The following is a 54,055-nucleotide window of genomic DNA, read 5'->3' on the forward strand; positions in this document are numbered from 1 at the left end:
GCGGTGGTGGGCGGCGCGGTGGTCGGTGCCGGTCCGGCGGCCACGGCGAGGTCGTACGCCCGCTGCGGCACGAACTGGCCGGCCGCGGCGATGCAGCCGTCGGCCTCGCCGGGCAGCTTCACCCAGAGGTACGCGTCGATCGCCGGGTCCCCCGTGGCGGTGGTGCTCGGCGTGCCGATGGCCCGCCCGGCCGGGTCGCACCACTCCGAGCCGGCCGGGCCGTTGCCGTTGCGGCTGGTGTCGACGACCGCCCGGAGCCGGGACACGCCGGTCGCCGCGATCACCGCCTTGGCGTAGGCGACCTCGTCGGCGGTGCGCCGGTAGTTGCTGACGTTCAGCGAGATGCCGTCGGCGCTGTTGGCGATGTCCGCGCCGAGCAGCCGGGAGGCGGCCTCGCCGGGGGAGAGCCACGCCGAGTGCCCGATGTCGAAGTAGACCTTCGCGGCGGCCGAACCCGCCTTGAGTCTCTTGCCCGCGTACGCCATGGAGGCCCTCGTCTCGGCCTGCTGCGCGGCGTTCTGGCAGCTGGTCATCAGCGGCAGCACGTCCGGCTCCAGGACGATGGCCGCCGGCCGTCCGGCCAGGCCGGCCGCGACCTGGTCGACCCACTGCCGGTAGGTGGCGTGGTCGGGGGCGCCACCCCCGCTCGCCCCGCTGCAGTCCCGGTTGGGGATGTTGTAGACCACCAGGATCGGCACCTTGCCGGCGGCTGCCGCCGCCCCGACCAGGGCGTCCACCTCCGAGCGTACGGTCGAGGTGTTGGTCCTGGTGAACCAGCGGCCCTGCGGGACGTTCGCGATCCGCGCGGAGATGACGGCGGCGCGGGGGTCGCCGGGGTTGGCCGCGACCCACGCCGCGGCGGCCGTCGCCGGGTCGACGTAGAACGCGGAGTCGGCGGCGACCGCGGCGGGGGCCCGGACGATGCCGAGGGTGACGGTGGTGACGACGGTGAGCGCGGCCGCGGCGGCCGCCGCGACGAGTGCCGGTCTGCTTCTCACGGGCTCTCCCATTCCATCGAGGAGCACCGCTGGAAGCGCTCCCATGCTCGCCGTCAAACTACGCGGTGATTGCGGCGATGTGAAGAGCCCGCGTCGCGACCGCCGGCGCGCGCGGCGCGGCCGGCCGGCGGTGCCGGCGAAGTCGGGAAGAATGGGGGGATGCGCCTGGTGATCACCGCCGACACCCACGTGCCGAAGCGGGCCAAGGACCTGCCGGAGCGGCTCTGGGCGGCGGTCGACGCCGCCGACGTGGTGCTGCACGCGGGCGACTGGGTCGACGAGGCGCTGCTGGACGCCCTGACCGCGCGGGCCCGGCGGCTGATCGGGGTGTACGGCAACAACGACGGGCCGGCGCTGCGCGCCCGGCTGCCCGAGGTCGCCCGGGTGGAACTCGGAGGGCTGCGGTTCGCCGTGGTGCACGAGACCGGGCCGCGGGCGGGCCGGGAGAGCCGCTGCGCGGCCCGCTTCCCCGACGCCGACGTGCTGGTCTTCGGCCACTCGCACATTCCCTGGGACACGGTCGCCCCCGGCGGGCCGCGACTGCTCAACCCGGGCTCGCCGACCGACCGCCGGGCGCAGCCCTACTCGACCTACCTGACGGCGCGGGTGGCGGCGGGCCGGCTCGACGAGGTCGAGCTGCACCGCCTGCCACCGCGCCGCCCGTCCGGTCACTGACCGCGGCCGGTCTCCTCCTGGAGCTGGTCGATCCGCTTGGACGCCTCGGCCTTCGTCAGGCCCTCCGGCAGCTCCTCGCCGGCCTCGCGGGCCAGCGTGGCCAGGTAGGACTCCTGGGCGGCGGTCGGCGGCTCCTCGCCGGTGACCCACTCGTCCGGGTCCTTGATGGCGCCCCGCGCGTCGGCCTGGTTGTCGGTGTGGTCCGTCATGGTCTCCTACCTTCCCTCGAACAGACGTGCCAATACCCCGGACGGCGCCGATCCATGCGGATCTCCGGCGTGTTCCGCGACGCGGGCGCGCGGGTGTCGCCGGAGGAGTCCCGGCGACCCCGGCACCGCATACGATCACCGGATGGGAACGACGGACCGGGCGGGTGTGGTCGTGGTCGGCGCGGGCGTCGCCGGGGTGGCGTGCGCGGCGGAGCTGGCCCGCGCCGGCATACCGGTGCAGGTCCGCGAGCGCGCCCGGGTGCCCGGCGGCCGGATGGCCAGCCGACGCTTCGACGGTCGGCCCGCCGACACCGGCGCCGCGTACTTCACCGTCAGCGACCCCGGCTTCGCCGAGGTGGTCGGGCAGTGGCGGTCGGCCGGCCTGGCCCGCGAGTGGACCGACACCTTCGTGGCGTACGGCGCCGACGGCCGGCGCGAGGTGCCGGGCCCGATGCGCTGGGCGGCGCCCCGGGGCCTGCGGTCGCTGGTGGAGCACCTCGCCCGGGAGCTGCCGGTGACGGTGAACCGGCTCGTGCTCGGTGTCGAGCCGGGGCCGGTGGTCGACGGGGAGCCCTGCGAGGCGGTGGCGCTGGCGATGCCGGGGCCCCAGGCGGCGCTGCTGCTCGACCCGGCGCTGGCCGCCGCCACCCGGGCCACGCAGGCCCAGCGCTGGTCGCCGTCGCTGGCCGGGGTGCTGCGCTTCCCGCAGCGCCGGTGGGCCGCCTTCCGGGGCGCGTTCGTCAACGACCACCCGCTGCTGCGCCTGGTCTGCGACGACGGCGACCGGCGGGGCGACGACGCGCCGGTGCTGGTCGCGCACACCACGCCCGAGTTCGCCGCCGGCCACCTCGCGCAGCCCAGCGGGGCCGGGCCGGCGATCGAGGAGGCCGTCCGGGACCTGCTCGGGCTCCCCGAACCGGCGGTACACACGCACGTGCACCGCTGGACGTACGCGCGGCCGCTCGCCGGTCCGGGCGGGGCCTACCACCTGGACGCCGACGGCGTCGGGCTGGCCGGCGACGCCTTCGGCGAGCCCCGGGTGCAGGGCGCCTGGCTCTCCGGCCGGGATCTCGGCCGGGCCCTCGTCGCCCGGCTGGGCTGACCTCCGGCCCGCCCTGCCGGGGCCGCGCCCGCCCCGGGTCCCCGCCCCCCGGCCGGCGGGGCGTGGGCGGGGCGGTCAGCCGCCGGCAGCGACGGGTTCGCCGGCCCGGCCCCGCTCGGACGGGTCGGCGGTGCGTTCGCCCGCGCGGTCGAGCAGCTGCATGACCGGGGTCGCCGCGATGCCGTGCAGCACCACCGAGACGATCACCACCAGGCCGACGGTCGCCCAGATCAGGTCCGCCTGGGGAAAGTCGGCCTTGGTCGTCGCGTACGCCAGGTAGTAGAACGAGCCGACGCCGCGGATGCCGAAGAAGGAGATCACCCAGTGCTCGGCCGGTCGGCCCGGCGCGCCGCGCAGCGACAGCCAGCCGACCAGCGGGCGTACGACGAAGACCAGCGCCAGCCCGACCGCGGCGGCCGGCCAGGTCAGCGGGCCCAGCAGACCGCCCACCACCGCGCCGCCGAAGAGCAGCAGCAGCAGCACGGTGAGCAGCCGCTCTACCTGCTCGGCGAAGTCGTGCAGCACGGCGTGGAACTCGTGGGTGCGCTCGGCGGCCCGGATCGCCCGGGCGGCCACGAAGACCGCCAGGAAGCCGTACCCGCCGACGACCTCCACCAGCCCGTACGCCAGGAAGGTCGCGGCCAGCGCGAGGAAGCCCTCGGAGTGGCGGGCCAGCCGCAGCTGGCTCGGGGCCCGGAAGAAGAGCTTGCCGAGCAGCCAGCCGATCAGCCACCCGCCGGCCACCCCGGCGCCGACCTTCCAGAGCACGTCCACGCCGAGCCAGCGGCCCAGCCAGTCGCCGGGGGCCAGGCTGGTGGTGGCGATGGCGATGGCGGCGTACACGAAGGGGAAGGCCAGCCCGTCGTTCAGGCCGGCCTCGGACGTCAGCGCGAAGCGGACCTCGTCCTCGGAGTCCTCGACGTCGGTGGGCTCGCCGACCTGCACGTCGGCGGCGAGCACCGGATCGGTGGGGGCGAGGGCCGCCCCGAGCAGCAGGGCGGCTGCCGGTACCAGGCCGGCCCACCACCAGCCGAGCAACGCCACCGCCGCGATGCAGACCGGCATGGCGATGGCCAGCAGCCGCCACGTCGACGACCAGCGCGCCCAGCTCAACGGCCGGTCGATCTTCAAGCCGGCGCCCATCAGGGCGACGATGACCCCGACCTCGGTGAGGTGGGTGGCGGCGTCCCGATGGACGAGCGGATCGGGGCTCGGCAGCCCGAGGGGCAGGAGGAAGACCAGCATGCCGAGGCCGAGGAAGGCGATCGGCATGGACAGGGGGCGGCGTTCGAGCACCCGGGGCAGGATGCCTGCCAGCAACGCGCCAAGACCGACCACCGCGAACGCCACGTCTACCGGCTCCACGACCCCACCTCTCCGCCACGCCCACGGCGTGCGGGCAGGTGGTGCAAGTCCTTGCCCCCGGAAGACTTCTCGTATTCCTGTCCGGCCGATCAGATCCGGCCCGATCGCCGCGCGGCGGCGATCGGCGAGTCGGCGAGGGCGGCGAGCAGCGCCGCGGGGTCCTCGTACACGGCCACCGCGCCGGCCCCGGCCAACTCGCCGCGGCTGGTCCCGCCGCAGGTCAGCCCCACGCAGGGGATGTCCAGCTTGCCGGCGGCGGCCACGTCCCAGACCGAGTCGCCGACGAACACCACCCGCTCGGCGGCGAGGCCGGACTCTTCCAGCGCGGCGATCAGGATGTCCGGCGAGGGCTTGCTCTCCTTCGCGTCGGCGGCGCAGGTGACGGTGTGGATCACGTCGTCGGCGGCCAGCGCGCGGCGCAGCGCGGCCACCTCGTGCTCGGCGGCGGAGGTGGCGAGCGCCACCCGCAGCCCCCGCTCCGCGCAGGCGCGCAGCAGGTCGGCGGCGCGGGGCAGCGGCACCAGCCGGTCCCAGTACTCGGCGAAGAGGGTGTCGTGGGCGTGCCGGAGCCTGCCGTCCGCGCCCCGGTCGCGCTCGGGGCCGAGCAGGTGGTCGAGCAGCTTGTCCGAGCCCATCCCGATGGCGCGGTGGATCGTCGCCATCGGCACCGGGCGGTCGGTCTGACGCAGCGCCTCCCACCAGCTCACGGTGTGCAGGTACGTGGTGTCCACGAGGGTGCCGTCGACGTCGAAGAGGACACCGGCGGGCTTTTCTTCGGCCATACCGCCTTCCTACCCCGTGCGGGCGGGACTGACGCCACCGTTCGCCGCGGGCGGGATCAGGATCTCGAACCAGACGGTCGAGCCGCGCACGGTCGGGTCCGTGCCCCAGGCGTCGCTCAGCTCCTCGATCAGGCCGAGGCCCCGGCCCCGGCTGCTCAGCGTGTCGGTCTGCGCGCGGGTGACGGTGCCCCGGGTGCCCGAGTCGGCAACCGACACCAGCAGCCGCTCGGCGCTGAGGTCGATCTCCACCCGGGCGGCGGTGCCCGCGTGCAGCAGCGCGTTGGTGGTCAGCTCGCTGGTGCAGAGCACCGCCGCGCCGATGACCGACTCCGCCACCTGCCACTCGGTGAGCTGCCCGGTCATCCAGTGCCGCACCCGGCTCGGCGCGGTCGGCTCGGCCGGCACCTCCATGCTCGCCGACCGGCTCGGCCGCAGCGCGTGCTCCACCGCCAGCACGGCGACGTCGTCCTCCGTGGCGCCGGGCACCGCCGCGGTGGCCACCGCGCAGAGCGCGCGGGGGTCGCCGCTGCCCGCCGTGGCGACGGCGCCGGCCAGCGCGTCCAGGCCGGCCGTCAGCCCCTGCCAGCGGCGCTCCACCACGCCGTCGCTGAACAGCAGCAGCGTGTCGCCCGGGGCGAAGCGCACCGTGACGGTGGGCGGCCGGCAGCCCAGGCCCAGCGGGGCACCCGCCGGCACGTCGAGGTACTCGGCGACCGGCTCCCCGCCCGGGGCGCAGCGACGGATCAGCGGCGCGGGGTGACCGGCGCTGGCCAGGGTGAGCAGCTGCCGGTCGGCGTCGACGACGCCGAAGACGACCGTCACGAAGAGCTCGTGGGTGTCGCCCTCGGCGCCCAGGCTGGTGACCAGCCGGTCCAGCCCGGCCAGCACGGCGTCCGGGCGCGGGTCGCTCAGCGCCAACGCCCGCAGCGCGGCGCGGACCTGGCCCATCCGGGCCGCTGCCTGCACGTCGTGGCCGGCGACGTCGCCGAGCACGATGCCCAGGCCGCCGTCGGGCAGCAGGAAGGCGTCGTAGAAGTCCCCGCCGGCGGCGTTGCCGTCGACGCCCGGGTCGTAGCGGGCGGCGAGCCGCATCCGGGGCAGGTCGGGCAGGTGCTCCGGCAGCATGCTGCGTTGCAGCAGCTGGGCCGTGCCGTGCTGGGTCTCGAACCGACGGGCCCGCTCGGCGGCCTGACCGACCAGCTCGGCGGTGGCCGCCAGCAACGCGCGCCGCGCCGCCGACCAGGCGTGCGGGCTCTGGTAGCCGACGGTCAGGCCGCCCCGCACCACCGAGGCCCGCAGCGGCACCGCGGCGAGCGCCCGGATCTTCTGGTCGTGCCGGTCGACCGCGATGCCCCGCAGCGGCTGGCCGTCGTCGACGTAGAGGGGCGTACCGCCGCGGGCGGCCGTCACCATCGGCCCCTCCCCGTCCGGGGCGATGCGCCGCCACAGCGGGGGGAGCCGCTCGTCGGCCTCGTCCATCAGCTCGCCGCGGATGCGCCGGACCATCCGCCAGCCGCCGCCGCCCTCGTCGACGGCGAACGCGACCCGGTCGGCGTCGAACGCGGTGATCGCGTGGCGCAGCGCGACCCGGGCCACGTCGTCCAGGGTGAGGGTGCCGGCGAGCGCCGCGGCGAAGTCGCCCAGGCTCTGCAACTGCTGGGTGACCTGGGTGGTCTCGGCGGCGACCGTGAGCACCCCGGCGATCCGCCCGGCGCTGTCCCGCACGGGGGAGTAACCCCGGGTGAAGACCGACTGCTCGACCGGGCCGGGGCGGCGGTGCAGCGGGAGGGTGCTCTCCTTCTCCAGGAGCGGCTCGCCGGAGCGGTAGGTGTGCTCGACGGCGTCGCCCACCCCGGGCAGCCGCCAGTCCTCCCCGAACACCTCGGCGGCCGGTCGGCCCGCCGCCTCGGGGTGCCGGTCGCCGATCAGCTCCGCGAAGGCGTCGTTGTAGACCAGCAGGTGGTCGTCGCCGAGGGTGAGGGCCATCGGTACGGGCGAGGCGAGGAGCAGCTCGGCGGCCGCCCGCACCGCCGGGTCCCACTCGCGCCACGGCCCCAGCCGGGTGCCGGCCCAGTCGTGGCGCGCGAGGCTGCCGGCCGTGCCCGACGGGGAGGGTGCGCCCGAGACCGGGGCTGGTGGGTTGGGGACCCGTCCGACCGTTCCTGGCATGACCGCAGCCTAGCCCGAGCACCCACGGGCCGTTCCGATCATGCCCCGCGCGCCGTCGGAGTCGACCGTTCCGGCAGTTCAGGGCCGGTCTGCGGGGACTTGTCGGGAAAAACGGCGGGACCGGCGCGGCGTGCGGCGTCGAGCACGGGGTAAGCGCGCGGCGCAATCCATGCGACAGGAGGGACATCATGCCGGAAACCCTCGCGGTCAGGCAGGTCGACATCGGCGACGCCGTGGCCGACATGTGGAGGTCGGTGCTGCTCTTCGTACCGCGGGCCATCGCGTTCATCGCGATTCTCGTGGTCGGGTGGCTCATCGCCAGAGCCGTGCTCAAGATCGTGGACACGGTGCTCGAACGCCTCAACTTCGACAAGGCGGTGGAACGCGGCGGCGTCAAGCGCGCGCTGGAACGCACGAAGTACGACGCGAGTGACATCCTGGCGAAGTTGGCGTACTACGCCGTACTGCTGTTCACCCTGCAGTTCGCCTTCGGGGTGTGGGGACCCAACGCGATCAGTGACCTGATCGGCGGCGTGGTCGCCTGGCTGCCACGGGCGTTCGTGGCGATCGTCATCGTCGTCGTGGCCGCCGCGATCGCCAACGCCGTCCGGGATCTGGTCACCGGGGCGCTGGGCGGGCTCTCGTACGGCAAGATCCTGGCCGACCTGGTCGCGGTCTTCATCATCGCGCTGGGCGTGATCGCCGCGCTGAACCAGGTGGGCATCGCCACGACGGTGACCACGCCGGTGCTGATCGCGGTGCTCGCCACGGTGGCCGGCATCCTGATCGTCGGCGTCGGCGGCGGTCTGGTGAAGCCGATGCAGAACCGCTGGGACGGCTGGCTCAACCGGATGGCCGAGGAGTCGCGGGCGGTGCAGGAGCACCGCCGGGCCCGGGAGGCCGGTCAGGGCGACGTCGGCCGGCAGATGGCCGACCGGACGGGGGCCGAACGCACCCAGGTCATCCCGCAGGAATCGACGATGTCCGGCGGGCGGGGCGGCTACCAGGCGGGGAACGCGAGCGACGAGACCCAGCAGTTCCGTCGCTGACCGGCCGTCGAGCCGTCGGAGGGGTGTCCGCGAGCGTGGCGGGCGCCCCTCCGGCGTCTCGGCGCGGCGGGGCGCCGGGCCGCTCCGCGCGGATCCGGCGGTGCCGGGGGCCGCGGGTGGCGGGCCCGGACGGTCGCCGTCAGATCCGGGGGAGCGGGGCGGGCGCGGGCGCGCCGAGCGAGCGGTTCAGTGCGCAGACCGCGAGCAGCCGGGCGAGCAGCCAGTCCGGGGCGGACCAGTCCACCGGCGCGGCGGGCGGCTGCCAGCCGTGCTCCAGCGCGGCCTCGCGGACGCCCTCCGCGTAGCCGGCGAGCGCGGCGGCGCTCAGCGGCCGACGGTCGCCGTCCAGGCTCTCCCGCACCGCCGCGGCGTGCTGGTCGACCAGGGCGAGCAGGCCCGGACGCGCGGCGGCGGCGGCCAGCCCCTCGACGCCGACCGAGGAGGAGAGGAGGGCGAGGGTGGCTCGCGCCGAGCTGGCGGCGGTACGGGCCTCGACCCGGTTGAACGGCACACGCATGGTGACCGAGGCTATCCGGCCCGCACCCCGGTCGACCTCGGCCACTCGGCGGGTTTTTGGCCCTCCCCCGATCGGTCAGTCGCCCCGCCGGGGATTGATCCGACCCGGGCTGGGCAGGAGGAGAACCGCCCGTACGGGCAGCGGCGACACCTGGAGGAACGGATGGGACGACACGAGGACGGGCCGGACGAGCGGCACCGCAGGCCGGCCGGGGTCAGCGACGAGACGGTGGCGGCCCTCGGCAAGCTCAGCGAGGCGCTGGAGTGCGTCGAGCGGGTCCGCGGCCACCTCTACTCGCTGCACCAGCTGGTGGGGCACGCCGACCTGATGCTCGACGACGCCGTGGAGATGTTCCGCGCCGCCGGGCACGACGGCATCGCCGACCGCATCGACACCGAGCTGCTGGGCCGCAACGTGATCGCGGGCCGCTGGACGTTCCAGATCGTCGAGGACTTCGACGACGGCTACTACGCGCTCTTCCGCGACCTGGACCGGAGCGCCCGGGAGGAACTGGTCGACGGTCGCCGGCACCTCTACGAGGCGGAGATGAAGGAGCGGCGCCGCAGCCGGGGCCGCCCCGGCCACGAGGCGCGCCCCGGCGTGGCCTAGCCCACGGGCGCGGCCTGCTCCTGGGCGGCGGCGATGCGCAGCGACTCCACCAGGCGGCGGTACAGGTCGTCGCCGGCCACCAGCTCCGCGTGGGTGCCCTGGGCCCGGATCCGACCGTGCTCCAGCACCACGATCCGGTCGGCGTCGAGCACCGTGGAGAGCCGGTGCGCGATGGTCAGCACGGCGCCGACCGCCGCGCGCTGCCGGACGCACTCCTGCAACGCCGCCTCGGTCAGCCCGTCGACCTGCGCGGTCGCCTCGTCGAGCAGCAGGACGTCGGGGGTGCGCAGCATGGCGCGCGCCAGCGCGATGCGTTGGCGCTGCCCGCCGGAGACCTCGGTCGACGACAGAGAGGTGTCCAGCCCGTCCGGCAGGGAGTCGACCTTGTCGTCGAGCCGGACGGCACGCAGCACCTCCCGGATCTCCTCCTCGGTGGCGTCGGGGTGGGTGAACCGCAGGTTGTCGCGGATGGTGCCGGGCACCACCGGCGTCTCCTGTTCGACGTACGCGAGCCGGGACCGCACCTCGTCGTGCCCGCAGGCCGCGTACGGGCGACCGTCGAGCAGCAGCTCCCCCCGTTCGGGCTCGAGGAAGCGCAGGATCAGCGAGAACATCGTGGTCTTGCCCGCCCCCGACGGGCCCACGATGGCGGTGTGCCCGCGTCGGGGGATGGCCAGGTCGATGTCGCGCAGCGCGGCGGGGGCGTCCGGCCCGTACCGGGCCGTGACGCCGCGGAAGACGAGCACGGGTCGTTCCGGCCCGGGCGTACGCGGGGGCGCCGCCACGGCGGGTCCCGACGGTTCGGTGGGGATGGTCTCGACCTCGCGGATCCGCCCGGCGGCGGCGATCCCGGCCTGCAACGCCGTCGTGTTCTGGGTCAGCTCGCCGATCGGCCCCATCAGCTGGAACGCGTACAGCAGGAACGCGATCAGGCTGGAGATCTCCAGCAGGTCCCGCTGGGCCCGCCAGGCGCCGATGGCCAGGATCGCGATCACCGCGAGCTGGATCCCCGTCCAGGCGATCGTCCAGACCGAGGCCGTCACCCGCGCCGCCCGTACGCTGTGCGCCGCCGCCTGCCGCGCGTCGGCGAGGATCCGCTCGGTCAGGCGAGCCTCCGCCCGGCTGGCCTTGACCGTCCGGATCGCGCGCAGCGCCCCCTCCAGGGCGCCGCCCAGCGTGCCCGTCGACTCCTGCGCGGCGGCCTGCGCCGCCGCGATGCGGGGCATGAGCGCACCCATCACCGCCGCGACCACCAGCACGGCCACGATCGTGCAGCCGAGCAGGAACAGGTCGAGGACCCCCATCAGCACGAGCGTGCCGACCAGGGCGATGCCGGCGTTGACCAGCCCGACGATGCTGCCGGACGCCTCGCGCAGCAGCTGGGTGTCGGAGGTGGCCCGGGTGACCAGCTCGCCGGCGGGCCGCCGTTGCAGGTCGCCGACGCGGGCCCGGAAGTAGTGCCGGACGGTCGCGGCCCGCGCGTCGAGCACGACGTGTTCGGCCAGCGCCCCGAGCAGCCGCCACTGCCACAGCGTGATCGCCGCGCCGGCGACGACGAGCGCCAGCAGGACACCGATCGGGCGGGCCATCGACTCGCCGGTGCCGAGCGTGTCCAGGACCCACTTGGTCACCATCGGCGTCGCGAGCCCGGCCGCGCTGGCGGCGAGCCCCAACGCGAGGCCGAGGAGCATGCTCCGCCGGTGCGGCAGGAGGAAGGAGACGAGCGTACGGAGCCGGGGAAGCGTCGGAGAGGGAGGATGCATGCCCCTAATGGCACAACGGTGTTCCGTTACAGTCAATCGATATACCGAAACGAGCTGTTGCTATCCTCACGGCGTGACCGATGCGCAGGTGTCCGGCAGCCGGGCACGGACCCGCCAGGCCATCGTCGACGCGGCGATCGAGGTGCTCGGGCGCAACCCCGCCGCCTCCCTCGGCGACATCGCCGCCGCCGCCGACGTGGGGCGTACGACGCTGCACCGCTACTTCGCCGAGCGCGCCGACCTGCTGGCCGCGGTCGGTACGGAGGCCGGCGCCCGGCTCGACCGCGCGACCGCCCAGGCGCGGACGGCCGAGGGCACCGGCGCGTCGGCCGTGCACCGGCTCTGCCAGGAGTACTTCGACCTCGGCAGCCTGCTCTCGCTGATCTTCACGGAGCCGGAGACCGGTGCCGGCACACCCGGCGGCGGGTGCGATCCGAGTTTCACCGCGATGGTCGAGCGCGGCCACCGCGACGGCAGCATCGACCCGCAACTGCCGGTGGAGTGGGTGCAGAGCCTGATCTGGTCGCAGCTCTACGCCGGCTGGGCCTACCTCGCCGAGACCGGCGCCTCGCGGCACGAGGTGCTCCGCCTGATCCTGCGCACGGTCGACGGCGCGATCGCCGTCAAGCCGGGCTAGGGGCGCCCCGCGCCGCACGTCGGGCCGCGGGCTACTCCATCGAGCGGGCGTCCGCCGGGCGGCGGCGCGCCGCGTCGTCGGCGATGATCACGGTCGCCACCATCAGCGCCACGCAGAGGCTGAACAGCCAGGAGTCGTCGGAGACCAGCTTGGCGGAGACGGGGGCCTGGAGGGCGGCGAGGAGAAAGCCGAGCCATGCCAGGCGGCGCTGACGCGTGGAGAGGATGCCGGAGCCCTGATGCATCCCGAAAGTCTTGCGCGCGACCCGGCCCTTGCCGTCAGCCGAACGGCCGATTCTGGATGAGCTGTCCGTTTTCTCGACCGTCCGGGCCGTGATTTCCGTCCCGACGGAGGTGGTCCGGTGGCGCCGCGCCCGGGCGCGGGCAGGATGATCCTCCGTGTCGATCCCCGCGCCCCGCCCCGCACTGCTCCTGCTGGCCTACCTCGCCTTCGTCAGTCTCGGCCTGCCCGACGGCCTGCTCGGGGTCGGCTGGCCCTCGATCCGGGCGGACTTCGACGTGCCCACCGAGGCGGTCGGCCTGGTGCTGACCGCCGGGACCGCCGGTTACCTCACCTCCAGCGTGGCGGCCGGCTTCACGCTGGCCCGGCTCGGCGTCGGCCGGCTGCTCGCCGGCAGCACGCTGCTGGCCAGCGTCGCCCTCACCGGGTACGCCCTCACCCCCGGGCTCGCCCTGATGGTGGGCTGCGCCCTGGTGCTCGGGCTCGGCTCCGGGGCGATCGACTCCGGGCTGAACGCGTACGCGGCGGGCGCCTTCGGCCCCCGGCACATGAACTGGATGCACGCGTTCTTCGGCCTCGGCGTGGCGCTCGGGCCGCTGATCATGACCGGTGCCCTCGGCGTCGGCCTCTCCTGGCGCTGGGGGTACGGCCTGGTGGCGGTGGCCCAGCTCGCCCTGGCCGTCGCGTTCGCGCTGACCGTGCGGGCCTGGCGGGACCGCGTCCCCGGTAAGGGGGCCCGCACCGACGCCGCCGCCCCGCCGGCCGCCCCGGTACGCGAGACGCTGCGCCTGCCGGCGGTCTGGCTCGGCGTGCTGGCCTTCGCCGTCTACGTGGCCGTCGAGGTGGCCGCCGGCCTCTGGGCGTTCCTGCTGCTGACCGAGGGACGCGGCCTCGGTGCCGCCGTCGCCGGTGTCTGCGTCTCGGGCTACTGGGGGAGCCTCTTCGTCGGGCGGGTGGTGCAGGGCCTGGTCGCCGAGCGGCTGGGCGCGGCGGTGGTGCTGCGCGGCAGCCTGGCGGGGATGGCCGTCGGCGCGCTCCTGGTCGCGTTGCCCGCGCCGGCCTGGGTGGCCGTGGCCGGGCTGTTCGTCGTCGGCTTCGCCGCGGCCCCGGTCTTCCCGCTGCTCACCCTCACCACCGTCGAGCGGGTCGGGGCGGCGCACGCGGACCGGACCATCGGGCTCCAGATCGGCGCGGCCGGGCTGGGCGCCGCGCTGGTGCCGGCCGGGGTCGGGGTGCTGCTCGGCAACACCTCCGTCGAGCTGCTCGGGCCGTCGCTGGTCGTACTCTCGCTGGCGTTGATCGCGCTGTACGCGGCCGGCGCCCGCCGACCGGCGGCTCCCGCTGCCGGCTGAGGTCTCCGGCTCCGGTCCGGGCTCCCGGGACCGCGCCGGGCGCCCGGGCAGCCGCCGCAACCCCGGCGGCCCGGCGCGCGATCCGGGTGGACCGGCGCGCCGGGCGCACGGCTCACATCGTGTCCGGCCCGACCCGGCCGGTGGTGGAGGGCCGGTACGCCCGGTCCGGATCGGTCGCCTCCCGCCCCTCTCCGGCGGGCTGCCCGCCGCGGTCGGCCGCCTCCGGTCCGTGCCCGAAGGCGGCCTCCTCGCCGGCGTCGTTACCCGTCACGTCGTCCGACTGGCCGTCCAGCGTCGACCGCGCCACCGCCCGGTCCAACTCCCGCAGCGGCGTACGCTCCTCGTCCCGCCACACCTTTTCCTCGTCCGTCATGAGACAGGCGGTACCCGGGCGCGCGGGGCGCAAACGACGACGGCCGCCGGGGGAACCGGCGGCCGTCGTGGCTTCGAGTGCGTACCCGCGCGGGACGGGTCAGGGCTGCGGGCGGTCGACCTTGCCGCGCCAGGCGCCCGTCTCCTGACCGCGCCGCTCGATGAACTGCTTGAACCGCTCCAGGTCGCCCTTCGCGCGCCGGTCGACGATGCCCAGCTTGTCGCCGGCCTGCTCGACCACGCCGTGCGGCTCGAACTCCAGCTGCAGGGTGACCCGGGTGTTGTCCTGGTCCAGCCGGTGGAAGGTCACGACGCCGGCCTGCTGGGTGCCGCCCGTCGAGCGCCAGGCGACGCGTTCGTCCGGGAGCTGCTCGGTGATCTCGGCGTCGAACTCGCGCTTCACCCCGGCGATCTCGACCGTCCAGTGCGTCATCGTGTCCGTCAGCTGCCGGACCTCCTGGACCCCCTCCATGAACTGGGGGAAGTCCTCGAACTGGGTCCACTGGTCGTACGCGGTGCGCACGGGTACGGCGACGTCCACGTGCTCGGTAACGCCACTCATCAGGCATCCTCCCTTGTCCGCCGGCGCGGGGAGCCGGTCACCAGCGGGTCGTCTCGTTCTTGTGGCCGAGCGCCGCCCATACCTCGGAGATCGTCTGGTACCGGGTGCCCTCGGGCAGCCGTCCCAGGTCGGCGACGATGTCCGCCGGCGCCTCGTTCTCCCGGGCGTTGGCGATGAGCGCCTCCCGGTCGCCGGGCAGGGCGGTCATCGTGATGAACCGCCCGAGCCGGCTGCGTCGCTCGACGTCCTCGGAACTCATCCCCTTGGGCGCGCCCGTACGCAGTTCGCCGGCCGGTGCCGTCGTCGCCTCCGGCTGGTCCTCACCCGCCGGCTCCGGCACACGGGACTCGTCGACCCGCGAGCCGCCGGTCCCCGGCCCCTGCACGAGGCCGCTGACCTCCCGGCTCATCTGCTCGTCGACCCTCGGTCCGTGCTTGCTGCTGCCACGTTCCATGCCTTCTGCGCTACCCGGTGGCACCGGCGGTAAACGGGCGGGCCGGCGGCGCGCGGGTAAACCCGCGGGTCAGGTGGCCGCCGGCGTCTTCGGCGGCAGGACCGGCTCCCGCGGGTCCGGCTCGCCGGCCTGCAACGCCCGGCCCCGTTGCAGCTCCGCGTTGATCTGCACGCCCAGCATCAGCGCCGAGTTGGACAGGTAGAGCCAGACCAGGAAGGCGATCACCGCGCCGAGGCTGCCGTAGGTGGCGTCGTACGAGCCGAAGTTGGCGACGTAGAGGCCGAAGCCGAAGGAGGCGAGGCCCCAGGCGAGCAGGGCGACCGCCCCGCCCGGGGTGAGCCAGCGGAAGCGCGGCTGCTGGATGTTCGGCGCGATCCAGAACAGCATGCTCAGCAGCACCATCATGATCAGCGCGAGCACGGGCCACTTGGCGATGCTCCACACCGTGCGGGCCAGCCCTCCGGCGTTCAGCAGGTCGCCCACGAAGTCGGTGACCGGCCCGCTGACGATCAGCCCGGTGGCGACGATCGCGAGCAGCACCAGCGAGACGGCCGCCAGGCCGATCTGCATCGGCCGCAGCTTCCAGACCGGCCGCCCCTCCTCGACCCCGTAGACGGCGTTGGAGGCGCGGGTGAACGCCCCGATGAAGCCGGAGGCCGACCAGAGCGCGCCCAGCAGACCGAAGCTCAGCAGCACGCTCGCCGAGTCGTTCTGGTCGACCACGTTGCGGACCACGCCGACGAAGCCCTCGTTGGCCACCACCGAGCCGGCACCCATGTCCCGCGCCAGGTCCAGCACGGTGTCGACGGTCTGCTCGCCCTTGGAGACCAGCCCTACCAGGGCGACCACCACGATGGTGGAGGGGAAGAGCGCGAGCACCCCGTAGTAGGTCAGCGCGGCGGCCCAGTCCGCGCAGTTGTCCTTGACGAAGTTGCGCACGCTGCGCGTCAGCACGCCGCGCCAGGTCCGCCAGCTCAGCTGCCGTACCCGGCGGGGCATCCGCAGCCGCCGCTGTGCGGCCAGCGCCGCGTCGGGCTCCGTGGTGGTCATGGCCCGCTCCCTGTGCCCCCGGCCGCCGGATGATCCCGGCGCATCCGGCTTCGCCTGGCCCGCCGGTACCCCCGGGCGGAAATCGACAAACCCGGCGTCCCGGTTTGCGGCCCGGGCGCGGGGGAACGGTCAACACGATCCCATCGACGCGGAGGAGGACGAGATGCCCGGGCGCGAGGTACTGCCCAGCACGTTGCGACGCTCCCCGAAGAAGGCGCAGCGCACCTGGGAGAAGACGCACGACTCGGCCGTGGAGACGTACGGCGAGGGGGAGCGGGCGCACCGCGCCGCCTTCGCCGCCGTCAAGCACGGGTTCGAGAAGGTGGGCGACCACTGGGAGCCGAAGGGCCGCAAGGGGCCGAGCGACCGGCAGGCGGCGGGGGGCGGACCGGAACGCCGGGCACCCACGGCCGGCGGCGTGGACGCCAACGCCACCAAGGACCACCTGATGAAGCTGGCTCGCAAGCTGGACGTCCCGGGCCGCTCCACCATGACCAAGCCGGAACTGGTCAAGGCCATCGAGAAGGCGAACAACCGCCAGACCGCCAGGGCCCGCGGTCGCTGAGCCCCCCCAGCGGGTACGCGCCGCAGGGGCTGTCCGCGCGCGGACAGCCCCTGCGCGTACGTCACCAGTGGCCGCCGCCCGGCGCCTCGATGTGGACCGCCTTCGTCGCGGTGAACTCGTCGAGCAGCTCCGGGCCGTAGCCGAAGCCGTGCCCGCTGCCGCGGCGCGGTTGGGCGGCGCCGCCCGGCGCCCCGCCGAACACGGCGTTGACCTTCACGGTGCCCACCGGCAGTTCCCGCCAGGCGCGCTGGGCGTGGCTCATCGAGCCGGTCAGCACCGTCGCGGCCAGCCCGTACGGGGAGTCGGCGGCGCACCGCAGCGCCTCCGAGAACGAGTCGACCACGACGATCGCGGCGACCGGCCCGAACGTCTCCTCCCGTACCACCGTCATGTCGTGCCGGCAGTCGCTCAGCACGGTCGCCGGGTAGAACGCCCCCGGGCCGTCGGGCAGCGTGCCGCCGGCCCGGATCCGGGCCCCCTGGGCCACCGCCGCGGTCACCTGCCCGTGCACGTGGTCGCGGTGCCGCCGGTCCACCAGCGGCCCCAACTCCGTACGCGGGTCACCGCCCGGGCCCACCCGCAGCAGCCCGGCCCGCTCGACCAATGCCCGCGTGAAGTCCTCCGCGACGTCGCGGTGCACGTAGATCCGCTCGACCGCGACGCAGAGCTGCCCCGCGTTGGCGAACGCCCCGACGGCCGCCTGCCCGGCTGCCCAGACCGGGTCGACGTCGCCGTCCACGACGAGCGGGTCGCTGCCGCCGTTCTCCAGCAGCACCTTCGCCCCGGTCCGCGCCGCCGCGGCGGCAATGGCCCGCCCGGTGCCGGTCGAGCCGACGTGTGCGACGACGTCCACCTCCTGGGCGGCGAGCGCCGCGCCGACCTCGGGGCCCCCGGTGAGCAGCGTCAGCACCCCCGGCGGCAACGCGGAGTCGAGCGCCTTCGCCAGCAGCCAGCCGGTCGCGGGGGCGCGTTCGCTCGGCTTGTGGAGCACCACGTTGCCGGTCACCAACGCCGCGCCGAGCAGCCCGCAGGAGACCGCCACGGGATCGTTCCACGGGGTGATCGCGGCCACCACCCCGCGCGGCTGCGGCACCATGAAGTCGAGGGCGTGGGGGTCGCCGTGCAGGGTCCGCCCGCCGCGCACGGGAGCGAGCTCGGCGTACTGCCGCAGCGTGCCGACACCCGCGTCCACGCCGCCCCGGGCGTCCGCCAGGGGCTTGCCCATCTCGGCCGTCGTCGTGCGGGCCAGGTCGTCGGCCACCGCCGCCACGGCGTCCGCCGCCCGGTGCAGGGCCGCCGCCCGTTCGGCGGGGGCGGTCGCCGCCCACTCGGCGGCGGCGTTCCGGGACGCCGCCACCGCCTTGCCGACCTCGTCCGCCGTCGCGACCGGCGCCGAGCTGACCGGGGAGTCGTCGGCCGGATCGCGTACGACGAACTCGCCGCCGTCGCCGCCCGCCCCCCACACGCCACCTATGAGCTGCGCAACCGTGTACATGGCAGTGGATGCCCCGGCCTCGGCGGGGCAAACGCGTTTCGCCCGGTTGCCGGCCGGGTAGGCGGATCGGATGAGTTCGACCGGCGCGGAGAGCGCGGACGCCTTGGTCATCGGAGCCGGGCACAACGGCCTGGTCGCCGCCAATCTGCTGGCCGACGCCGGTTGGGACGTGCTGGTGCTGGAGGCCACGGCCAGGCCGGGCGGGGCGGTGGCCTCCGCCGAGGTGACCGCCCCCGGCTACCTGAGCGACCTCTACAGCTCCTTCTACCCCCTCGGCTACGCCTCGCCCGTGCTGCGCGGGCTCGGGCTCGAACGCCACGGGCTGCGCTGGCGGCATTCCCCGGACGTGCTGGCCCACCTGCTGCCCGACGGCCGGGCGGCGGTGCTCAACCGTGACCCGGAGGTCACCGCGGCCTCGCTGGAGGCCTTCGCGCCGGGCGACGGGAGGCGCTGGCTGAACGCGTACGACGACTGGTGCCAGGTCGCCGAGCCGATGCTGGAGACCATCACCACGCCGTTCCCGCCGGTGCGTGGCGGCCTGACCCTGCTGCGCCGGCTGCGTGTCTCCGGTGCGCTGCGGCTGGCCCGACGGCTGGTGGTGCCGGTACGCAAGCTCGGCGACGAACTCTTCGAGGGTGAGGGGGGCCCGGCGCTGCTGGCCGGCTGCGCCCTGCACACCGACCTGTCGCCCGAGGAGGCCGGCTCCGGCGTGTACGGCTGGCTGCTCGCCATGCTCGGCCAGCAGGTCGGCTGGCCGGTGCCCGACGGCGGCGCGCAGAAGATCACCGATGCGCTGGTGGCCCGGCTGACCGAGCGGGGCGGGCGCATCCTCTACGGGGCCCGGGTCGACCGGGTGTTGACCGCGCGCGGCCGGGCGATGGGGGCGCGTACGGCCGACGGCGCCCTCTGGCGCGCCCGCCGGGCGGTGCTCGCCGACGTCCCCGCCCCCGCCCTCTACCTGGACCTGGTCGGTGCGGCGGCGCTGCCGCCCCGGCTGGTGGAGGACCTGGCCCACTTCCGGTGGGACGGCTCGACGCTCAAGGTGGACTGGGCGCTCTCGGCCCCCGTGCCCTGGACCAACCGGGCGGTCGCCACCGCCGGCACCGTGCACCTCGGCGCGGACCTGGACGGGCTCACCGGTTACGCCGCCGCGCTGGCCCGCAAGGAGGTTCCGCGCGACCCGTTCCTGCTGGTGGGGCAGATGTCGGTGGCCGACCCGAGCCACTCGCCGCCCGGCACCGAGTCGCTCTGGTGCTACACGCACCTGCCGTTCCGCCGGCAGTGGCGGGCCGAGGAGATCGCCGCGCACGTCGAGCGGATGGAGCAGGTGCTGGAGGAGGCCGCGCCGGGCTTCCGCAGCCTGGTCGTCGGGCGGCACGTGGCCGGGCCGGCCGACCTGGAGGCGGGCGACCCGAGCCTGGTGGGCGGGGCGCTCGGCGGCGGCACCGCGGCCGCGTACCAGCAGCTGTTCCTGCGCCCGACTCCCGGCCTGGGCCGCGCGGACACCCCGGTCGACCGGTTGTTCCTGGCCAGTGCGTCGGCGCACCCCGGCGGCGGCGTGCACGGCGCCCCCGGCGCCAACGCCGCCCGCGCCGCCCTGGCCCGCGACCGCGCGCTCACCGGCCCGCTCTACGCAGCCGGGATCGGTGCCGCGCACCGGGCGGTCTACCGCTGACCGCCCCAACCCGACCCGCCCCGACGGCGTCGGCGTGCCCGCTCCGATCCGAGCCGGCCTGCCGCCGCTGCCCACCCACCGGTGCGCCGCCGCCTGCCGGCCGGCGGTCGCGCTGACGGCCGTCTGCTGAACGAGGGATCGGCATTGGCACTTCCTCGCGACGGGGACCCGGGAGGAGAACGCCTCGACCGGACACTGTGGGCGAGGTGATTCACGCAGGGTGATGAAGGGCGGGACCGGCTGGACCGTCCACGCGTCCCTTTGCTCTGCAGCCACCTACGCAACGGTTGCGGAAGGTCACCGTACCGGCCGGGAGTGGCGGCCGGGCTCCGTGGATATCCGCAGGTAGGTGACGTGGTGCGTCCCTGGCTGCAGAGCAAAGGGGTGCGCAGTGGCGGTCGGCAGCTCGCTCGCAAGGTCACGGTGAGTAACATTGCGCTACGTAACCGCAGGGCCGCTCGATCCGTCTGCTGGGCCCGGCCGCGCGGCCCCCCGTACTCCGCCGCTGGCCTTGACCGGACCGCCGTGCGGGCGCCCGCACCGCATCCGCGATTCGCACCGCATCCGTGGCGCGCACCGCATCCGGGACCCGCGGCATCCGCCCGCCGGGCCTGTGACCAGCCCCTGCGGCCCGCCACGCCTGGGGGCCCCGACGGCTTCGTGCCCGTGACTTCCTCAGACCACGGGCCCCCGGCCGCCGGGCCCCGCCCGCCGGGCCATCGCTGGCCGTCTGGCGGGTCGGGGCGGCCGGCCGCCAGGGCTGGAGCCGGGGGCCGGGGCCCGTTCAGCGCTCGATGTTGCGGTGCTTGCTGCGCAGCTTGAACGGCATCAGCGCGCTTTCGATCTTGGTCGCGGTGGTCATCTTGGACGCGCCGTCGCGCCGCTCCTCGAAGCGGATCGGCACCTCCAGGATGGTGTGACCCAGCTTCGTGGCGAGGTAGTGCATCTCCACCTGGAAGCTGTAGCCGTTGGACTGCACCCGCTCCAGGCCGATGTCGCGCAGCGCGTCCGCCCGCCAGATCTTGAAGCCGGCGGTGAGGTCGCGGATCCGGACCCGCAGCAGCGTGTGCACGTAGAGGTTGGCCCAGCCGCTGAGGGCCCGCCGGTAGAGCGGCCAGTTCTCGTCCAGCTCGCCACCCGGGACGTAACGGGAGCCGATCACCACGCCGGCCTGGGTGGAGAGGAGGGCGCCGAGCATGCCCGGCAGCGCCTCCGGCGGGTGTGACAGGTCGGCGTCCATCTGTGCGACGTACTCCGCGTCGCCGCCGAGCGCGCGCCCGATCCCGTCCACGTACGCCCGGCCCAGCCCCTCCTTGCCGGCCCGGTGCACGACCTCGACCCGGTCGGGGTGCTCGATGGCCAGCTTGTCCGCCACCTCACCCGTGCCGTCCGGCGAGTTGTCGTCGGCGACCAGGATCTTCAGGCCCGGCAGCGGCAGGGCCAGCAGCCGCTCGACCAGCACCGGGAGGTTGCCCGCCTCGTTGTAGGTGGGCACCACGACGGTCAGGCGTGCGTCCCGCCACGGCACGGGCAACTGCACGGGTTCGATCATGTCGGACATCCTCGGTCGGCGGACAGGGCTCCCTGAGAGCGTAGCCAGTTGCCACATCCGGGTCGAAAAGGCCACCCCTACCGCCCCCGGCCTGCCAGGCTCACCCGGGCGGGCGCCGGGCCGGCGGAGGCTACCGGCCAGCGTGGCGAGGGCGACCCGCCGACCGGTGGGCGCAGACGAAACGCCCTCCGCGCCCCGGCACCGCCACGGTCTGGGTCACGCGTCCGCCTTCTGCCGCAGGGCGATGTCCGCCAGCCGGGTCAGGGTCTCCTTGTTGCGCTGGTGCAGCACGAGGTCGTTGACCTTGTTGCGTACCCAGCGCAGCGGACCGGCGGCGAAGTCCTCGCCGATACGTATCCGGGTCGCGTCGGCACCGACCGCTTCGAGGGTGAACACCACGATCGCCTCCCCGGCGGGCCAGAGGCCCGCACGGATGACGAGCCGGCGCGGCGGCTCGCACGCGAGCACCGTCGAGGAGTCCTGCAACGAGAACGGCCACGGCCCGGCCTTGTGGTGCAGTTGGCTGCCGACCCGGGGCCAGGCATCGTCCACGTCGCGGACGTGCACCGTGCCGACCACCCAGTCGCTGTACGTCCAGCCGTCCGCCAGTACCGCCCAGATCTGCTCCGGGGGAGCCCCGATCACTTTCTCCACAACCGCCACTGTGCTCCCATACCCATGGCGCGAGCGGGGCTAACCACGACGACGGGTTAGCTTCTCCCGGGCGACGGGTATCGCCACCTGCGCCGAGGGCGGCTCGACGCCGCGGTCCGCCCCTGGCGGGCGCGGGGAGGGCCACGTTTACTCCCCGGGGCGCCGGGAACCCGCCGGCTGTGCGACAGGACCAGGTGGAGCCGGATCAGCGCAGGTCAGCCCGGGTTTTTGCCGGCGCCGGCCGGGTCGCTACCGGCCCCGTCCTGTTCGACGCGGTGCTGCTGGACCGGGACGGCACGCTGATCGAGGACGTGCCGTACAACGGGGATCCGGAGAAGGTGCGGCCGGTGCCGGGGGCGCGGGAGAGCCTGGACCGGCTGCGGGCCGCGGGCCTGGGGCTGGCGGTGGTGACGAACCAGTCGGGTCTGGCCCGGGGGCTGTTCACCGAGGCGCAGATGCGGGCGGTGCACGCCCGCGTCGAGGAGTTGCTGGGGCGCTTCGACGCGTGGCTCGTCTGCCCGCACGACGAGGGCGCCGGATGCGGCTGCCGCAAGCCGGCACCGGGGCTGGTGTACGCCGCCGCGCGGGAGCTGGGCACGGTGCCGGCGCGGTGCGTGCTGGTGGGGGACATCGGCCGGGACATGACGGCCGCGCTCGCCGCTGGGGCGGCCGGGATCCTGGTCCCCACGCCGGTGACCCGGCCGGACGAGGTCGCCGCGGCGCCGCAGGTGACGACGGACCTGCCGGCGGCGGTGGCGGAGATCCTGCGCCGCCAGGCGGCGATCGACCCCGTCACCTACCGGCCGCCCGACAGCCACCCCGGCCGGCACGCGGACACCCGGCCCCGCCGGCACGCGGAAGCCGCGCACGGCCGGCACGCGGAGAGCGGGCTCGGCCGGGGGGCCGGCGACGGCGCGGCCGCCGTGCGGCGGGACGGGCGTCGGACGGGGACGGTGCTGGTGGCGCGTGCCGACTCGGCGGGGGACGTGCTGGTCACCGGTCCCGGCATCCGCGCCGTCGCCGCCGGTGCCGAGCGGGTGGTGCTGCTGTGCGGGCCCCGGGGACGCGCCGCGGCGGAACTCCTGCCCGGTGTCGACGAGATCATCGAACACCGGCTGCCCTGGATCGATCCCGCGCCCGACCCGGTCGAGCCCGGCGACGTGGCCGCCTTGACCGCGCGCCTGGCGGCCGTGGGCGCCGACGAGGCCGTCATCTTCACCAGCTTCCACCAGTCGCCCCTGCCGCTGGCCCTGCTGCTGCGGCTGGCCGGGGTCGGCCGGGTCAGCGCCATCAGCGACGACTATCCCGGCAGCCTGCTCGACGTGCGGCACCGGGTGCCGGCCGGCGTACCCGAAGCCGAACGCGCCCTCTCCCTCGCCGCCGCGGCCGGCCACGCCCTGCCCGAGAACGACGGCCCCGTCCTGCGCCTGCGCCCGACGCCGGCGCCCCCGTCGGAGGCCGGCGCGCCCGGGTACGTGGTGCTGCACCCCGGCTCGTCCGCGCAGGCCCGGGGCTGCCCGCCGGAGTTGGCCGCGCGGATCGTGCGCGCCCTGGCCGACGCCGGCCACCGGGTGCTGGTCACCGGCGGCCCCGACGAGCGCGAGCTGACCGCGCGGGTGGCCGGCGACGCCGGCGTCGACCTGGGCGGGCGGACCGGGCTCGCCGGGCTGGCCGCCACGATCGCCGGCGCCGCCGCGTTGGTGGTCGGCAACACCGGCCCCGCCCACCTCGCCGCCGCCCACGGGGTGCCGGTGGTCAGCCTCTTCGCCCCCACGGTCCCGTACGGACAGTGGGGGCCGTGGCGGGTGCCGGCGGTACGGCTCGGCGACGCCGACGCCCCCTGCCGGGACAGCCGGGCCGCCCGCTGCCCGGTGCCCGGGCACCCCTGCCTCAACGGCGTCGAGCCGGCACAGGTCCTCGACGCGCTGCGGCTGCTCGGCGTGACCCCGCCGCGCCCGGCGGCGCCGCCCGCCGGCGTGCCGGCGGTGGCCAGCACCGGCGGGAGCGGCCGATGAACGTGCTGCTCTGGCACGTGCACGGCTCCTGGACCACGTCCTTCGTGCACGGCAAGCACCGCTACCTCGTGCCCGTCACGCCGGACCGTGGCCCGTACGGCCTCGGCCGCGCCCGCACGTATCCCTGGCCGGAGAGCGCCGTCGAGGTGAGCCCCGACGAGCTCCGTACGGCCGAGGTGGACCTGGTCATCCTGCAACGTCCCGAGGAACTCGACCTCGCCGAGCGGTGGCTGGGTCGCCGGCCCGGCCGGGACCTGCCCGCCGTCTACGTGGAGCACAACACCCCGAAGGACGGCGCCGTCCCCGACAGCCGCCACCCGATGGCCGACCGCGACGACCTGCTCGTCGCGCACGTCACCGGCTTCAATGAGCTCTTCTGGGACACCGGCGCCACCCGCACCACCGTCATCGACCACGGCGTCGTCGCCCCCGCCGGGGAGTACACCGGCGAGCTGCCGCGGCTCGCGGTGGTGATCAACGAGCCGGTACGCCGCTGGCGGGTCACCGGCACCGACCTGCTGCCCCGGTTCGCCGAGATCGCCCCGCTGGACGTCTTCGGCATGAAGGTGACGGGGCTGGCCGAGCACCTCGGCCTGTCGGCCGACCGGCTGGCCAGCCACGACGACCTTCCCCAGCACCGGCTGCACGCGGAGCTGGGGCGGCGGCGGGCGTACCTGCACCTGTGCCGGTGGACGTCGCTGGGGCTGAGCCTGATCGAGGCGATGTCCATCGGGATGCCGGTCGTCGCGCTGGCCGCCACCGAGGCGGCGATGGCCGTGCCACCCGGCGCGGGCGCCCTGTCCACCCGCGTCGACGCCCTGCTCGACGCCGCCCGTCGGTTCGTCGACGAGCCGGCGGAGGCACGCCGGGCGGGGGCCGAGGGGCGCGCCGCCGCCCGGGACCGCTACGGCCTCGACCGTTTCCTCGCCGACTGGGACCGGCTGCTGGAGGAGGAAGTATGCGCATCGCGATGATCTCGGAGCACGCCAGCCCGCTCGCCGTCCTGGGCGGCGAGGACGCCGGCGGTCAGAACACGCATGTCGCCGAGCTCTCCGCCGCCCTCGCGGCCGCCGGGCACGACGTGCGGGTCTACACCCGCCGCGACGCGGTGGACCTGCCCGTCACCGTACGCGCCCCGGCCGGCTACGACGTGGTGCACGTGCCGGCGGGGCCGGCCGAGCCGGTCGCCAAGGACGCCCTGCTGCCGCACATGAGGGAGTTCAGCCGCTGGCTGGTCGAGCGGTGGCGGGGCGGCGACTGGGCACCCGAGGTGATCCACGCGCACTTCTGGATGAGCGGCCTCGCCGCGCTGGCCGCCGGCCGGCAGAGCGGGGTGCCGGTCGTGCAGACGTACCACGCGCTGGGGGTGGTCAAGCGGCGGCACCAGGGCGTGCAGGACACCAGCCCGGCCCGCCGGATCGGCTACGAGCGGGAGCTGGGCCGCGCCGTCGACCGGGTCGTCGCCCAGTGCCAGGACGAGGTCGGCGAGCTGGTCCGGATGGGCGTACCCCGGTCCCGGATGACGGTCGTCCCGTCCGGGGTCAACCTGGCCACGTTCGCCCCGCTGGGGCCGGCGGTCGAACGGGACGAGGACCGGCCGCGGATCCTGACCGTCGGCCGGTTGGTCGAGCGGAAGGGCTTCCAGACCGTCGTGCGGGCCATGGCGTACGTGCCCGAAGCCGAGTGCGTGGTGGTCGGCGGCCCGCCCGCCGGGCTGCTGGAGACCGACCCGTACGCCCGCCGGCTGCGCGCCCTCGCCGTCAGCTGCGGGGTGGCCGACCGGGTGCGGCTGGTCGGGGCGGTGCCCCGCGAGGAGATGGGCCGCTGGTACCGCTCGGCGGACGTCCTGGTGGCCGCCCCCTGGTACGAGCCGTTCGGGCTCACCCCGCTGGAGGCGATGGCCTGCGGGGTGCCCGTGGTGGGCACCGCCGTCGGCGGGATCAAGGACACCGTGGTCGACGGCGTCACGGGCGACCTGGTCCCGGCGCGGGACCCGCGCGCCCTGGGCGACGCGGTCCAGCGGCTGCTCGACGACCGGATCCGCCGCTTCGCGTACGCCGCGGCGGCCCGGGACCGGGCGCGGCGGCGCTACTCCTGGGCGGCCACGGCGGAACGGCTGGCGGAGGTCTACGGCGACGTCGCCGCGGTGCGCCGGCCCACCCGGGTGGTGGCCTGATGACGGAGGCCACGCTGCTGGACGCGCACCTGGCGAACCTGGCGGCGGCGCTGCCGACCTACCGGCGGCACGAGGCCCTGCTGGCCCGGTGGGGGGAGGCCCTCGCCCGCCGGCTGGTCGACGGCGGCCGGCTGCTGGTGGCGGGCAACGGCGGCAGCGCCGCCGAGGCCCAGCACCTGACGGCCGAACTCGTCGGCAAGCTCCGCGACGACCGGCAGCCTCTCTCCGCCATCGCGCTGCACGCCGAGACGTCCGCCGTGACCGCCATCGGCAACGACTACGGCTACGAAGAGGTCTTCGCCCGCCAGGTGCGCGCCCACGGCCGCGACGGAGACGTGCTCCTGCTGCTCTCCACCAGCGGCACCAGCGCCAACCTGCTCAACGCCGCCCGCGCCGGCCGCCGGGCCGGCCTCACCTGCTGGGCGCTGACCGGCCCCGCCCCCAATCCCCTCGCCGAGCTCTGCCACGAGGTCCTCGCCGTCGGCTCGCCCGACAGCCAGGTCGTCCAGGAACTCCACCTCGTCACCAGCCACCTCCTCTGCGAGTACGTCGAGCGGGCGCTGCCGGCGCTGCTCGCCGCGCCGGGGACGCCCGTGCGGACGGGGGTCGAGGTGGTGCTCGATGGCGAGTCAGCAGCTCCGGGCGTGATGAGGAGGGAAACGTGACGGGACCCGTCGTGGTGGTCGGTGACACCCTGCTGGACCGGGACGTCGAGGGGGTGGTGAACCGGCTCTGCCCCGATTCGCCCGTGCCGGTGCTGGACGAGACCGCCCACGTGGACCGGCCCGGCGGCGCCGGGCTGGCCGCGGTCTTCGCCGCCGCGCAGGGGGCCGAGGTGGTGCTGGTGACGGCGTTGGCCGACGACGCGGGCGGCGCCCGGCTCAGCTCGTTGCTCGCCGAGGCCGGCGTGCAGGTGTACCCCCTCGGGCTGTACGGCGGCACACCCGAGAAGGTGCGGCTGCGCGCCCGGGGCCGGGTGCTGCTGCGTCACGACCGGGGCGGCGTGGCCGGCACGCCGGGCGAGCCCTCCGAGGCGGTGCTGCGGGTCATCGCCCGCGCCTCCGCCGTGCTGGTCAGCGACTACGGGCGGGGGGTCGCCCGGCAGCCCGCGCTGCGCGCCGCCCTCGCCGCCACCGTGGCGCCGGTGGTCTGGGACCCGCACCCGCGGGGACCGGCGGCGGTGCCGGGGGTGCACCTCGCCACCCCCAACGAGTCGGAGGTGCGGGAGCTGGTGCAGGTCCCGCCGGGGGCGACCCGGCTGGCGACGGCGTCGCGGGGCGCGCAGGGCCTGCGCCGCAGTTGGCGGGCCGGTGCGGTCGCGGTGACCCTGGGCGGGGACGGCGCGCTGCTCTGCCACGCCGGCGGGACCCCGCTGGTGGTGCCGGCCCCGGCCAACGCCGAGGGGGACACCTGCGGCGCCGGGGACCGGTTCGCGGCCACCGCCAGCCTCGCCCTGGCCCGGGGGGCGCTGGTCTCCGAGGCGGTGCAGGAGGCTGTCGCCGAGGCGTCGGCGTACGTGGCGGGCGGGGGAGTGGCGACGGCGCTGCCGCCGCCGGTGCGCCCGCTGCCACCCGCGGTGTCCGGTCCCGCGGGCGGGCGTGTCGGGGTGGCCGCGACCGCCGGCGTGGTCTCGGCGGTACGCGCGGCCGGCGGCACGCTGGTGGCCACCGGCGGCTGCTTCGACCTGTTGCACGCCGGGCACGTGGCGACGTTGCAGGCGGCCCGGCAGCTCGGCGACTGCCTGGTGGTCTGCCTGAACTCCGACGCCAGCGTCGCCGGGCTGAAGGGGCCCGACCGGCCGGTGATCCCGCAGGGCGACCGGGCCCGGCTGCTCGCGGCGCTCAGCTGCGTCGACGCGGTGATGATCTTCGACGAGTCCACCCCGCACGCGGCGCTGTCGTGGCTGCGGCCGGACGTCTGGGTCAAGGGCGGCGACTACGCCGGCGACGGCGGCGAGCCCGCCCTGCCCGAGGCGGAGATCCTGCGCCGCTGGGGTGGGCACACGGTGGTGGTGCCGTACCTGGACGGGCGCTCCACCAGCGGGCTGATCGCCGCCACCCGGTCCACCGGCACCGCCCGGGCCGGCGGGCCGCCGCTCGCCGACGCCGTGCCGCCGACCGGCCCCCCGGCGGGCCCCGCTCCCGGCGGTCCCTCCGCGCGGCGGTCGACCTCGACGGAGGGGACCCGGTGAGCGGCGGGCCGCCCGGGGCCGGGCGCACGGTGCTGGTCACCGGCGGATCGAGCGGCCTGGGCGCCGCGGTGGTCGCGGCCGTGGCCCGGGCCGGCGGCCGACCGCTGGTGCTGGACCGGCAACCGCCCGCCGACGGGGTGCCCTGGGTCGAGTGCGACCTGGCCGACACCCGCGCCGCCGAGGCCGCCACCCGGCGTCTCGCCGAGCGGTCGGGCGGGCTGGACGCGGTCGTCACCGCGGCCGGGACGGACGTGCCCGGCCGGCTGGCGGACCTGCCCGGCGAGACCTGGGACCGGATCGTGACCGTGGACCTGCTCGCCACGGCCGCCGTCGTCCGGGCCGCCCTGCCCTTCCTGGAGACGTCCCGGGGGAGCATCGTCACCGTCGCCTCCACGCTGGGGATCAAGGCGGTCAGCGACGCCACCGCCTACTGTGCCGCGAAGTTCGGCGTCGTCGGCTTCACCCGCGCCCTCGCCGCCGAGCTCGCCGGGCGGGTCGGCGTCACGCTGCTCATCCCGGGCGGCATGCGCACCGCCTTCTTCGACGACCGCGACGCCGCGTACCGACCCGGCCCGGACGCGATCCTGAACGATCCCGCCGACACCGCCGCCGCCGTCATGTTCGCGCTGTCCCAGCCGGCCGGCTGCGCGGTCCGCGAGATGGTCGTCTGCGCCGAGCAGGAGACCTCGTACCCGTGATCCTCGTCCTGCGCGCCCTCGGCGTCGGCGATCTCGTCACCGCCACCCCCGCGCTGCGCGCCCTGCGGGCCGCCCACCCGGACGAGGAGGTGGCGCTGGTCGCGCCCGGCTGGCTGGCCCCGCTGGTCGACCTCGTCGGGGGCGTCGACCGGCTGATCGACACGCCGGGCCTCGGCGCGCTGCCCTGGGCCGGCCCGCCGCCGCGCCTCGCCGTCAACCTGCACGGCCGGGGGCCCGAGTCGCACCGGATGCTCGCCCGCACCCGCCCCGGCCGGTTGCTCGCCCACGCCAACCCCGACGCCGGGCACCACGACGGCCCCGCCTGGCGGGCCGACGAGCACGAGGTCGACCGCTGGTGCCGGCTCCTCGACCGGTACGGCATCCCCGCCGACCGCACCGACCTCGACCTGCGCCGCCCCGTGCCCGACGGCGCCCCGGCCGGGGTCACCGTGCTGCACCCGGGCTCCAAGGTCCCGGCGAAGCGCTGGCCGCCGGACCGGTTCGCGGCACTGGCCCGGGAACTGGCCGCCCGGGGGCACCGCGTGGTGCTGACGGGCAGCGCGGACGAGCGGGCGACGGCGGAACGGGTCGCGTCCGACGCGGGGCTGCCCGCCGGGGCGGTGCTGGCGGGGCGGACCGACCTCGGCGGGCTGGCCGCGCTGGTGGCGTACGCCCGGCTGGTGGTCAGCGGGGACACGGGCGTGGCACACCTCGCGACCGGCTACCGCACGGCGTCGGTGGTGCTCTTCGGCCCCGTCTCCCCGGCCCTGTGGGGGCCGCCGCCCGGCCGCCCCCGGCACCGCGCGCTCTGGGCCGGAGACGGGGATTGGCGCAGGTGGGACGGGGTAGGAAGCCATCCGGCGATGGCGGCGCTGGGCGTCGAGGACGTGCTGGCCGCGGTGGACGAGGTGGAGAGGGCGGTGCGGTTCCCAGGTGCGGTTGCGGCGTAGTGTTCCGGGCCGGCCGGGGTACGGACGTCGGCGGCGCGGCAGAGGCTGGCTCTTCCTCGACCCGGCCGGGCAACCGGTCCGCGATCCCGACGTCCTCGCCCGGCTGCGGGAGCTGGTGATCCCGCCCGCCTGGCGGGACGTGTGGATCTGCCCGTACCCGAACGGGCACATCCAGGCCACCGGCATCGACGCGGCGGGGCGCAAGCAGTACCTCTACCACCCGAAGTGGCGCGAGAAGCGCGACGAGGCGAAGTTCGACCACGTGCTGGAGGTGGCCCGGCGGCTGCCGACGCTGCGCGAGCGGGTCGGGCGCGACCTCGCCGGCCGGGGGATGCGCCGCGACCGGGTGCTGGCGACGGTCACCCGGCTGCTGGACATGGGGATGTTCCGGGTCGGCAGCGACCAGTACGCGGCCGGCGACGACCCGACGTTCGGGGTGTCGACCCTGCGCCCGGAGCACGCCCGGACCCGGGGCGGCTGCGTGGTGTTCGAGTTCCCGGCCAAGGGCGGCATCGAGCAGGTGCGCCGCATCGACGACCCGGAGCTGTGCCGGGTGCTGACCAACCTGCGCCGCCGACGGCGGGAGGCCGACCGGCTCTTCGGTTACCTGGACGGCGGCGAGTGGCGCGACGTGCGCAGCGACGAGGTCAACGAGTACCTGCGCGACGCCAGCGGCGGGGAGATGACGGCGAAGGACTTCCGGACCTGGCACGCCACCGTGCTGGCGGCGACCGAGCTGGCGACGGTGGGCGCGCAGCGCTCGGCCACCGCCCGCAGGAAGGCGGTGGCCGCGGTGATGCGCGACGTCGCGGAGCTGCTCGGCAACACCCCGACCGTGGCGCGGACGTCCTACGTCGATCCGCGCGTGGTCGACCTCTACCACGACGGCGTGCTGGCCCCCGTCGACCCGCGGACGCCGCGCGAGAAGGCCGAGCGGATCGTGCTCGAACTGCTCGAGGACGCCTGAGCCGGCCCCGCCGGCACCCGCCCGGGCGAAGGCGCCGGGGCCGGGCGGCCGCCCGCCTCCCCCGTGGCGGCGGACGCCTCGCCACGGCCCCCTCGGCGGTCCGGTCCCGCCGCCGCCGCGGCGGGGGAGGGACCGGCCACCTCGGCTGTCAGTCTGCCCCGACCGGGTTGACCGTGGACGCCGCCGGGTTGGCGCTGCGTGCCACCTCCGCCGCATGCCCGGCCCGCCAGGTCTGCGGCCCGACGCCGTGCGCCTTGCGGAAGACCCGGCTGAAGTGCGCCTTGTCGGGGAAGCCCCAGCGGGCCCCGATCGCCTGGACCGGCTGGCCGCGCAGGCCCGGGTCGGCGAGGTCGTGCCGGCACCGCGCCAACCGCAGCTCGCGCACGTAGGACGCGACCGTCGACTCCTCGGCCTCGAAGAGGCGGTGCAGGGTACGCAGCGAGACGTGGTGCGCGTCCGCCACCACCTGCGGGCTCAGCGTCGCGTCCCCGAGGTGCCGCTGGATGTAGGCGCGCACCTGGGTGAGCAGGGCGCGCCGGCGGACCTCGGCCGGCACCGCCTCCTCGGCCACCAGGTGCCGGCCGAGCAGGGTGGACACCAGGTCGAGCCCGACGGTGCCGAGGCGGGCGGCGTCGGCGGCGTGGTACTGCTCGGGATGGTGGGCGATCTGGAGGAGGAACTGGGCCAGCAGCGCGCCGATCCCCTCGGTGCCCGACATCCGGCCGCCGAGCAGGGGTGCCAGCCGGTCCCGCGACAGCGGCAGCGCGGCGTGCGGGATGACCGCCACGACGGACCGGGCCGGATCCCGGCCCTCGTGGTCGCCGAGGTGCCGCACCCCGTGCGGCCGCGACCCGTCGTAGAAGATGAACTCCCGCGGCCCCAGCACGCTGCTCTGACCGGCCTGGCTGGCCGCGCCGTCGCCGGTGACGGTGAGCGCCAGCGTGTAGATCTCCGGGGCCGACTCGCGTACCAGCCTGGAGCTGCCGACGGCCTCCAGCGACGGGTACCGGTAGTTGACCACCCGTACCGGGTCGAGTTCGACGATCTCGGCCCGGGCGGCGAAGTCGTGGGCGTGCTCGCTGCGGATCCGCAGCGGCGACGCCGTACGTGCCACCAGGTCGAGCCACATGTCGAAGCGTTCGGACGCCGGCACCCGCTCGGTGTCGACCGTGGTCCGCCGAAGCATCAGCTCCCCCGTCCTCGCGCCGCTCCGGCGGCCATTGTCCATCGTGGGGCGCCCGCCCGCCCAGGGCGTCCCGGCCCCCGGCCGACGGGGCCGGGCCCCAACGGCCGGGCCGGCCCGGCTCAGTCCGGGGCCGTCCGGCCGCGGATCAGCACCTCGATGCCGTCGAGGATCCGCTCGAGGCCGAACTCCCACTCCGTGTCGAAGACCTCGTCCTCGCTCCCCTCGGTGCCCTCCACCAGCAGCTCCCGGATCGCCGGGTACGCGCCGTGGCGGGTCAGCCGGGCGAGCTGGTGCCAGTACCGCGCCCCGGCGTCGTCCGGGTCGAGCTGCTCGCGCGCCGCGGCCTCGTCGAGGTCGACGGTGAGGGTTGCCCAGTTCCGGGCGTACCCGCTGACCAGCATGATCGTCGAGAGTCGCTCGATGCCGCGCAGGCCGGTGCCGCGCAGGGCGGCCAGCCCCTGCTCCATCCAGCGCACCTGGTTGGGGCCCAGCGGCGGGCCGCCGATCGGCACCTGCCGGATCCAGGGGTGGCGGTGGATCGCCGCCACGTTGGCCAGCGCCCAGCGGGCGAGCGCCGGCCGCCAGCCCTCGTGCGGGCCGCGGGGCGCGGGCGGGTCCCCGTACGCGGTGTCGGCCATGAGGTCCAGCAGGTCGCTCTTGGCCGGGACGTAGCGGTAGAGCGACATGGTGGCCACGCCCAGCTCGCCGGCGACGCGGCTCATCGACACCGCCGCCAGCCCGTCGGTCTCGGCGACCCGGATGCCGGCGGCCACCACCTGCCGCATGGTGAGGCTGCGCCTGGGTCCCTTGCCGGGTCGCTCCCGCAGGCCCCAGGCGAGCTCGATGCTCTCGGGCAGCTCGACGTCGGCGTCGCTCATCCTCACCTCCCGGTGCGCGGTGTTGACCGTCATCCTAGCTTCTGCGTATGGTGCACGCAGAACAGCGTATGCCATACATAGAACGCGGAGGGTGAGGGGCGATGGGGAGAACAGACGCGGCGGTGGAGACCGTCGGGCTGCGCAAGTCCTACGGCGGGGTGGCCGTGCTCGACGGCCTGACCATGCGGGTCGCCCGGGGCAGCGTGTACGCCCTGCTCGGCCCCAACGGCGCGGGCAAGACCACGACCGTCCGGATCCTGGCCACGCTGACCGCGCCCGACGGGGGCGAGGCCCGGGTGGACGGCCACCACGTGGTCCGCGAGCGGGGCCGGGTCCGGCGGGCGATCAGCCTCGCCGGCCAGCACGCGGCGCTCGACGACCAGCAGACGGGCGCGGAGAACCTGCACATGATGGCCCGGCTCGCCGGGCTGGCCCCGGCCGCGGCCCGGCGCCGCGCCGCCGACCTGCTGGAGCGCTTCGACCTGGTCGCCGCCGGCGGGCGGCGGGTGGTGACCTACTCCGGCGGGATGCGCCGCCGCCTCGATCTCGCGGCCAGCCTGGTCGGCGAGCCGTCGGTGATCTTCCTCGACGAGCCGACCACCGGGCTCGACCCGCGCGGCCGGCAGGGCCTCTGGGAGGTGGTCGCCGAGCTGGCCGGCGCCGGGGTGACGGTGCTGCTCACCACGCAGTACCTGGAGGAGGCCGACCGGCTGGCCGACCGGATCGCGGTGCTGCACGGCGGCCGGCTGGCCGCCGAGGGGAGCGCGGACGAGCTCAAGCGCCGCTTCGGCGCCCACCGGCTGGAGTTGACGCTGCGCGACGCGCGGGGCTACGCCGAGGCCGCGCACCGCCTCGGCGACCGGGTCACGCACCGCGACCCGGCGCACCTGGAGCTGGCGGTGGCCACCGGCGGCGGCGCGCCGGAGATCCGCCACCTGCTCGACGAGGTCGACCCGGACCGGCGGGGAATCGCCCGGTTCACCGTCCGCGAGGCGACCCTGGACGACGTCTTCCTCACCCTCACCGGCGACCCGGTGACCGCCCGGCGGGAGACGGCCGGTGTCTGAGCTGACCCTGCGGCCGAGCCGCGCCGGCGAGGCCCTCGTCATGGTGGGGCGCTGCGTACGGCTGTCCCGGCGCAACGTCGACGCGCTGCTGACCTCGCTGCTCCTGCCGGTGATCCTGATGCTGCTCTTCGTCTACCTCTTCGGCGGCGCGATCGACACCGGCACCCGCTACGTCACCTACGTCGTCCCCGGCGTACTGCTGCTCTGCGCCGGCTTCGGCGCGGCAGGCACGGCCGTCAGCGTGACCACCGACCTGACCAACGGGGTCGTCGAGCGGTTCCGCACGATGGACGTCAGCGCCACGGCGATCCTCGGCGGGCACGTCGTCGCCAGCGTGGTCCGCAACACCGTCTCGACCGTGCTGGTGCTGGCGGTCGCCGTCGCGATCGGCTTCCGCCCGGCCGTCGCGCCGCTGCGCTGGCTGGCCGCCTTCGGGGTGCTGCTGCTCTTCCTGCTCGCCGTGTCGTGGCTGTCGGCCGCGTTCGGCCTGCTGGCCCGCACGCCGGAGGCGGCCAACGGCTTCACCTTCCTGGTGATGTTCCTGCCCTACCCCAGCAGCGCGTTCGTTCCGGTGGAGACGATGCCGCGCTTGATCCGCGGCTTCGCCGACCACCAGCCCGTCACGCCCGTCATCGAGACGCTGCGGGCCCTGCTGCTGGGCACCCCGACGGGGTCGGCCCCGGCCCTGGCGGTGGCCTGGTGCCTCGGCATCCTCGCCGCCTCGGTGCTGCTGACGGCCGTGCTGTTCCGCCGCCGCGTCGCCTGACCGCCTTCCGCCCGACACGCGTCGGCGGCGCCGGATCCCCTCCGGCGCCGCCGTCGTCGCGTCAGTCGTTGAGCACCTGGGAGAGCCGGTCGCGGAAGCGCCGCTCCGAGTCGCTCACCACGTCCCCGCCGAGGCCGAGGATGCCGCCGCTGGAGGCGGCGCCCACCACCTGCTCGGCGATCGCCACCAGCCAGTGCTTGTACGCGCCGGCCTCGCCCTCGTCCGTCCGGGCGGCCAGCAGCGTCGCCGCCTCCGCGGCCCGGCCCAGCACGTCCTCCAGGTAGGCCCGGGGGTCGGACGGCGCGATGACCGGCAGCTCCTCGCCGGCCTCGGGGTCGCCCACCCGCGAGACGATCTCGCCGGCCACGGCGGCGACCAGCGGGCTGGCCGACTCCCGGCCGGCGGCGATGGTCTCCAGCCCGGCCGCGTTCTCGGCCATGGTGCGTCGCGCGCCGTCGGTCTCGGCGGCGCTCGCCGCCGTCAGCACCGACTGCGGCAGGCCGACCAGCAGCCCCCACTCCTCGTCGGAGAAGCCGAATCCGGTGTACGCCGGCTGCTCGATCACGGCAACGCCCCTTTCCGCACTGATGTCGATCGTCGTCCGTGACCCCGGCTGCGGGGCCCGGCCCAGGCTAGTCGAGGGTCAGCAGACCCTGCTCGGACACCACGCTCACCGAGAGCGTCTTGTATCCCACCTCGTCGAAGAGCACCGTCATCCGGTCCTCCTCGTAGCTCAGCACCATGCCGGCGCCCCACTCCGGGTGCCGCACCTGGCTGTGCACGGGGAACGGCCCGACCGCACCGTCGTCCGCGGTGCTGGTGCCGGCGTGGCAGTTGTCGCAGTGCCCGCAGATCTCGGTCATCTGCTCACCGAAGTAGGCCAGCAGCGTCTGCGACCGGCAGGCGGTGGTCTCGGCGAAGGCCCGCATCATGTCGGTACGCGACCGGGTCACGGTCTGCTGCCGCTCGGCCTCCGCCAGGGCCGCCGCGGCGGCGTCGACGGGCGCGGGGGAGTAGCGGGGGGCGCCGACGCGCTGCTTCGCCCTCGGCTCGGCCGCGCCGACCTGCTCCAGCAGGGCGAGGTACTGGCCGAGCTTGCGCGGGCCGAGGCCGGTGACCTCCCGCAGCTCCTTCTTGTTCCGCGCCTTCCGGCGCAGCAGCGCGGAGAGGTCGCGCAGCTCGTCGGCGTCCGGCAGGCCGCCGCTGAAGAAGCGTTGCAGCCCGACGTCCTCGGCCTGCCACAGCAGCAGTACCCGGGCCGGCGCGCCGTCCCGGCCGGCCCGCCCGATTTCCTGGAAGTAGCTGTCCGGCGAGTCCGGCAGCGCCATGTGCACCACCCAGGCGATGTTCGGCTTGTCGATGCCCATGCCGAAGGCCGACGTGGCCACCATGATCGGCACCTGGTCGGCGAGGAACGCCTCGTGCAGCTCGGCGCGGGCCCCGGCCGCCATCCCGCCGTGGTAGTACTGGGCCGGGAAGCCGGCGGCGGTGAGCCGGGCCGACAGCTCCTCGGCGGAGCGTCGGGTGGGCACGTAGATGATGCCGGGCCGGGTGTCGTCGCGCAGCAGGGTGGTCAGCCGCCGCCACCGGTAGTCCTCCGTCGGGCAGTGCGCCACCTCGAGGAAGAGGTTCGGCCGGTCCAGCCCGGAGACCACCACCTCGGGCTCGGTCAGCCGCAGCCGGGCGATGATGTCGTCGCGTACGGGCGGCGAGGCGGTGGCGGTCAGCGCCACCACCGGCGGCCGGCCGATGCCGTCGATGAGGTGACCCAGCGCCAGGTAGTCGGGGCGGAAGTCGTGCCCCCAGGCGGAGATGCAGTGCGCCTCGTCGATCGCCACCAGCGCCGGCTTCAGCGACTTCACCTCGGCCATCCGGTCCGGGTTGGCGAGCTGCTCCGGGGTGATGAAGAGGAACTCGGCGCGCCCCTCGCGGATCTCGGCGATCGCCTCCGCCTGCTGCGCGGCCGACTCGTTCGAGCTGATCCGCACCGCGCGCAGCTCCGGTCGCTGCCGCTCGTTGAGCGCCGCGATCTGGTCCTGCTGCAGAGCGAGCAGCGGCGAGATCACCACGGTCGGACCGGGGATCAGGCTGGCCGGGATCTGGTAGATCGCCGACTTGCCGGCGCCGGTGGGCAGTACCACCAGGGCGTCGCGGCGCTTCATCACCGCCCGCATGGCGGCCAGTTGGTGGGGCCGCAGCGCCGTCCAGCCGAAGAGGCTCCTGGCCGCGCGGCGCAGTGTCGTCGAATGCGTGGACAGTTTCATCGAGGGCCGGAGGTACCCCCCGTCCGCGACGGCGAAACCGGCGCGTCGGGCAGGTCACCGGGCGGCCGCCGGACACGGGTGGGGCAGGTCACCGGGCGGGCCCGGCCGGCCGGCCCTTCGGGCCCGGGCCGCCCCGCGACGGGGTGCCCCGGGCCCGGCCGGGTCAGCGCACGCGGGGGAACACCTCGCGCTGGTAGAGGTCGAGCAGGCCCTGCCAGTTCGGGCCGGTGTTGGCCACGTAGACCTCGTCGAAGCCGGCCTTGGCGTACTCGTCGATCTTCGCCAGGTGCCCGTCGACGTCCCGGCCGCAGACGAACGCGTCCTTCATCATCTCCGGCCGGACCAGCTCGGCGGCCTGCTCGAAGTGCCGCGGCGACGGCAGTACCTGGGAGAGCTCGCCCGGCACCCCGGCGTTCGGCCAGCGCTCGTACGCGATGCGCACGCCCTCCTCCTCGGTGGGGGCGTACGCGGCCTTGAAGCCGGCCTGACACGGCTTGTCGCCGCCGCCGGACTCCCGGAAGCGCCGGACCAGCTCGGCGTCGGGCGAGGTGTTGACGAAGCCGTCGCCGATCCGGGCCGCCAGGTCGACCGCCTTCGGGCCGAAGCCCGAGACGTAGACCGGCGGGGGAGTGTCGGGCAGCGTGTAGATCCGGGCGTGCTCGACGGTGTAGTGCTTGCCGTGGTGGTTGACGAAGCCGCCCCGCCACAGCTCGCGCATCACCTGGACGGCCTCCTCCAGCATCTCCAGCCGGACGTCGGTCTGCGGCCAGGCGTCGCCGAGGATGTGCTCGTTGAGCGCCTCGCCGCTGCCCACCCCGAGCACGAACCGCCCGGAGTGCATGACCGCGCTGGTGGCCGCCGCCTGGGCCACGACGGCCGGGTGGATTCGCACGGTCGGGCAGGTGACGGCGGTCGTGACGGGGAGCCGGCAGACCTGGCTGAGCGCGCCGATCACCGACCAGACGAAGGGGCTCTGCCCCTGCGCGTCCGTCCACGGGTGGTAGTGGTCGGAGATCCAGAGCGCCTCGAAGCCGGCCCGCTCCGCGCCGCGCGCCTGCTCCAGCAGCTCGGCCGGCGTGTACTCCTCGGTGGACAGAAAGTAGCCGATCCTCATCGTTCCCCCTTGCCGCGTCGTACCGGTTCAACGAGGCAGGCGGTACCCGGGTGGCCGCCGTCGAACCACGCCGGTCAGCGCCGGAACATCGCGCGGATCGCGACCAGCAGCAACAGGCCGCCGACCACCAGGCCGAGCAGGCGTACGCCGGGGATGTCGGCCGGGCTCGTCGCGTCGGCCAGCAGCGGGAGTTCCATCCCCGAACTGTCCCCAGCCCGGGGCCCGACGGCAACTGTAAGGTTTATTGACTATTTCGTCGCGCGGTGTGACCATGGCAGCACCGCCGCGCCGGTGGCGGTCCCGCCGGGCGCGGAGAAGACGGGGGTACGACGACCGCAATGAGCGAGCGAATCATCAGCCACCACGCGGGCGGGCCGGCGTGAGCGGGCGCCACGGGCCGGGCCGGGGAGATCGCGGGATGGCGCCCCGCACCGCGACGCACGGGCCCGGGGTGCCGGCGTGAGCGCCCCCGGCGGAAGCCTGCCGGCACTGGCCGCCGCCGTCCTGCAACCGGGGTTCGTCGGCGTCACGCCGCCGCCCTGGGTCTGCCGCTGGCTCGGCGAGGGACTCGGCTCGGTGGTGCTCTTCGCCCGCAACGTGGTCGACCCGGAGCAGGTGGCCACCCTCACCGCCAACCTGCGCGCCGAACGCCCCGACGTCATCGTGGCCATCGACGAGGAGGCCGGCGACGTGACCCGCGTCGAGTCCGCCCGGGGCAGCTCCCGGCCCGGCAACTTCGCCCTCGGCGCCGTGGACGACCCGGCGCTGACCGAGGAGGTCGCCCGCGACCTGGGCGCCGATCTCGCCACGCTGGGGATCACCCTGGACTACGCCCCGGACGCCGACGTTAACTCCAACCCGGCCAACCCGGTGATCGGCGTACGCGCCTTCGGCGCCGAACCGGCGCTGGTCGCCCGGCACACCGCCGCCTGGGTGCGCGGCCTGCAGGCCGGCGGCGTCGCCGCCTGCGCCAAGCACTTCCCGGGGCACGGCGACACCAAGGTCGACTCGCACCACGACCTGCCCCGGATCACCGCCGACCGGGCCCGCCTCGACGCCGTGGAGCTGGCCCCCTTCCGGGCCGCCGTGGCCGCCGGGGTGCAGGCGGTGATGACCGGCCACCTGCTGGTGCCGGCGCTGGACCCGGAGCTGCCGGCGACGCTGAGCGAACGGATCCTGGGCGGCCTGCTCCGCGACGAGCTGGGCTTCTCCGGCGTCGTGGTCACCGACGCGGTGGAGATGCGGGCGGTCGCCGACCGGTACGGCTTCGCGGGCGCGGCGGTGCGTGCCCTCGCGGCCGGCGCCGACGCGATCTGCGTCGGCGGGGAGCGCGCCGACGAGGGCTCGGCCCGCCTGCTGCGCGACGCGATCGTCGCCGCGGTCGTCGACGGCGAGCTGCCCGAGGAACGCCTCGCCGAGGCCGCCAAGCGGGTGGGTCAGCTCGCCGCGTGGACCGTGGCCGCCCGGGCCGACCGGGCGCCCCACCCCCGCCCGGGTGCCGAGGGTTCGGCCGTCGGGCTGGCCGCCGCCCGCCGGGCGCTGCGGGTCACCACCGCGCCGGCCGGCGTCGGCGCCCTGCCGCTGGCCGGCCCGGTGCACGTCGTCGAGTTCGAGCCGCCGCGCAACATCGCGATCGGCCCGGAGACCCCGTGGGGGCTCGCCGCCCCGCTGGCCGCGCTGCTCACCGGCACCACCACCGCCCGGTACGCCGAGGCGGACGTCCCCGCCGACCCGACCGTGGGGGCCGGCGGCCGCTGCGTGGTGCTGGTGGTGCGCGACCTGCACCGGCACGACTGGATGCGGGCGGCGGTGGAGCGCGCGCTGGCCGCCCGGCCGGACGCGGTCGTGGTCGAGCTGGGCGTGCCCGAGCTGGTCGCCGGCGCGGTCCACGTCGCCACCCACGGCGCGACCCGGGCCGCCGCCCGCGCCGCGGCCGAGCTGCTGACCCGGCGCTGATCCGCGCCGTGGCCCCCGCGCTACGGCGCGGGGGCCACCAGGTCGGCGTACTCGGGGTGGCGGTCGATGAACGCCGCCATGAACGGGCAGCGCGGCACCACCGCCGTGCCGCGCTCGCGCAGCTGGTCGAGGGTGCCCCGGACCAGGGCCGCGCCGACGCCCATGTTCTGGAACCTCGCGTCGACCTCGGTGTGGGTGAAGACGAGCACCTCGCCGCGCGGCAGGTACGCGGTGAACCCGGCCAGCGCGTCGTCGACCAGGATCTCGAAGCGGTGCTTGGCGGGATCGTCCTCGACCAGGATGCTCACCGGGCCATTCTGCCCCCGTCGACGGCGAGGCGGTCCAGTTCGGCGAGCAACCGGTCCACCTCGCCTGCCGTGTTGTAGTGGTAGAGGCTGGCGCGCACGGCCCCGCCGCTGTCGCGCAGCCCCATCGCCTGGAAGTACTCGTAGGCGTAGTAGTCGCCGGCGGAGAGGCAGAGCCCCGCCGCGCCCAGCTCTTCCTGGGTCCGCTGCGGCGAGAGCCCGGCCAGCCGGAAGGAGACCGTCGGGCAGCGCCGGACGGGGGAGCCGAGCACCGTGACGCCGGGCAGCGCGGCCAGCCCGGCGAGCAGCCGACCCAGCAGCGACTCCTCGTGGGCCCGGGCGGCCGTCAGCCCGGCGAGCAGCCGCTCGCGCCGGCTGCCGGTGGCCGTCGGGTCCAACCCGGCCAGGTGGTCCACCGCGGCGGCCACGCCGGCCAGCAGGGGGAAGCTCGGGGTGCCGTACTCGAAGCGGTCCGGCACCGCGTCGGAGGAGGGCAGCAGCTTCGCCGGTCGCAGCCGCTCCCACGTCGCGGGAGCGGCCACCATCGCGGCCAGGTGCGGCCCCGACCACTTGTAGGCGCTGGTGACCAGGAAGTCGGCGCCCAGCTCGGCGAGATCGGTGGGGCCGTGCGGCACGGAGTGCACCCCGTCGACGCAGACCAGCGCGCCGGCGGCGTGCGCGACGGCCGCGATCGCCGGCACGTCGGGGACGGTGCCGGTGGCGTTGCTGCCCGCGGTCACCGCGACCAGCCGGGTCCGTCCACCGACCAGCTCCGCGAAGCGCTCCACCGGCAGCTCCGCGGTGTCGCGGTCGAACTCGGCCCAGCGCACCGTCGCGCCGGCCGCCTCGGCGGCCTGCACCCAGGGGCGTACGTTCGCGTCGTGGTCCAGCCGCGACACCACGACCTCGTCGCCGGGCCGCCAACCGGCGCCCAGGGTCCGGGCCAGGGTGTACGTCAGCGCGGTGGCGCTCGGCCCCAGCACCACCCCGTCGGGTTCGGCGCCGAGCAGGTCGGCAACGGCCGCGCGGGCGGCGGCGACCAGCTCCAGCGAGCGCCGGCCCGGCGCGAAGGCCGCGCTGCGGTTGCCCACCGCCGCGCGCATGGCGGCGGTGACCGCGTCGATCACCGGGCCGGCGCTCTGCGTGCCCCCGGCGCCGTCGAGGTGGACGAAGCCCTCGGCGAGGGCGGGGTAGGCGGCCCGGGTGCGGGCGATGTCGAACGGCATGCCCGGGACCCTAACGCCCCGCCTCGGGCCCCTCACCTCGGCGGATGATCACGAGCTGCCGGAGTGGCCCGAGTCTCGTACCCTTGGCGGGGTGACGAACCGACGTGTTGACTCCCCGCTGACCCCCACCCGCCGGGCCGCCGGTCTGCTGGCCGGTTTGGCGCTCGGCGTCGCCGTGCTCGCCGGTTGCAGCTCCGAGGGCGCCAGCACCGACTGCGGCCTGGACGCCTGCACGGTCACCTTCGACCGGGGCGTGGACGCCAGCGCCACCATCCTCGGCGTGGAGGCCAAGCTGATCGGCGCGCAGGGCGACCAGGTGACCGTCGAGGTCGCCGGCGAGCAGTTGTCGCTGACGACGGGGCAGCAGGCCACCGAGGTCGGCGGCTTCGCGGTGACGCTCGACAGCGTCACCGACCAGGAGGTCAAGATCCGGGTGTCGCGCAACGCGGGCGGCTGACCGGCCCGGACGACCGACCGCCCGGGTCGCCGATCGGCCACCCGGGCGGCGGCGCCCGACGTTTGGAAATCTTCGCGTTCGGAGATTGTGGCGCCATGTCACTTACCCGGAACGCCGAAGCCACCGCCTCCCGTACGGCGAACAGCAGGTGGCTCGAAGTGTTGGCCAGAGCCGGCTTCATCGGCTACGGCATCGTGCACCTCCTGTTCGCCTGGTTGGCGTTGCAGATCGCGTTCGGCAAGGCCGCCGACGACGGCGACCAGTCCGGGGCGCTGCGCACCATCGCCGCCCAGCCGCTGGGCAAGTTCCTCGTCGTCACGATCGCGGTCGGCCTGCTCGCCATGGCGATCTGGCAGGCGCTGGAGGCGGCCGTCGGGCACCGCGCCGAGCGCGGCAAGGAGCGGGTCTGGGAGCGGCTGGCCTCGCTGGGGCGGACCATCGTCTACCTCTACTTCGCCTGGACGGCCTTCAAGGTCTTCAAGGACGCCGGCTCCAACAGCGCCGACCAGCAGGAGGCGCTGACCGGCAAGGCCATGGAGTCCTCCGGCGGTCGCTGGCTGGTCGGCCTGGCCGGGCTCGTGCTCGTCGCGATCGGCGTCGGCCTGGTGATCTACGGGCTGATCAAGCGCTTCGAGAAGCACCTCAAGACCGGAGAGATGAGCCCGAAGACGCGCCAGCTCACCCGCCGGCTGGGCATCGCCGGCTACGTCGCCAAGGGCGTCGCGTACGGCATCTCCGGCCTGCTGATCATCCTGGCGGCCGTCAACTACGACCCGGAGAAGGCCCGCGGCCTGGACGCCGCGCTGCGCACGCTGCGCGACCAGTCGTACGGCCAGCTGCTGCTCACCCTGGTGGCGCTCGGCATCGCCGCCTTCGGGGTGTTCTGCTTCCTGCAGTCGCGGTACCGCAAGGTCTGAGCCTGGCCGACTTTGGCCCCGGCGGGCACCATTGGGCCTTTGCCCGAAGCACGTCGCCCGCCGACAGGAGGAGAAGGAACCTTGCAGAGCTACCTCGGGACGATCGTCGCCACGCTCGCCGCGGCGGCGGTCGCCCTGTTCGCGGTGGAGGTCGCGCACCGCGTGATCCGGCGCGTCGGCCGGCGTTCGCTGCTGTTGACCGAGCTCACCGATCACGCGCACCGGTCGATCCAGGTGGCCGCCACCGCCGTCGCCGTCCAGTTCGCCGTGCGGTTCAGCACCGGCTACGCCGTCGGCGAGCAGTGGCGGCAGGTGCTGCTGCACCTGCTGGTGCTCGGCGTGATCGCCGGCGTCGCCTGGCTGGTCGCCTCGCTGCTCGTGGTGGCGGAGGACACCGCCCTGGCCCGCTTCCGGGTGGACGTGCCGGACAACCGGCACGCGCGGCGGGTGCGTACCCAGGTGGTCATGCTGCGGCGGTTGACGATCGCGGTGGTCGTCGTGCTGGCGGTCGGCGTGATGCTGATGACCTTCCCGGCCGTACGCGGCATCGGGGCCGGCGTGCTGACCAGCGCCGGTGTGGTCGGTGTGGTCGCCGCGCTGGCCGCCCAGAGCCTGCTGGGCAACGTCTTCGCCGGTCTCCAGCTCGCCTTCAGCGACGCGGTACGCCTCGACGACGTGGTGGTGGTCGAGGGGGAGTGGGGCCGGATCGAGGAGCTGACGCTCAGCTACGTCGTGGTGCAGATCTGGGACGACCGGCGGCTGATCCTGCCCACCTCGTACTTCACCACCAAGCCGTTCCAGAACTGGACCCGGACCGAGGCGGCGGTGCTCGGCACCGCCGAGATCGACGTCGACTGGGCGGTCCCGGTTCAGGCCATGCGGGAGGAGCTGCGCCGCCTGGTGGAGGGCACCGAACTCTGGGACGGCCGGGTCTGCGTACTCCAGGTGACCGACGCGACGGGCGGCATGATCAAGGTGCGCGCGCTGGTCAGCGCGGCGGACGCCGGCAGCCTGTGGGACCTGCGCTGCCTGGTCCGCGAGCACCTGGTGGCCTGGATCCGGGACCACCGGCCCACCGCGATGCCCCGGATGCGCGCCGAGGTCGGCGACGTCGGGAGCAACCTGGCCTGGCAGTGGGTGCGGCCCCGGCGGCCGGCGGGTCGCCCCGCCGAGGGCGAGGCGCCCGACGACTCCCGGGTCTTCGGCGGCAGCGACGACGGGGACGCCCGCAGCGAGGCCTTCGTCGGCCCCGACGAGCCCGCCGAATCCCGCCGCTGACCCACCACCCTCCCGCTCCCTCCCCCTCCCGCTCCCTCCCTCCCCCGTGCCCGCGATCTTGCGGTTCGGGTCCCCGGAGCGGGTGGAACGCCGGGATTGTCGGGGCGCGAACCGCAAGATCGCGGGGGACAGGGCGGGCGGGGGACGGGAGAGTGGAGGGGAGGGAAGGAGAGGGGGTAAGGGGGGCGGGGCGGGTGGGGGTCGTGTCCTGTGCCCGGTGGTGGGGGTTGGAGGTGTGGGTGGGGTTGTGCCGGCTGGGGTGTGCCGGGTGCGGTGTGCGCGGTCGGGAAGTTTGACGGGGCGTTTCGTGGGGACCTGCTGCGCGACGCTTCCGCACCTTCTCCCGTGCCGGCCGGCCCGGGGCGCGGTGGCCCGGGCCCACCGGCAGCCGCGCGAAGGATTGATGGGCGGCGACTCCGGGCATACAGCGCGGTGATGATGAAAGGAGGACAGCATGGCTGACGTGGCGAACACCCGCGCATCCCGTGACGGGAGCGAGCCGTCCACCGCCGAGCTGGTGCAGCGGGCCACGGAGCAGGTCTCCCGTCTGGTCCGCGACGAACTGGCCCTGGCCCGGGCGGAGCTGACCCAGAAGGGCAAGCACGCCGGTATCGGTATCGGTCTCTTCGGCGGCGGCGGAGCGCTGGCGCTCTACGGTCTGGGCGCCCTGGTCGCCACCGCGATCCTGCTGCTCGACCTGGTGCTACCGGCGTGGGCGGCGGCCCTGATCGTGGCGGTCGTGCTCTTCGCGCTGGCCGGCATCCTCGCCCTGGTGGGCAAGAAGCAGGTCAGCCAGGCGGTCCCGCCGGTGCCGGAGGCCGCGGTCCGCAGCGTCCGGGCGGACATGGACACGGTCACCGCCGCGGTGAAGGACAGGGGACGGGCATGACGACGGGCAACGGCCGGGGCACGGGCGACACCGAGGCCCTGCGGGAGGAGATCCGGCGGACCCGGGTCGAGCTGGGCGAGACGATGGAGGCGCTGGCCGCCAAGGCCGACGTCAAGGCGCGGCTGCGCTCCTCCGCCGACCAGGCGAAGGAGCGGATGCGCGACCAGGCCGCGCAGACCGTGGCCCGGGTGCGCGGGCAGGCGGCCCAGACGGCGCAGCTCGCGCGGGGCCAGGCGCAGGAGAAGGGCGCGGTCCTACGGCGCAACCCGACGCCGTTCGTCGCCCTCGCGGCCGGCGCGGTGGCCGCCGTGATCGTGTTGGTGATCGTGCGTGGGAGGCAGCGGTGAGCAGGGGTATCGGGAAGGCCGCGTACAAGCCGGTCGGCGTGCTGATGGGCATCGCCGCCGGTACGGTCGCGGGCGCCATCTTCCGGCAGGTGTGGAAGATGACGGCGGGCGACGGCGAGGCGCCCAGCGCCACCGACGAGGACCGCGGCTGGGGCGAGGTCCTGGCGGCGGCGGCCCTGCAGGGCGCCATCTTCGCGGTCGTCCGGGCCGCGGTGGACCGGGGCGGCGCGGTGGGAGTACGCCGGTTCACCGGTAGCTGGCCGGACTGACCGGGACGACGACGAGAGGCCCCCGCGCCGTGGCGAACGGTCGGGGGCCTTTCGCATGGACGTAAGGGCCCGCCCAGCGGATCTTCGACATCCGTCAGGTCACATGTCGGAGAATTTCGTCGGCGGGGCTGTGCAGAGCTTTTCCGTACGTGGTTTGCTGTTCCACGCTGTTGCGAGACGGCGTGGGTTGAGAGAGGTCTCCTGCACCCGGGGGCCGCTTCAGGCGCCGCCGCTCGAAAACGGCCAATCGGCCGCACGGCGTGCTCGGCCGCCAGTTTTAGAAGGAGATACACATGGCGCAGGGAACCGTGAAGTGGTTCAACGCTGACAAGGGCTTCGGCTTCATCACCGTCGACGGCGGGGGTGCTGACGTGTTCGTCCACTTCTCGGCCATCCAGTCCAGCGGCTACCGCACGCTGGAGGAGAACCAGCGGGTGGAGTTCGAGATCGCCCAGGGTCAGAAGGGTCCGCAGGCCGAGCAGGTCCGCCCCATCTGAGAAACCGCCGGTCGGCAGCCGCCGGCCAGTGGGTGGTGATCCGGCGCCCGGATCACAACAGTGAAGCCCCGTATCCCGCCCGGGATGCGGGGCTTTCCGCGTTCCCCCGCCGGCCGCCACCGCGAACGGGCGTGCCGACCCTCCCGTGCCACCGCGGCGCCCGGGCACGCGTCAGCGGCGCCGGCGGGCGCGCATCCCGAACCAGAGCGCGACCAGTCCGACCAGGACGACGACGGGCCCGACCAGGGCCCAGACCCGCCGGCCGGTCATCAGGCTGCCCTCGACGTAGCCGAGGCCCTGCACCGTCCAGACGGCACCGGCCACCACTGCGAGCAGCCCGAGGGCGAGCGGCAGCCAGCCCTTCATCGCGACCCCCCTGCGTCGGTCGTCGTCGCGGCCGGCCCGGTCGCCCGCCGCTGGCGGGGATTCCGCCCGGCGGGCCGGGCGGTATGCGTCCGTCGTGCGCGCCCTACCACCGGTCGTGCACCCGTGGGCGGACCAGCTCGTCGTAGACCCGCGCCACCGCCGCCAGGTCCCGCCCGGACAGCGGCGGCTGGCCCGCCACGGCGGCGTTGTCCCTGGCCTGGGCCGCGTCGCGGGCGCCGGGGATGACCACGGTGACGCCGGGCTGGTCGACGACCCAGCGCAGGGCGAACTGGGCCGTCGTGCGCGCGTCGCCGACGAGCGGCGCCAGCCGCCGTACGGCCGCCAGCCCCAGCTCGAAGTCGACGCCGGAGAAGGTCTCGCCGACGTCGAACGCCTCGCCGTGCCGGTTGTAGGCGCGGTGGTCGTCGAGGGCGAAGGTGGTGTGCTCGTCGTAGCGCCCGGAGAGCAGCCCGCTGGCCAGCGGTACGCGGGCGACGATGCCCACCCCCGCCGCCGCGGCGGCCGGCAGCACCCGGTCGAGGGGCTTGTGCCGCAGCGCGTTCAGGATGATCTGGACGCTGGCCACCCCCGGCCGGGCGATCGCGGTGAGCGCCTGGTCCGAGGTCTCCACGCTCACCCCGTAGCCGGCCACGCGCTCCTCGGCGACCAGGGTGTCCAGGGCGTCGAAGACCGCGTCGTCGGCGAAGACGGCGGTCGGCGGGCAGTGCAGCTGCACCAGGTCGAGGGTGTCCGTGCCGAGGTTGCGCCGGGACCGGTCGGTCCACTCGCGGAAGTTCGCCAGGGTGTACGCCTCGGGTGCCTGCGCGACGCGGCGCCCCATCTTGGTGGCCACGGTCAGCCCGGCGTCGGGACGGCCGCGCAGGAAGCGCCCGATGAGCTGCTCGCTGCGCCCGTCGCCGTAGACGTCCGCCGTGTCGACGAAGGTGACGCCGGACTCGACGGCGGCGTCCAGCACGGCCGCGGCGTCGTGCTCGCTGACCGTGCCCCAGTCCGCGCCGAGCTGCCAGGCGCCCAGCCCGACCACCCCGACGCGCCGCCCCAGCCGGGGGAAGGTGCGCTGTTCCATGGCACCGAGCCTAGTGATCGGCTTGTGCGTCCGCGCGACGGGCCGTACGGTTTAACAAGACGAACGTACGGTTTGGGAGGCGTGATGTGGGACCCGACGGCATACCTGCGCTACGGCGACGAGCGGTCGCGCCCCTTCCACGAGCTGCTCGCCCGGGTCCCGGCCGAGCAGCCGCGCGCGGTGGTCGACCTCGGCTGCGGTCCCGGCAACCTGACCGCCACCCTCGCCGCGCGGTGGCCCGACAGCCGGTTCGCCGGGCTCGACTCCTCGCCGGAGATGATCGCCGAGGCCGCCGGCACCGTCACCGGTGTCTCGTTCGCCGTCGCCGACGTGCGCGACTGGCACCCGGCGCCCGACGTGGACGTGGTGGTGAGCAACGCGGTGCTCCAGTGGGTGCCCGGGCACCGGGAGCTGCTCACCCGCTGGGCCCGGGAGCTGCCCGCCGGGGCGTGGCTGGCCGTGCAGGTGCCGGGCAACTTCGACGCGCCCTCGCACCGGGCGCTGCGCGAGGTCGCCGGCCGGCCCCGGTGGCGGGCCGACGTCGCCCCGCTGCTGCGCCGGCCCCCGGCCGACGACACCGCCGCCGGCTACGCCGAGCTGCTGACCGGTGCCGGCTGCGCGGTGGACGCCTGGGAGACTACGTACGTGCACCTGCTGCCGGCCCGCGCCGACGCCGAGCACCCCGTGCTGAGCTGGCTGGAGGGGACGGCGCTGCGACCGGTCCGCGCCGCCCTGGACGCGGCCGGCTGGGCCGACTTCCGGGCCGAGCTGGGCGTACGCCTCGCCGAGGCGTACCCGGTGCGGCACGCTCGGGTGCACTTCCCGTTCCGCCGCGTCTTCTTCGTCGCCCGCACCCGCCTCAGCGCAGAGGAGAACCCGTGACCGACCTGCGAGCCTTCATCTCCGGACTGCCCAAGGTGGAGCTGCACGTGCACCACGTCGGCTCCGCCTCGCCCCGGATCGTCGCCGAGCTGGCCGCCCGGCACGAGGGGCGCAGCCCGGTGCCCGCCGACCCGGCCGCGCTCGCCGACTACTTCGCCTTCCGCGACTTCGCGCACTTCATCGAGGTCTACCTGAGCGTGGTGGACCTGATCCGCGACCAGGACGACGTCTGGCTGCTCACCCACGAGGTCGCCCGGGAGCTGGCCCGCCAGCAGGTCCGCTACGCGGAGCTGACCGTCACGCCCTACTCGCACGTGCACCGGGGCATTCCGGCGCCGGCGTTCTGCGAGGCGATCGAGGACGCCCGCAAGCGCGCCGAGGCGGATTTCGGCATCGAACTGCGCTGGTGCTTCGACATCCCCGGCGAGGCCGGCCTGGCCGCCGCCGAGGAGACGCTGCGGATCTCGCTGGAGGAGCGCCCGGACGGGCTGGTCAGCTTCGGCCTCGGCGGCCCCGAGGTCGGCGTGCCCCGGCCCCAGTTCAAGCCGTACTTCGACCGGGCCCGGGCGGCGGGGCTGCGCTCCGTGCCGCACGCCGGCGAGACCACCGGCCCGCAGACCGTCTGGGACGCACTGCGTGAGCTCGGCGCGGAGCGCATCGGGCACGGCATCTCCGCCGCGCGCGACCCGGAGCTGCTCGCGTACCTCGCCGAGCACCGGATCGCCCTGGAGGTCTGCCCCACCTCCAACGTGCGCACCCGGGCGGTCGCCACCATCGAGGAGCACCCGCTGCGGCAGCTGGTCGAGGCCGGACTGCTGGTCACCATCAACTCCGACGACCCGCCGATGTTCGGCACCACCCTCGACGACGAGTACGCCGTCGCGGCCCGGTTGCTCGACGCGGGCCCGGCGGGGCTGGCCGCGCTGGCCCGCGACGCGGTGACGGCCTCGTTCCTGCCGCCGGCCGGCAAGGAACGGATCACCGCCGAGATCGACGCGTATCTGGCCGCGGCCACCCGCTGAGCGGGCGGAAGGGGGGTGGCGCGCGGCGGGAGTCAGGTGTGGGGGGACCGGTTCTCCCGCCGCGCGCGCGGCTCCACCGGCCGCTGGGTGCCCCGAGGCGTCGACCGGCGGAACTGGTGGGTTCGGATTCGATCCTGTCAGCGCCGGGCCCCTCCGGCGGCACGGTTAATCCCGATCTAAGGAAGACTTGCGCCGCCCCACAGCCCGGCCCACCAGACCGAAGCGGCTGACCTGTCGGGGCGTCGCCTCCGGGTCGGCCAGCAGCATCACCACGCTCGCCCCGCCGAGCCGGGCCCGGTCGATGCTCACCGAGCCGCTGGCCTGCAACGCGACCCGCCGGGCGATGTCCAGCCCCAGCCCGGTCGAGCCCTGGTCGCTGGCGCCCCGGCGCAGCGCCCGGTCCGGGTTGGCGATGCCGGGGCCGGCGTCGTCGATGCGGATCGCCACGTACCCGTCGCGCCGCGAGACCGCCACCTCGAACGCCGTGCCCTGCGGCGTGTAGCGGAAGACGTTGCCGATCACCGCGTCCAGCGCGGCGGCCAGCTCGGCCCGGGGCACCGGCGCGGGGATGCGCAGCTGGGCGCCGCTGACCCGGTGCGGTCGGTTCTGGTCGCCGGCCAGCGCGGCCCAGAACACCATCCGGTCCCGGACCACCTCGCTGACGTCGCACATCGCCGGCCCGGCCTCGTGCGCCACCGTCTTGCGGGTCGTCTTGATCAGCACGTCGATCTCGCCCTCTAGGGTCACGATCGCCTGGCGGATCCGCCGGATGCCGCGCCGCCGGTCCAGCTCCGCCTCGCTGAACGAGCCCACGCTGGTGTCGTCGGACTCCAGCGCCTCGGCGTCGAGGCGCAGCACGGTCAGCGGGGTGCGCAGCCGGTGCGACAGGTCGGCGACCAGTTCCCGCTCGTCGGTGCGGGCCGCGTCCAGCCGGTCCGCCATCCGGTTGAAGGCGTAGCCGGCCTCGGCCAGCTCGCGCGGGCCGCTCGGGTCGACGCGTACGCCCTGGTCGCCGTCGCCGATCGCGAGCGCCGCCCGGACCAGCCCCCGGGCCGAGTCGACCACGCGGGCGGCGAACCGGTCCACCACCAGCACCGACGCGGCCACCAGGGCGGCGGCCACCCCGAGCAGCAGCAGCCACCGGCTGTTGCCGGCCAGCGCCGAGTCGGGCACGAACACCTCGACCACGGCCGTGGTGTCGCCGAGCACCACCGGGTCCAGCCGGAGCAGCCCGCCCTCGACGTCGACGACCAGGGAGCGCCGCTCGGTGCGCGCCCGCTCCAGGCTCGCGGCGTCGGCCCGCGCCCCCGACTCGTCCAGGCCCAACCCGCGAACCACCGGCCGGGTGGCCGGGTCGTCGCCGCTGGCCGCCACGGCCCGCCGCACCACGGCGGGCTCGGTGCTGACCGCCAGCGCGCCGGTCACCAGCGCGCTGCGCCGGGCGGCGTCCGCGACGGCCTCCTCGCGGGCCCGCTCGCCCAGGCCGGCGGCGAGCGGGACGAGGAACGCCAGCGCGGTGACGGCGCACATGCCGGCCGTGAGCAGGGCCAGCGACCGCCTCAGTCCGGCGCCACCAACCGGAAGCCGACCCCCCGCACGGTGCGCAGGTAGCGGGGCCTCGCCGCGGACTCGCCCATTTTGCGGCGCAGCCAGTAGAGGTGAACGTCGATGGTCTGGTCCTCGCCGACCGATGGCTGCCGCCATACCTCCTCCAGAAGTTCCCGGCGGGACACTACCCGGCCCGGTCGTGCGGCGAGATACGCCAACAGGTCGAATTCCTTGCGGGTCAGCGCCAGCGGCTCGCCGTCGAGGAGGGCACTGCGCTCCCCGACGTCCACCCGCAGCCCGCCGACGCTGTGCACGGCCGGCTGCACCGTCCGGCTGGCCCGGCCGACCCGGCGCAGCACGGTGGTGATCCGGGCGTCGAGGTGCGCGCCGGTGAACGGCTTGACCATGTAGTCGTCGGCGCCGGCGCGCAGCAGCCGCACCACGGACTGCTCGTCGTCGCGGGCGGTGGCGATGATGATCGGCACGTCGGTGATGCCGCGCAGCATCCGCAGCGCGTCCGAGCCGTCCAGGTCGGGCAGCCCGAGGTCGAGCACCACGAGGTCGGGGGTCTCCGCCGCCACCCGGCGCAGCGCGTCCAGGGCGGTGCCGACGGCGTGCACGGCGTGCCCCCGGTCGGCGAGGGATCGCAGCATCGCGCCGCGTACGACGTGATCGTCTTCGACCAGGAGCACGGTGGCCACAGCAAGACCGTACTCGTGGTGGCAAGTTGATCACGTTGCGGTGCCCGCGGTGAACGGGCAAGCTGGTGCGACGATGTCCTTCACGCTCTTTCCCGACACCCGCCTCGCGCTCGCCCGGGACTCGCTCGCCGGGTTGTCGGTGGGCGACGCGCTCGGCTCGCAGTTCTTCGTTCCCGGCCGCCGGCCGGCCGACCTGGCGGGCGGGAGGCTTCCCCCGCCACCGTGGCAGTGGACCGACGACACCGAGATGGCCTGCTCGGTGGTCGCCGCCCTCGCCGACGCCGGCCGGATCGACCGGGACGCCCTCGCCGCGGCGTTCGCCGAACGCTGCGAGCCCTACCGGGGATACGGACCGGGCGCGGTGACCATCCTGCGGCTGATCCGCACCGGGACACCCTGGCCGGTGGCGGCCGCCTCGGCCTTCGACGGCCAGGGCTCCTGCGGCAACGGCGCGGCGATGCGGGTCGGCCCGCTGGGCGCCTGGTTCGCCGACTCCACGGCCCGGGCGGCGGCGCAGGCCCGCGCGTCGGCCGAGGTGACCCACGCGCATCCGGAGGGCGTCGCGGGGGCGGTCGCGGTGGCGGTGGCCGCCTCGCTGGCCGCCCGCGCCCGGCTGGACGGCCACCGCCCCGCCCCGGACCGCCTGCTCGCCGGGGTGAGCGCCGCGCTCGACCCGGCGAGCGAGGTGCACCGGGGCGTACGCCGCGCGGCCGGCCTGCTCGACCGGTCGGTCCCGGAGGCCGCCGAGGTGCTCGGCAACGGCTCCCGGGTCACCGCCCAGGACACCGTCGCCTTCACCTGCTGGGTGGCCGCGGTGCACCTGGACGACTACCCGGCGGCGGTGCGTGCCTGCGTCGAGGCGGGCGGGGACGTCGACACCACCGCCGCGATCGCCGGGGCGGTGGTGGCCGCGCACACCGGGGTCGGCACCCCCGGCGGGGTGCCGACCGACTGGCTGGCCGCCCGCGAGCCCCTGCCGGACTGGCTCGGCTGACCCGCCCACCGCTCAGCGGGCGGCGGCCGGCCCGTCCGGCGACCGCACCCCGGCGTCGGTGCGGGGTGCCGGCTCCTCCCGCAGCACCGACAGGTCGACCGGCTCGCGGCGGCGCCAGCGGCTGACCAGCCAGCCGATCGCCGCGCCCCCGCCGAGACCGGCGAGCAGCCCGGCGGCCAGCATCCCGTCGGGGTTCCCGCCGCCGGCCGCGGGCGCACCGGCCGCCGCGCCCGGTACGCCGCCGACTCCGTGGGCTTCGCCGGGCGGCGCGCCGACCGCCCCGGTCCCCGGGCCGGCGCCGTGGCCGCCGTGACCGGCCGCCGCGCCCGGGGCCACCGGGAGCAGGGTGAGCGTGGGGGCCCGGCGGGCCCCCGTCGGCCCGGCCCAGCGCACGACCTTCCCGTCGGCGTACGTCCGCACCACCTCGAAGGCGACCCGGTCGGCACGCGGCAGCGGCCCCACGGAGAGCGTGAGCCGGGCCGGACCGGCGGCGGTACCGGGCATCCGGATCCAGGTCACCGCGCTGGTCACCCGGTCGACCCGGGAGCCGTGCAGGCCGGTGAGCGGGCGGTCGAGGGCGCGGGAGGTGATCCGGGGCGCCCAGCCGGGCACCGACATCGGGTAGACCTCGGCGATCGGTGCGTCGGCGGGCAGCCGGATCTCGATCCGTGCGGTGCGGGTGCCCGGCACCTCCTCGGGCACCACGAACTCCAGCTTCACCGAACCGCTCTGCGGGGCCCGCGTCGGGTTGGTCGTCACGTCGGCCGCGTACGCCGGGGCGGGCCAGGCCAGCACGCCGGTCGCCACCAGGACGGCCACCGCCCCGGCCCGGCGCCGCCCGCGCGCACAGTGGGTCATCGCCATCTCCGCTCCCATCCGTCTCCGGGCGGCCGGCACCGGTGCCGGCCACACGGGATGGTTCGGACGGGGCGGGAGAAAGGTTCAATCCGGGGCGCCGGCCGGCCCACCGGTCGCCGGGGCGGCGGCGTCGGCGACCGCCCGGGCGGGGGCGACCGATAGCATCGCAGGAGCCGAACGTTCGGCGTCATCCGTGCCGTCTGCTGGAGGAGTCACCGTGTCCGCACCCCGTACCCCCGCCGTGGCCGACCCCGTCGTCGTCGCCGCCGGGACCACGGCGGCCGACGCGGTGGCCGCGGCCGGGCTGCCCGCGTCCGGCCCGAAGGCGATCGTGGTGG

Annotated in this window: 57 protein-coding genes and 2 pseudogenes (2 of these 59 cut by a window edge); 31 read left to right on the plus strand and 28 right to left on the minus strand. The window is 75.5% G+C overall.

Features of this window, described 5'->3' with window-relative positions; translation table 11 throughout:
• Positions 1–998, minus strand: the 5' portion of a protein-coding gene (locus tag V6V16_RS07440) for a glycoside hydrolase family 6 protein (RefSeq protein ID WP_334560795.1). 382 nt of this gene lie to the left of the window's left edge; the window shows 998 of its 1,380 coding nt (coding positions 1–998); it begins with the start codon at positions 996–998; its stop codon lies beyond the left edge, outside the window.
• A 159-nt stretch (positions 999–1,157) separates the two neighbouring features.
• On the opposite strand from V6V16_RS07440, the gene V6V16_RS07445 reads away from it, so the two are divergent.
• Entirely contained in the window at positions 1,158–1,673 is a 516-nt protein-coding gene (locus tag V6V16_RS07445; protein ID WP_334560798.1) for a metallophosphoesterase family protein, read from the plus strand.
• On the opposite strand, the gene V6V16_RS07450 is transcribed toward V6V16_RS07445, so the two are convergent.
• Positions 1,667–1,882 (minus strand): DUF3072 domain-containing protein, encoded by a 216-nt coding sequence (locus V6V16_RS07450; RefSeq protein ID WP_334560801.1) that lies wholly within the window; start codon positions 1,880–1,882, stop codon positions 1,667–1,669. The genes V6V16_RS07445 and V6V16_RS07450 overlap by 7 nt on opposite strands.
• 166 nt (positions 1,883–2,048) lie before the next feature.
• Here V6V16_RS07450 and V6V16_RS07455 point away from each other — a divergent pair, with 166 nt between their 5' ends.
• Complete coding sequence (locus tag V6V16_RS07455; RefSeq protein ID WP_334560945.1) at positions 2,049–2,984, plus strand: NAD(P)/FAD-dependent oxidoreductase; 936 nt, start codon at positions 2,049–2,051, stop codon at positions 2,982–2,984.
• Positions 2,985–3,059: 75 nt separating this feature from the next.
• On the opposite strand, the gene V6V16_RS07460 is transcribed toward V6V16_RS07455, so the two are convergent.
• From V6V16_RS07460 to V6V16_RS07470, 3 genes are all read right to left on the minus strand, one after another.
• Entirely contained in the window at positions 3,060–4,349 is a 1,290-nt protein-coding gene (locus V6V16_RS07460) for a cation:proton antiporter (protein WP_334560804.1), read from the minus strand.
• A gap of 89 nt (positions 4,350–4,438) precedes the next feature.
• The gene (locus V6V16_RS07465; RefSeq protein WP_334560806.1) at positions 4,439–5,131 is read right to left on the minus strand and encodes an HAD family hydrolase; all 693 of its coding nucleotides are present in this window, start codon (positions 5,129–5,131) and stop codon (positions 4,439–4,441) included.
• Positions 5,132–5,140: 9 nt separating this feature from the next.
• Positions 5,141–7,300, minus strand: a complete 2,160-nt coding sequence (locus V6V16_RS07470; protein ID WP_334560808.1) for an ATP-binding SpoIIE family protein phosphatase — start codon at positions 7,298–7,300, stop codon at positions 5,141–5,143.
• Between the two features lie 188 nt (positions 7,301–7,488).
• Between V6V16_RS07470 and V6V16_RS07475 the strand changes: the two genes are divergently transcribed.
• Positions 7,489–8,349, plus strand: a complete 861-nt coding sequence (locus tag V6V16_RS07475; protein WP_334560810.1) for a mechanosensitive ion channel family protein — start codon at positions 7,489–7,491, stop codon at positions 8,347–8,349.
• 139 nt (positions 8,350–8,488) lie between these two features.
• Here V6V16_RS07475 and V6V16_RS07480 read toward each other — a convergent pair whose 3' ends face one another.
• Positions 8,489–8,866, minus strand: coding sequence for a DUF6401 family natural product biosynthesis protein (locus tag V6V16_RS07480; protein WP_334560813.1), 378 nt, complete (start codon positions 8,864–8,866; stop codon positions 8,489–8,491).
• A 162-nt stretch (positions 8,867–9,028) separates the two neighbouring features.
• Here V6V16_RS07480 and V6V16_RS07485 point away from each other — a divergent pair, with 162 nt between their 5' ends.
• Positions 9,029–9,475: a hypothetical protein gene (locus tag V6V16_RS07485; RefSeq protein ID WP_334560815.1), complete on the plus strand. Its 447-nt coding sequence runs from the start codon at positions 9,029–9,031 to the stop codon at positions 9,473–9,475.
• On the opposite strand, the gene V6V16_RS07490 is transcribed toward V6V16_RS07485, so the two are convergent.
• Positions 9,472–11,238, minus strand: coding sequence for an ABC transporter ATP-binding protein (locus tag V6V16_RS07490; RefSeq protein WP_334560818.1), 1,767 nt, complete (start codon positions 11,236–11,238; stop codon positions 9,472–9,474). The genes V6V16_RS07485 and V6V16_RS07490 overlap by 4 nt on opposite strands.
• A 73-nt stretch (positions 11,239–11,311) precedes the next feature.
• On the opposite strand from V6V16_RS07490, the gene V6V16_RS07495 reads away from it, so the two are divergent.
• Positions 11,312–11,875 carry a TetR/AcrR family transcriptional regulator gene (locus V6V16_RS07495; protein WP_334560820.1) on the plus strand — a complete coding sequence of 188 codons (564 nt, stop codon included), beginning with the start codon at positions 11,312–11,314 and terminating at the stop codon, positions 11,873–11,875.
• A gap of 31 nt (positions 11,876–11,906) precedes the next feature.
• Here the strand turns inward: V6V16_RS07495 and V6V16_RS07500 are convergent, their stop codons facing one another.
• Complete coding sequence (locus V6V16_RS07500) at positions 11,907–12,119, minus strand: hypothetical protein (RefSeq protein WP_334560823.1); 213 nt, start codon at positions 12,117–12,119, stop codon at positions 11,907–11,909.
• Positions 12,120–12,273: 154 nt separating this feature from the next.
• Here V6V16_RS07500 and V6V16_RS07505 point away from each other — a divergent pair, with 154 nt between their 5' ends.
• Complete coding sequence (locus V6V16_RS07505; RefSeq protein WP_334560825.1) at positions 12,274–13,467, plus strand: MFS transporter; 1,194 nt, start codon at positions 12,274–12,276, stop codon at positions 13,465–13,467.
• A 112-nt stretch (positions 13,468–13,579) separates the two neighbouring features.
• Here the strand turns inward: V6V16_RS07505 and V6V16_RS07510 are convergent, their stop codons facing one another.
• The 4 genes from V6V16_RS07510 to V6V16_RS07525 form a co-directional block, all read right to left on the minus strand.
• On the minus strand, positions 13,580–13,840 hold the full coding sequence (locus V6V16_RS07510; protein WP_334560827.1) for a hypothetical protein: 261 nt from the start codon (positions 13,838–13,840) through the stop codon (positions 13,580–13,582).
• Positions 13,841–13,939: 99 nt separating this feature from the next.
• Positions 13,940–14,401, minus strand: a complete 462-nt coding sequence (locus V6V16_RS07515) for an SRPBCC family protein (RefSeq protein ID WP_334560830.1) — start codon at positions 14,399–14,401, stop codon at positions 13,940–13,942.
• A gap of 37 nt (positions 14,402–14,438) precedes the next feature.
• Positions 14,439–14,855, minus strand: a complete 417-nt coding sequence (locus tag V6V16_RS07520) for a DUF2795 domain-containing protein (RefSeq protein WP_334560832.1) — start codon at positions 14,853–14,855, stop codon at positions 14,439–14,441.
• A gap of 69 nt (positions 14,856–14,924) precedes the next feature.
• The gene (locus V6V16_RS07525) at positions 14,925–15,905 is read right to left on the minus strand and encodes a YihY/virulence factor BrkB family protein (RefSeq protein ID WP_334560834.1); all 981 of its coding nucleotides are present in this window, start codon (positions 15,903–15,905) and stop codon (positions 14,925–14,927) included.
• Positions 15,906–16,068: 163 nt separating this feature from the next.
• On the opposite strand from V6V16_RS07525, the gene V6V16_RS07530 reads away from it, so the two are divergent.
• Positions 16,069–16,470: a ChaB family protein gene (locus tag V6V16_RS07530; protein ID WP_334560835.1), complete on the plus strand. Its 402-nt coding sequence runs from the start codon at positions 16,069–16,071 to the stop codon at positions 16,468–16,470.
• 61 nt (positions 16,471–16,531) lie between these two features.
• Here the strand turns inward: V6V16_RS07530 and V6V16_RS07535 are convergent, their stop codons facing one another.
• Positions 16,532–17,965, minus strand: a complete 1,434-nt coding sequence (locus V6V16_RS07535) for an aldehyde dehydrogenase family protein (RefSeq protein WP_334560836.1) — start codon at positions 17,963–17,965, stop codon at positions 16,532–16,534.
• Between the two features lie 70 nt (positions 17,966–18,035).
• Between V6V16_RS07535 and V6V16_RS07540 the strand changes: the two genes are divergently transcribed.
• Complete coding sequence (locus V6V16_RS07540) at positions 18,036–19,640, plus strand: phytoene desaturase family protein (protein ID WP_334560838.1); 1,605 nt, start codon at positions 18,036–18,038, stop codon at positions 19,638–19,640.
• A gap of 784 nt (positions 19,641–20,424) precedes the next feature.
• Here the strand turns inward: V6V16_RS07540 and V6V16_RS07545 are convergent.
• Together V6V16_RS07545 and V6V16_RS07550 are read right to left on the minus strand one after the other, a co-directional pair.
• A complete protein-coding gene (locus V6V16_RS07545; protein WP_334560841.1) occupies positions 20,425–21,192 on the minus strand; it encodes a polyprenol monophosphomannose synthase in 768 nt (255 codons plus the stop codon).
• A 216-nt stretch (positions 21,193–21,408) separates the two neighbouring features.
• Positions 21,409–21,846, minus strand: coding sequence for an SRPBCC family protein (locus V6V16_RS07550; protein WP_334560843.1), 438 nt, complete (start codon positions 21,844–21,846; stop codon positions 21,409–21,411).
• A gap of 275 nt (positions 21,847–22,121) precedes the next feature.
• Between V6V16_RS07550 and V6V16_RS27885 the strand changes: the two are divergent.
• The 9 genes and pseudogenes from V6V16_RS27885 to V6V16_RS07590 form a co-directional block, all read left to right on the plus strand.
• Positions 22,122–22,650: pseudogene (locus tag V6V16_RS27885) on the plus strand (D-glycero-alpha-D-manno-heptose-1,7-bisphosphate 7-phosphatase); the annotation flags it as partial.
• Between the two features lie 110 nt (positions 22,651–22,760).
• Positions 22,761–23,861: pseudogene (locus V6V16_RS27890) on the plus strand (glycosyltransferase family 9 protein); the annotation flags it as partial.
• A complete protein-coding gene (locus tag V6V16_RS07560) occupies positions 23,858–24,835 on the plus strand; it encodes a glycosyltransferase (protein WP_334560847.1) in 978 nt (325 codons plus the stop codon). The pseudogene V6V16_RS27890 and the gene V6V16_RS07560, both read left to right, overlap by 4 nt.
• Complete coding sequence (locus V6V16_RS07565; protein ID WP_334560848.1) at positions 24,820–26,037, plus strand: glycosyltransferase; 1,218 nt, start codon at positions 24,820–24,822, stop codon at positions 26,035–26,037. Before V6V16_RS07560 ends, V6V16_RS07565 begins: the two co-directional genes overlap by 16 nt.
• Positions 26,037–26,702: a D-sedoheptulose-7-phosphate isomerase gene (locus V6V16_RS07570; protein WP_334560849.1), complete on the plus strand. Its 666-nt coding sequence runs from the start codon at positions 26,037–26,039 to the stop codon at positions 26,700–26,702. The genes V6V16_RS07565 and V6V16_RS07570 overlap by 1 nt, the downstream gene beginning before the upstream one ends.
• Positions 26,699–28,228, plus strand: a complete 1,530-nt coding sequence (locus V6V16_RS07575) for a PfkB family carbohydrate kinase (protein ID WP_334560850.1) — start codon at positions 26,699–26,701, stop codon at positions 28,226–28,228. The genes V6V16_RS07570 and V6V16_RS07575 overlap by 4 nt, the downstream gene beginning before the upstream one ends.
• Positions 28,225–28,926 (plus strand): SDR family oxidoreductase, encoded by a 702-nt coding sequence (locus V6V16_RS07580; protein ID WP_334560851.1) that lies wholly within the window; start codon positions 28,225–28,227, stop codon positions 28,924–28,926. The genes V6V16_RS07575 and V6V16_RS07580 overlap by 4 nt, the downstream gene beginning before the upstream one ends.
• On the plus strand, positions 28,923–29,876 hold the full coding sequence (locus tag V6V16_RS07585) for a glycosyltransferase family 9 protein (protein ID WP_334560853.1): 954 nt from the start codon (positions 28,923–28,925) through the stop codon (positions 29,874–29,876). Before V6V16_RS07580 ends, V6V16_RS07585 begins: the two co-directional genes overlap by 4 nt.
• Positions 29,860–30,843 carry a DNA topoisomerase IB gene (locus V6V16_RS07590; protein ID WP_334560854.1) on the plus strand — a complete coding sequence of 328 codons (984 nt, stop codon included), beginning with the start codon at positions 29,860–29,862 and terminating at the stop codon, positions 30,841–30,843. Before V6V16_RS07585 ends, V6V16_RS07590 begins: the two co-directional genes overlap by 17 nt.
• A gap of 148 nt (positions 30,844–30,991) precedes the next feature.
• Here the strand turns inward: V6V16_RS07590 and V6V16_RS07595 are convergent, their stop codons facing one another.
• Together V6V16_RS07595 and V6V16_RS07600 are read right to left on the minus strand one after the other, a co-directional pair.
• Positions 30,992–32,029 carry a helix-turn-helix domain-containing protein gene (locus V6V16_RS07595; RefSeq protein ID WP_334560855.1) on the minus strand — a complete coding sequence of 346 codons (1,038 nt, stop codon included), beginning with the start codon at positions 32,027–32,029 and terminating at the stop codon, positions 30,992–30,994.
• A 119-nt stretch (positions 32,030–32,148) separates the two neighbouring features.
• Positions 32,149–32,940 carry a TetR/AcrR family transcriptional regulator gene (locus V6V16_RS07600; protein ID WP_334560857.1) on the minus strand — a complete coding sequence of 264 codons (792 nt, stop codon included), beginning with the start codon at positions 32,938–32,940 and terminating at the stop codon, positions 32,149–32,151.
• A 68-nt stretch (positions 32,941–33,008) separates the two neighbouring features.
• On the opposite strand from V6V16_RS07600, the gene V6V16_RS07605 reads away from it, so the two are divergent.
• Both V6V16_RS07605 and V6V16_RS07610 read left to right on the plus strand, forming a co-directional pair.
• Positions 33,009–33,974: an ATP-binding cassette domain-containing protein gene (locus tag V6V16_RS07605; RefSeq protein WP_334560859.1), complete on the plus strand. Its 966-nt coding sequence runs from the start codon at positions 33,009–33,011 to the stop codon at positions 33,972–33,974.
• The gene (locus tag V6V16_RS07610) at positions 33,967–34,740 is read left to right on the plus strand and encodes an ABC transporter permease (RefSeq protein ID WP_334560861.1); all 774 of its coding nucleotides are present in this window, start codon (positions 33,967–33,969) and stop codon (positions 34,738–34,740) included. Before V6V16_RS07605 ends, V6V16_RS07610 begins: the two co-directional genes overlap by 8 nt.
• Positions 34,741–34,801: 61 nt before the next feature.
• Here the strand turns inward: V6V16_RS07610 and V6V16_RS07615 are convergent, their stop codons facing one another.
• The 4 genes from V6V16_RS07615 to V6V16_RS07630 all read right to left on the minus strand — a co-directional run bounded on the left by V6V16_RS07615 (position 34,802) and on the right by V6V16_RS07630 (position 38,315).
• On the minus strand, positions 34,802–35,305 hold the full coding sequence (locus tag V6V16_RS07615; RefSeq protein ID WP_334560863.1) for a hypothetical protein: 504 nt from the start codon (positions 35,303–35,305) through the stop codon (positions 34,802–34,804).
• A gap of 67 nt (positions 35,306–35,372) precedes the next feature.
• Entirely contained in the window at positions 35,373–37,004 is a 1,632-nt protein-coding gene (locus tag V6V16_RS07620) for a RecQ family ATP-dependent DNA helicase (protein ID WP_334560865.1), read from the minus strand.
• A gap of 163 nt (positions 37,005–37,167) precedes the next feature.
• On the minus strand, positions 37,168–38,118 hold the full coding sequence (locus V6V16_RS07625) for a TIGR03557 family F420-dependent LLM class oxidoreductase (protein ID WP_334560866.1): 951 nt from the start codon (positions 38,116–38,118) through the stop codon (positions 37,168–37,170).
• 74 nt (positions 38,119–38,192) lie between these two features.
• Entirely contained in the window at positions 38,193–38,315 is a 123-nt protein-coding gene (locus tag V6V16_RS07630; protein ID WP_334560868.1) for a hypothetical protein, read from the minus strand.
• Positions 38,316–38,577: 262 nt separating this feature from the next.
• On the opposite strand from V6V16_RS07630, the gene V6V16_RS07635 reads away from it, so the two are divergent.
• Complete coding sequence (locus V6V16_RS07635; RefSeq protein WP_334560869.1) at positions 38,578–40,074, plus strand: glycoside hydrolase family 3 protein; 1,497 nt, start codon at positions 38,578–38,580, stop codon at positions 40,072–40,074.
• A gap of 20 nt (positions 40,075–40,094) precedes the next feature.
• Here V6V16_RS07635 and V6V16_RS07640 read toward each other — a convergent pair whose 3' ends face one another.
• Together V6V16_RS07640 and V6V16_RS07645 are read right to left on the minus strand one after the other, a co-directional pair.
• Complete coding sequence (locus V6V16_RS07640) at positions 40,095–40,382, minus strand: GNAT family N-acetyltransferase (RefSeq protein WP_334560872.1); 288 nt, start codon at positions 40,380–40,382, stop codon at positions 40,095–40,097.
• The gene (locus V6V16_RS07645; protein ID WP_334560874.1) at positions 40,379–41,605 is read right to left on the minus strand and encodes a cysteine desulfurase-like protein; all 1,227 of its coding nucleotides are present in this window, start codon (positions 41,603–41,605) and stop codon (positions 40,379–40,381) included. The genes V6V16_RS07640 and V6V16_RS07645 overlap by 4 nt, the downstream gene beginning before the upstream one ends.
• Before the next feature lie 91 nt (positions 41,606–41,696).
• Between V6V16_RS07645 and V6V16_RS07650 the strand changes: the two genes are divergently transcribed.
• The 7 genes from V6V16_RS07650 (at position 41,697) to V6V16_RS07680 (ending at position 46,259) form a co-directional block, all read left to right on the plus strand.
• Positions 41,697–42,062, plus strand: coding sequence for a hypothetical protein (locus V6V16_RS07650; RefSeq protein ID WP_334560876.1), 366 nt, complete (start codon positions 41,697–41,699; stop codon positions 42,060–42,062).
• 95 nt (positions 42,063–42,157) lie between these two features.
• Positions 42,158–42,979 carry a DUF1206 domain-containing protein gene (locus V6V16_RS07655; protein WP_334560878.1) on the plus strand — a complete coding sequence of 274 codons (822 nt, stop codon included), beginning with the start codon at positions 42,158–42,160 and terminating at the stop codon, positions 42,977–42,979.
• Between the two features lie 81 nt (positions 42,980–43,060).
• Positions 43,061–44,257, plus strand: coding sequence for a mechanosensitive ion channel family protein (locus V6V16_RS07660; protein ID WP_334560880.1), 1,197 nt, complete (start codon positions 43,061–43,063; stop codon positions 44,255–44,257).
• Between the two features lie 454 nt (positions 44,258–44,711).
• Complete coding sequence (locus V6V16_RS07665) at positions 44,712–45,146, plus strand: phage holin family protein (protein WP_334560882.1); 435 nt, start codon at positions 44,712–44,714, stop codon at positions 45,144–45,146.
• Entirely contained in the window at positions 45,143–45,493 is a 351-nt protein-coding gene (locus tag V6V16_RS07670) for a DUF3618 domain-containing protein (protein ID WP_334560883.1), read from the plus strand. The genes V6V16_RS07665 and V6V16_RS07670 overlap by 4 nt, the downstream gene beginning before the upstream one ends.
• Positions 45,490–45,762 carry a DUF4235 domain-containing protein gene (locus tag V6V16_RS07675; protein WP_089001055.1) on the plus strand — a complete coding sequence of 91 codons (273 nt, stop codon included), beginning with the start codon at positions 45,490–45,492 and terminating at the stop codon, positions 45,760–45,762. The genes V6V16_RS07670 and V6V16_RS07675 overlap by 4 nt, the downstream gene beginning before the upstream one ends.
• Positions 45,763–46,055: 293 nt before the next feature.
• Positions 46,056–46,259: a cold-shock protein gene (locus tag V6V16_RS07680; RefSeq protein WP_091424054.1), complete on the plus strand. Its 204-nt coding sequence runs from the start codon at positions 46,056–46,058 to the stop codon at positions 46,257–46,259.
• A 171-nt stretch (positions 46,260–46,430) separates the two neighbouring features.
• Here V6V16_RS07680 and V6V16_RS07685 read toward each other — a convergent pair whose 3' ends face one another.
• Together V6V16_RS07685 and V6V16_RS07690 are read right to left on the minus strand one after the other, a co-directional pair.
• On the minus strand, positions 46,431–46,625 hold the full coding sequence (locus V6V16_RS07685; protein ID WP_334560886.1) for a hypothetical protein: 195 nt from the start codon (positions 46,623–46,625) through the stop codon (positions 46,431–46,433).
• Positions 46,626–46,728: 103 nt separating this feature from the next.
• Complete coding sequence (locus V6V16_RS07690) at positions 46,729–47,712, minus strand: aldo/keto reductase (RefSeq protein WP_334560888.1); 984 nt, start codon at positions 47,710–47,712, stop codon at positions 46,729–46,731.
• Between the two features lie 84 nt (positions 47,713–47,796).
• Here V6V16_RS07690 and V6V16_RS07695 point away from each other — a divergent pair, with 84 nt between their 5' ends.
• Both V6V16_RS07695 and V6V16_RS07700 read left to right on the plus strand, forming a co-directional pair.
• Positions 47,797–48,594, plus strand: coding sequence for a trans-aconitate 2-methyltransferase (locus V6V16_RS07695; protein WP_334560890.1), 798 nt, complete (start codon positions 47,797–47,799; stop codon positions 48,592–48,594).
• Positions 48,591–49,616 carry an adenosine deaminase gene (locus tag V6V16_RS07700; protein WP_334560892.1) on the plus strand — a complete coding sequence of 342 codons (1,026 nt, stop codon included), beginning with the start codon at positions 48,591–48,593 and terminating at the stop codon, positions 49,614–49,616. Before V6V16_RS07695 ends, V6V16_RS07700 begins: the two co-directional genes overlap by 4 nt.
• 165 nt (positions 49,617–49,781) lie before the next feature.
• Here V6V16_RS07700 and V6V16_RS07705 read toward each other — a convergent pair whose 3' ends face one another.
• Positions 49,782–51,146: a HAMP domain-containing sensor histidine kinase gene (locus tag V6V16_RS07705; RefSeq protein WP_334560894.1), complete on the minus strand. Its 1,365-nt coding sequence runs from the start codon at positions 51,144–51,146 to the stop codon at positions 49,782–49,784.
• Between the two features lie 29 nt (positions 51,147–51,175).
• Positions 51,176–51,865, minus strand: a complete 690-nt coding sequence (locus V6V16_RS07710; protein ID WP_334560897.1) for a response regulator transcription factor — start codon at positions 51,863–51,865, stop codon at positions 51,176–51,178.
• A 73-nt stretch (positions 51,866–51,938) separates the two neighbouring features.
• Between V6V16_RS07710 and V6V16_RS07715 the strand changes: the two genes are divergently transcribed.
• Positions 51,939–52,859, plus strand: a complete 921-nt coding sequence (locus V6V16_RS07715) for an ADP-ribosylglycohydrolase family protein (protein ID WP_334560899.1) — start codon at positions 51,939–51,941, stop codon at positions 52,857–52,859.
• A 12-nt stretch (positions 52,860–52,871) separates the two neighbouring features.
• Here V6V16_RS07715 and V6V16_RS07720 read toward each other — a convergent pair whose 3' ends face one another.
• Entirely contained in the window at positions 52,872–53,723 is an 852-nt protein-coding gene (locus tag V6V16_RS07720; protein ID WP_334560901.1) for a DUF1775 domain-containing protein, read from the minus strand.
• A 211-nt stretch (positions 53,724–53,934) separates the two neighbouring features.
• Between V6V16_RS07720 and thrS the strand changes: the two genes are divergently transcribed.
• Positions 53,935–54,055, plus strand: the beginning of a protein-coding gene (gene thrS, locus V6V16_RS07725; protein WP_334560903.1) for a threonine--tRNA ligase. The gene runs 1,880 nt beyond the window's last position; 121 of the gene's 2,001 nt are visible here — the first part of the coding sequence; the start codon lies at positions 53,935–53,937; its stop codon lies off the right edge, out of view.

The organism is Micromonospora sp. CPCC 205561 (assembly GCF_036906775.1).
Lineage (GTDB): Bacteria > Actinomycetota > Actinomycetes > Mycobacteriales > Micromonosporaceae > Micromonospora.

What these genes read in the sequence shown, in the direction of transcription:
- V6V16_RS07690 (WP_334560888.1), bottom strand. Translation starts at nt 47,712, where the DNA reads ATGGAACAGCGCACCTTCCCCCGGCTGGGGCGGCGCGTCGGGGTGGTC.
- V6V16_RS07540 (WP_334560838.1), top strand. Translation starts at nt 18,036, where the DNA reads ATGAGTTCGACCGGCGCGGAGAGCGCGGACGCCTTGGTCATCGGAGCC.
- V6V16_RS07715 (WP_334560899.1), top strand. Translation starts at nt 51,939, where the DNA reads ATGTCCTTCACGCTCTTTCCCGACACCCGCCTCGCGCTCGCCCGGGAC.
- V6V16_RS07705 (WP_334560894.1), bottom strand. Translation starts at nt 51,146, where the DNA reads ATGTGCGCCGTCACCGCGCTGGCGTTCCTCGTCCCGCTCGCCGCCGGC.
- V6V16_RS07475 (WP_334560810.1), top strand. Translation starts at nt 7,489, where the DNA reads ATGCCGGAAACCCTCGCGGTCAGGCAGGTCGACATCGGCGACGCCGTG.
- V6V16_RS07500 (WP_334560823.1), bottom strand. Translation starts at nt 12,119, where the DNA reads ATGCATCAGGGCTCCGGCATCCTCTCCACGCGTCAGCGCCGCCTGGCA.
- V6V16_RS07655 (WP_334560878.1), top strand. Translation starts at nt 42,158, where the DNA reads ATGTCACTTACCCGGAACGCCGAAGCCACCGCCTCCCGTACGGCGAAC.
- V6V16_RS07485 (WP_334560815.1), top strand. Translation starts at nt 9,029, where the DNA reads ATGGGACGACACGAGGACGGGCCGGACGAGCGGCACCGCAGGCCGGCC.
- V6V16_RS07520 (WP_334560832.1), bottom strand. Translation starts at nt 14,855, where the DNA reads ATGGAACGTGGCAGCAGCAAGCACGGACCGAGGGTCGACGAGCAGATG.
- V6V16_RS07685 (WP_334560886.1), bottom strand. Translation starts at nt 46,625, where the DNA reads ATGAAGGGCTGGCTGCCGCTCGCCCTCGGGCTGCTCGCAGTGGTGGCC.
- V6V16_RS07490 (WP_334560818.1), bottom strand. Translation starts at nt 11,238, where the DNA reads ATGCATCCTCCCTCTCCGACGCTTCCCCGGCTCCGTACGCTCGTCTCC.
- V6V16_RS07525 (WP_334560834.1), bottom strand. Translation starts at nt 15,905, where the DNA reads ATGACCACCACGGAGCCCGACGCGGCGCTGGCCGCACAGCGGCGGCTG.
- V6V16_RS07470 (WP_334560808.1), bottom strand. Translation starts at nt 7,300, where the DNA reads ATGCCAGGAACGGTCGGACGGGTCCCCAACCCACCAGCCCCGGTCTCG.
- V6V16_RS07605 (WP_334560859.1), top strand. Translation starts at nt 33,009, where the DNA reads ATGGGGAGAACAGACGCGGCGGTGGAGACCGTCGGGCTGCGCAAGTCC.
- V6V16_RS07565 (WP_334560848.1), top strand. Translation starts at nt 24,820, where the DNA reads ATGCGCATCGCGATGATCTCGGAGCACGCCAGCCCGCTCGCCGTCCTG.
- V6V16_RS07510 (WP_334560827.1), bottom strand. Translation starts at nt 13,840, where the DNA reads ATGACGGACGAGGAAAAGGTGTGGCGGGACGAGGAGCGTACGCCGCTG.
- V6V16_RS07620 (WP_334560865.1), bottom strand. Translation starts at nt 37,004, where the DNA reads ATGAAACTGTCCACGCATTCGACGACACTGCGCCGCGCGGCCAGGAGC.
- V6V16_RS07665 (WP_334560882.1), top strand. Translation starts at nt 44,712, where the DNA reads ATGGCTGACGTGGCGAACACCCGCGCATCCCGTGACGGGAGCGAGCCG.
- V6V16_RS07570 (WP_334560849.1), top strand. Translation starts at nt 26,037, where the DNA reads ATGACGGAGGCCACGCTGCTGGACGCGCACCTGGCGAACCTGGCGGCG.
- V6V16_RS07645 (WP_334560874.1), bottom strand. Translation starts at nt 41,605, where the DNA reads ATGCCGTTCGACATCGCCCGCACCCGGGCCGCCTACCCCGCCCTCGCC.
- V6V16_RS07530 (WP_334560835.1), top strand. Translation starts at nt 16,069, where the DNA reads ATGCCCGGGCGCGAGGTACTGCCCAGCACGTTGCGACGCTCCCCGAAG.
- V6V16_RS07600 (WP_334560857.1), bottom strand. Translation starts at nt 32,940, where the DNA reads ATGACGGTCAACACCGCGCACCGGGAGGTGAGGATGAGCGACGCCGAC.
- V6V16_RS07680 (WP_091424054.1), top strand. Translation starts at nt 46,056, where the DNA reads ATGGCGCAGGGAACCGTGAAGTGGTTCAACGCTGACAAGGGCTTCGGC.
- V6V16_RS07545 (WP_334560841.1), bottom strand. Translation starts at nt 21,192, where the DNA reads ATGATCGAACCCGTGCAGTTGCCCGTGCCGTGGCGGGACGCACGCCTG.
- V6V16_RS07450 (WP_334560801.1), bottom strand. Translation starts at nt 1,882, where the DNA reads ATGACGGACCACACCGACAACCAGGCCGACGCGCGGGGCGCCATCAAG.
- V6V16_RS07445 (WP_334560798.1), top strand. Translation starts at nt 1,158, where the DNA reads ATGCGCCTGGTGATCACCGCCGACACCCACGTGCCGAAGCGGGCCAAG.
- V6V16_RS07515 (WP_334560830.1), bottom strand. Translation starts at nt 14,401, where the DNA reads ATGAGTGGCGTTACCGAGCACGTGGACGTCGCCGTACCCGTGCGCACC.
- V6V16_RS07535 (WP_334560836.1), bottom strand. Translation starts at nt 17,965, where the DNA reads ATGTACACGGTTGCGCAGCTCATAGGTGGCGTGTGGGGGGCGGGCGGC.
- V6V16_RS07625 (WP_334560866.1), bottom strand. Translation starts at nt 38,118, where the DNA reads ATGAGGATCGGCTACTTTCTGTCCACCGAGGAGTACACGCCGGCCGAG.
- V6V16_RS07480 (WP_334560813.1), bottom strand. Translation starts at nt 8,866, where the DNA reads ATGCGTGTGCCGTTCAACCGGGTCGAGGCCCGTACCGCCGCCAGCTCG.
- V6V16_RS07630 (WP_334560868.1), bottom strand. Translation starts at nt 38,315, where the DNA reads ATGGAACTCCCGCTGCTGGCCGACGCGACGAGCCCGGCCGACATCCCC.
- V6V16_RS07560 (WP_334560847.1), top strand. Translation starts at nt 23,858, where the DNA reads ATGAACGTGCTGCTCTGGCACGTGCACGGCTCCTGGACCACGTCCTTC.
- V6V16_RS07670 (WP_334560883.1), top strand. Translation starts at nt 45,143, where the DNA reads ATGACGACGGGCAACGGCCGGGGCACGGGCGACACCGAGGCCCTGCGG.
- V6V16_RS07465 (WP_334560806.1), bottom strand. Translation starts at nt 5,131, where the DNA reads ATGGCCGAAGAAAAGCCCGCCGGTGTCCTCTTCGACGTCGACGGCACC.
- V6V16_RS07695 (WP_334560890.1), top strand. Translation starts at nt 47,797, where the DNA reads ATGTGGGACCCGACGGCATACCTGCGCTACGGCGACGAGCGGTCGCGC.
- V6V16_RS07595 (WP_334560855.1), bottom strand. Translation starts at nt 32,029, where the DNA reads ATGCTTCGGCGGACCACGGTCGACACCGAGCGGGTGCCGGCGTCCGAA.
- V6V16_RS07720 (WP_334560901.1), bottom strand. Translation starts at nt 53,723, where the DNA reads ATGGCGATGACCCACTGTGCGCGCGGGCGGCGCCGGGCCGGGGCGGTG.